This is a genomic window from Marinobacter shunpengi, from assembly GCF_045449695.1.
Classification (GTDB): domain Bacteria; phylum Pseudomonadota; class Gammaproteobacteria; order Pseudomonadales; family Oleiphilaceae; genus Marinobacter.
Window position 1 is genome coordinate 169,537 of sequence record NZ_JBJJKZ010000002.1, and the last position, 57,671, is coordinate 227,207.

The following is a 57,671-nucleotide window of genomic DNA, read 5'->3' on the forward strand; positions in this document are numbered from 1 at the left end:
TCTGCAGGAGTCGCTGGACATTATCGTTTCGCGGGTACAGGCCGCCATGAACACCGAGGTGTGTTCCGTCTATCTGCTGGATCCGGCGTCCAACCGCTACATCCTGATGGCCACCGAGGGGCTTCACAAGAAGGCCGTGGGCAAGGTCAGCCTGGGCCATTCCGAGGGTCTGGTGGGCCTGGTGGGTTCCCGGGAGGAGCCCATCAACCTGGAAGATGCTCCCTCCCATCCCCGTTACCGCTATTTCCCCGAAACCGGCGAGGAACGCTTCCGGTCATTCCTGGGTGTTCCGATTATCCACCACCGTCGGGTATTGGGCGTTCTGGTGGTCCAGCAGCGGGAAGCGTCCCGGAATTTCGATGAGGGTGAAGAAGCCTTCCTGGTGACCGTGTCGGCACAGCTGGCCGGTGTGATTGCCCACAGCGAAGCCACCGGCGCCATCAGTGGTTTGTCACTGACCGGCGAGGAAGCCCGGGATGTGTCCTTCAACGGTGTGCCGGGGGCGCCGGGCGTCGCTATCGGAACCGGCGTGGTGGTATACCCGCCGGCGGATCTGGACGCCGTGCCGGAAAAAACCACCAACGACCCCGATGGCGAGCTGGCGGCGTTCCAGGACGCGGTAAAGGCCGTCCAGGAGGACATCCAGAAGGTGTCCGAGCGACTGTCCGACAAGCTGCGCCCGGAGGAGCAGGCCCTGTTCGACGTCTACCTGCGGATGCTGGGGGAGAATGCCCTGCCGGGTGAGGTGGCCAACCGGATCCGCAACGACGGCCTCTGGTCCCAGGGCGCCCTGAAACAGGTGGTCAACCAGTACGTCCGTCACTTCGAGATGATGGACGACCACTACCTGCGGGAGAGGGCGGTGGATATCCGGGACCTGGGGCGCCGGATCCTGTCTCACCTGCAGGAAGGCGACAGCCGCGAGGTGGACTACCCCGAACGCACGGTGCTGGTCAGCGAGGAACTGACCCCCGCCATGCTGGGAGAAGTGCCCCGGGGGCGCCTGGTGGGGCTGGTGTCGGTGCGTGGCTCCAGCAACTCCCATGTGGCGATCCTGGCCCGCGCGATGGGGGTGCCCACGGTCATGGGGCTGGTGGATATCCCGGTGAACCAGCTTGATGGCAAGGAGCTGATCGTCGACGGGTTTGAGGGGCAGATATTCGCCTCGCCATCTGCCGAGCTACGCAACTACTACCAGGAAATCTGCGACGAGGAAGACGAGCTTTTCCGAGGGCTTGAGGCCCTGCGGGACAAGCCCTGCGTCACCACCGACGGTCACCGTGTGTCGTTGCTGGTGAACACGGGCCTGATGACTGATGTGGTCCGTTCCCTGAGCCATGGCGCGGAAGGCATTGGTCTGTACCGGACGGAAGTGCCCTTCATGATCAAGGAGCGCTTTCCGTCCGAACAGGAGCAGCGGGAATACTACCGGGAACAGCTTGAGGCCTTCGCCCCCAATCCGGTCACCATGCGCACCCTGGATATCGGCGGCGACAAGGCGCTGAGCTACTTCCCCATCAACGAGGAGAACCCCTTCCTGGGCTGGCGGGGCATCCGGATCAGCCTGGACCACCCGGAGATTTTCCTGGTGCAGGTGCGGGCCATGCTCAAGGCCAGCGAGGGGTTCAACAACCTGCAGATCATGCTCCCCATGATCAGCAATATTTCCGAGGTGGAGGAGTCGCTCCACCTGATCTACCGGGTCTACCACGAGGTCCGGGAGGAAGGCTACCAGATCCATATGCCCCGGGTGGGTGTCATGATCGAGGTGCCGGCGGCGGTGTACCAGGTGCGGGAGCTGGCCGAACGGGTGGATTTCCTGTCCGTGGGCTCCAACGACCTCACCCAGTACCTGCTGGCGGTGGATCGCAACAATCCCCGTGTGGCCCAGCTTTACCATTCTTACCATCCCGCCGTACTGCAGGCCCTGGTGCGGATTGCACAGGATGCCCATTCGGTGGGCAAGCCGGTGACCATCTGTGGTGAGCTTGCCGGCGACCCGGGCGGCGCCCTGCTATTGATGGCCATGGGTTATGACGCCCTGTCCATGAACGCCGCCAGCCTGCCCAAGGTGAAGTCGGTGATCCGCAGCATCAGCCGTGAGTGGGCCGCGCAGTTGCTTGAGGATGTGCTCCTGCTGGACTCACCCCACGTTATCAAGAGTTGTGTGGACCTTGCCTTGCGCAGCGCCGGTTTTGCGCGCTACCTGAGGCCCAGTCGAGCATCGGTGCCGGTGACCACCTATGAGGGTGCCCGCTGACCCGGCACATGGCCTGGTCCGTATGCCCGGAAATTTTTGGGGTGAGTATTCTAATTCCGGTTGGTAATTTGTTGGGTAACTGGACCTGATGCCCGTGTAGCTGGCTGTATTGACCGGGTATACGGCGCATCGTGGCATTTGAGAGTATCAGGGGAGGGCAAGATGACCACTGAACCAACCCAACTGAGGCCGGCACCCCGGATTGGCCTGGCCCTCGGGGGCGGCGGCCCCCTGGGTGGCATCTACGAGATCGGTGCGCTCAGGGCCCTCGATGAGGCCCTGGATGGCCTGGATTTCAATGATCTCGATGTCTACGTCGGGGTCAATGCCGGTGGGTTCGTTGCCGCCAATCTTGCCAACCAGCTTACCACCGCGCAGTTGTGCCGCATCTTTGTCCGGCATGAGGCGGAGGTGCATCCGTTCCACCCGGAAGTGTTCTATCGCCCTGCCTTGCGGGAGATGGGGCGTCGCTTGCGAGCAGTGCCGGGACTGGTGACCAGCGCCGTGTCCCGTTTCCTCCGTAATCCCCATGACCAGAGCTTTCTGGAAGCCATGACCATACTGGCCCAGGCGGCGCCGTCCGGTCTCTTCGATAACTGCGCGCTGGAGGAATACCTGGCCCGGGCGTTTACCACCTCCGGACGGACCAATGATTTCCGCAAACTACGGCGGCGTCTGTTCGTGATTGCGGCGGACGTGGAGACCACGGAAACCGTGTGCTTCGGGGACGAAGGGCTGGATCATATCCCCGTATCCAGGGCCATACAGGCCAGTATGGCGTCGCCGGGCCTGTACACGCCGGTGCAGGTGGAGGGGCGTTATTGTGTGGATGGCACCCTGCGCAAGGGGCTGCATGCGTCTGTGGCCTTTGATCATGGCGCCGACCTGGTGCTGGCTATCAATCCTCAGGTACCCGTCGATGCCAGGGCCGCGGAGGCGGCGGGCACCATGGCGGCGGATGAGCTGACCGGTTCCGGCATGCCCAACCTGCTGGCGCAGATGTTCCGTACCATGGTGCATTCCCGTATCCAGAAGGGCCTGGCCCAGTACGCCAGGGACTACCCGGGCAAGGAAGTAATGCTGTTTGAGCCCACCCGGGACGACGCCACGCTGTTCTTCTCCAGCGTGTTCAGTTTCCGTTCCCGTCGCCAGGTCTGTGAGCACGCCTACCAGATGACCCGCCGTGACCTGTTGCGACGGGCTGATGAGCTGGAGCCGGTGCTGGCCAAACACGGTATCCGGCTGAACCGGAAGGTACTGGAGGACAGTGAGCGGACCATCGGTACCGCCCTCTATGGGGAAACCCTGCCACTCTATGTGGCCAGGAAGCGGAAACAGAGACAGAAAAAGGGCGTGCTGGGCAGTGTCAGCCAGGTGTTCCAGAAAGCCCAATAAGCCAGGCCGGTCTGATACCTGGCCTCAGGAGTGCTCCTGGGGGCCGGCTTCCCGCTGACCACCTTCCTGTTCCAGTCGGTGCAGGTAGCGCTGCCAGTAGTCGTCCTGATGTTCGCCCAGATCCCACAGGTACTCCCAGCTGTACAGGCCGGAGTCATGGCCGTCGCTAAAGGTGAGCTTGAGGGCATAGTTGCCGATCATTTCCGCGCCGGTAACCAGCACTTCCTTCTTGCCGGTCTGCAGGGTACCCGGCCCGGCGCCGTGCCCCCGGACCTCCGCCGACGGCGACCAGACCCGGAGCAGCTCGAAAGGCAGCTCCCACACCTGACCGTCGGCATACACCAGTTGTAGCAGCCTGCTTTGTTTGCGGATGCGGATATCGGTGGGGCGCGTGCTCATTGATGTGTGCTCCTGACAGGGCGGGGCGAAGCCTGATGGCCACGCCCCGCTGCCGGTTTACAGGATGTAGCGGCTGAGGTCTTCGTCCTCGGACAGGTCGCCGAGCTTTTCGTCCACGTACTCCGCGGTCACCTCGAACTCGTTGGTTACCTTGTCTCCGGCGTCAAACGACAGGCTTTCCAGCAGCCGTTCCAGCACCGTGTGCAGGCGACGGGCGCCGATGTTCTCCGTACTCTCGTTGACCTTCCAGGCCACCTCGGCCAGGCGGGTGATGGCGTCGTCGCTGAAGGTGAGCTTGACCCCTTCCGTACCCATCAGGGCCTCGTACTGCTGGATCAGTGACGCGTCCGGCTCCGTCAGTATGCGACGGAAGTCTTCCGGCGACAGGGCCTGCAGTTCCACCCGGATGGGCAGGCGGCCCTGCAGCTCCGGGATCAGGTCCGACGGCTTCGACAGGTGGAAGGCACCGGAGGCGATAAACAGGATGTGATCGGTGCGCACGGAGCCATACTTGGTGCTGACGGTGCTGCCTTCGATCAGCGGCAACAGGTCCCTCTGCACGCCTTCCCGGGAGACGTCGGCGGAGGTGTTCTCCGAACGCTTGGCCACCTTGTCGATCTCGTCCACGAACACGATGCCGTTCTGCTCGACGGATTCAATGGCCTTTTGCTTGATCTCCTCTTCGTTCACCAGCTTGGCGGCTTCCTCTTCCTTCACCTGGCGCATGGCATCCGCCACTTTCATCTTGCGGGTCTTGCGGCGGTCCTGGGAGAGATTGGAGAACATGTTCTGCAACTGGTTGGTCATCTCTTCCATACCCGGGGGTGCCATAATTTCCACGCCGGCGGCGGAATTGCGCAGGTCGATCTCGATTTCCTTGTCGTCCAGCTGGCCTTCCCGCAGCTTCTTGCGGAACAGTTGGCGGGTGGAGGAGTCCTCCCGCGGCTGGCTGTCCTCCTTGAAGTCGCGGGGTGGCGGCAGCAGGGCATCGAGGATGCGTTCCTCGGCGGCATCCAGGGCCTGGTTCTCGTGGCGCTTCATTTCCTTCTCGCGGAGCATCTTGATGGCCATATCCGCCAGGTCGCGGATGATGGACTCCACATCACGGCCCACGTAGCCCACCTCGGTGAACTTGGTGGCTTCAATCTTGAGGAAGGGGGCGTCTGCCAGCTTCGCCAGGCGTCGGGCAATCTCGGTCTTGCCCACACCGGTAGGGCCGATCATCAGGATGTTCTTGGGGGTGATTTCGTCCCGCAGGGTGCTGTCGAGCTGCATACGGCGCCAGCGGTTGCGTAGCGCGATGGCAACGGAGCGCTTGGCTTCTTCCTGGCCAACGATGTGTTTGTTCAGCTCGTGGACAATCTCGCGGGGAGTCATTGCAGACATGGTAGCTCCGGTTCAGTCGTTGGCTGAGAGCACTTCAAGGGTGCGGTTGTGATTGGTATAGATGCAGATATCGGCGGCGATATCCAGGCCCTTCTCGACGATCTCGTGGGCACTCAGTTCGGTATTCTCCAGCAGGGCCGTGGCGGATGCCTGTGCGAAGGGGCCACCGGAGCCAATGGCAATCAGGCCGTGCTCGGGTTCGATGACGTCGCCATTGCCGGTGATGATGAGAGAGGCGGTCTTGTCGGCCACGGCCAGCAGGGCTTCCAGTCGTCGCAGGGCCCGGTCCGTTCGCCAGTCCTTGGCCAGCTCCACCGCCGCCCGGGTGAGGTTGCCCTGATGTTTTTCCAGCTGGGCCTCGAAGCGTTCGAACAGGGTGAAGGCGTCGGCGGTGCCGCCGGCAAATCCGGCCAGTACCTTGCCGTTGTAGAGGCGGCGTACCTTGCGGGCATTGCCTTTCATGACGGTGTTGCCCAGGGAGACCTGGCCATCGCCGCCCATGGCTACCTCGTCGTCACGGCGTACTGAAAGTATCGTTGTCATCGGGGCTCCATATCCTGAAATCGAAGTGATTTCCGAGATATGGAGCCGGCCCACGGGATTTCAAGGCACGGTGTGAAAGCCGGGGTCTCACTCTTTGGGGATTTTCCGTACCAGCGGCTGGATACTGATGGCCACCAGCTTGTCCACGGCGGAATTCATCTGGCTGCGGCTGTCGAACGGGCCCACGTTCACCCGGTACCAGGTAGTACCGTCCTCGATATCAATCCGGGACACCTTGGCGCGAAGGCCCTGGAAGGCGATCTGCGCGCGCTGGCGTTCGGCGTCCTCTGAGCTGCGGAAGGAGCCGGCCTGCACCAGGTAGCGGAAGTCCTGGGTGTCCGGGCTGGGGGTGTACTCGTCCACATTGGGTGGCACCACCTCCGACTCCGGCAACATGTCGTAAAACTTGAACTTGGGCTGCTCCCGGGCGGTATCGTTATTGGTTTCCGGGGCTGGCTCGACGGGCTGGCTCACCGGTGGGCTGGTGTCGCCCCCGGCTGGCGTGCCGCCGTCGGGTTCCAGGGTGTTCAGGTAGAAGATGAAGCCGATAAATCCACCGACCGCCGCCAGTGACAGGATCCAGCGCACAGACAGTCCTCCGCTTTGCTTTCCGGCCCCGACCAGGCGACGGCGCGGGGTGCTCTTGGGTGTGTTTGCCCGGGCGCGGGTCTTCCGGGGGGGCGGTGCACTGTTGACCGCTCCCCTGCCGGACGACTGCTTGCGGGCGTAATCCCTGGCCAATGGGGTATCTCCTGCCGGCTACATTTCTTCCGGGGCGCTGATACCCAGCAGGTCCAGCCCGTTGGCGATCACCTGCCGCACAGCCAGGTACAGGGTCAGGCGGGCGTCGCGCAGGGCGGTATCGTCCACCAGTGCCTTGTGGGCGTTGTAGTAGGTGTGGAACTGGCCCGCCAGATCCCGCAGGTAATGGGTCAGGTGGTGCGGCTCCCGGGTATCGGCGGCGCTGCGGATCAGTTCCGGATATTTCGCCAGCTGGTTGGCGAGCTCCTTTTCCTCGTCCAGGGTCAGCAGACCCAGGTCCCCGGCCACGTCGTTGAAGCCCCGTTCCACACCGTGTTCTTCTGCCAGCTTGCGCAGCACGCTACAGATCCGTGCATGGGCGTACTGAATGTAGTACACCGGGTTCTCGTTGGTCTGGGACCGGGCCAGGTCGATGTCAAAGGTGAGCTGCGAATCCACGCGACGGGCCGCCAGGAAGAAGCGGGTGGCATCCCGGCCCACCTCGTCGATCAGGTCTCGCACGGTGACATAGCTGCCGGCCCGCTTGGAGATTTTTACCTCCTGGCCGGAGCGGGTCACCATCACCATCTGGTGCAACACGTAGTCCGGCCAGCCCTGGGGGATGTCGGCCCGCAGTGCCTGCAGGCCGGCGCGGACCCGGGTGACGGTGGAGTGGTGGTCGGCGCCCTGTTCATTGATCACGGTGCTGAAGCCCCGCTGCCACTTGTCCAGGTGATAGGCCACGTCCGGCAGGAAGTAGGTGTAGCCGCCATCCTTCTTGCGCATGACCCGGTCCTTGTCGTCGCCGAACTCGGTGGTCATCAGCCACATGGCGCCTTCATGTTCGTAGGTGTAGCCATTTTCCTGCAGGCGCTTGACGACGGCCTCCACCTTGCCTTCCTGGTACAGGGACGATTCCAGGAAGTAGACGTCGAACTCCACACCGAACGCCTTCAGGTCCAGGTCCTGTTCCCGGCGCAGGTAGGCCACGGCAAATTCACGGATCGCCTGGGTGTCCTCCGGGTCCGCCTTGCCGGTGACTTCCCGGTCGTCGGCGGTCACGGTTTCGCCCTTCAGGTAAGCCTTGGCCACATCCTTGATGTAGTCGCCCCGATAGCCGTCTTCGGGCCAGGAGGCGTCGTCCGGCCCCAGGCCCCTGACCCGGGCCTGGACGGATTTCGCCAGGTTGTCGATCTGGGCGCCGGCATCGTTGTAATAGAACTCGCGGGTGACGTCGTAGCCGTTGGCTTCCAGCAGGCGGGAGAGGCTGTCACCGATGGCCGCGCCCCGGCCATGGCCCACATGGAGGGGGCCGGTGGGGTTGGCGGAGACGAACTCTACCTGCACTTTCTGGCCCTGGCCGCTGTTGTTACGGCCGAACCGGGCCCCCTGTTCGAGGATATCGCCGGCAATGCTGACGGCGCTCTCGGCGGTCATGAAGAAATTGATGAAACCGGGACCGGCAATCTCCACCTTGGCCACCGCCGGACTCTCGGGCAGGCGAGCCACCAGTGCCTCTGCCAGTTGTCGCGGCGGGCAACCGGCAGCCTTGGCGGCGGCCAGCGCGATATTGCAGGCATAGTCGCCGTGGGCCTTGTCCTTCGTATTGCCAACCTGTGGTGTGAAGGTCTGATCCGCGGGCAGGGTGCCTTCTGACTGAAGGGCGGCCAGTGCTGCGCCGAGAAGTTCGGTGACGGTGTCTTTCATGCTATCCGGTGACCCTTGCTTCGGGAATGTGGTGTGATTGGCCTGGATGCCTTACTGGTTTGAGGGCCGGTATTATCCCGGAAAGGGCGGGGCTTAGCAAAATCCGCAGGTGTTCGTAGGGGACTATCCCGTTTCCAGGGGGTCCACGTCCACCATCCAGCGCAGACTGTTGGGCAGGCGTTGCTGGTCCAGATGGGCACAGAGCCGGGCCAGGATGCGGTTCAGGCTACCCCGGCCAGACGATTGCAGCACCAGTTGTGCCCGATGCCGACCGGCCTTGCGGGCCATTGTCGCGGGCAGGGGGCCCCAGATATCCAGGGTGTCCGAGGGCAGGTCGTTGCGGGCCTGGTCCAGGAAGGTCAGCGCGGCTTCCATGGAGGGGGCTTCCGCCCGCAGGACAGCCATGGCGCGAAAGGGGGGCAGGTTGATCTGCTCCCGTTCGGCCAGCAGTTGGCGGGCCATGGCCAGGTAGTCGCCCTGGGCGATGGTGGTCAACAGTGGATGATCGCTGTGGCAGGTCTGTATCAGTACCTGGCCGGGTTTCTCCCCGCGACCGGCCCGGCCGCTGACCTGCAGCAGTGTCTGGACCATTTGTTCCGGCGCACGGAAATCCACGCTGAACAGGCCGCCATCGGCGTTGACCACCACCACCAGCGTGACATTGGGAAAATCATGGCCCTTGGCCACCATCTGGGTACCCACCAGGATGCAGGGTTCGCCGGAGTTGACCTGCTTCAGGATGGCCTGGATGCTGCCCTTGCGCTGGGTGCTGTCCCGGTCGATGCGCAGTACCGGGACATCCGGAAAGCTGGTGGCCAGCACCTCTTCGGTCTGTTCGGTGCCCTGGCCCACCGGCTGGCAGGCTTCCCCGGCGCATTTGGGGCACTGGCTGAAGGCTGGCTGCTGGTAGTCACAGTGGTGGCAGCGCAGGGCGCGATCCCGGCGATGGTAGGTAAGATGGGTGTCGCAATGGGGGCATTCAGCGATGTGACCACAGTCGAAACACATCAAGACGGGCGCAAAGCCACGCCGGTTGATGTACACCAGCACCTGCTCACCAGCTGCCAGGGTGGCCCGGATATCGTCCATGGCCGGTCGGGACAAGCCCCCGTTCAGTGGCCGGCTGCGGATATCCAGCAGCCTGAGCCGAGGTGGGCGTGCCATCCCGGCGCGTTCGGTAAGGTCCACCTGCAGGTATTTTCCGGTGGCCGCATTCTGCAGCGATTCCAGGGACGGGGTGGCGGACCCAAGGATGATCGGGCAATGGTTCTCCCGGGCCCGGAAGACCGCCAGATCCCTGGCCGAATAGCGGAAACCCTCACCCTGCTTGTAGGAACTGTCATGTTCCTCATCCACCACCATGGCCCGCAACCGGGTAAAGGGCAGCAATACCGCGGAGCGGGTGCCGATCAGGATGACCGGCTCCCCCTCCCGGACCCGGAGCCAGGTCTGCAGGCGCTGCCGGTCGTTAAGGGCTGAATGCCAGACCACGATGCGGTCGCCGAAGTATCGGCGGAACCGGGCCACGGTCTGCGGTGTCAGGTTGATCTCCGGGACCAGTACAAGGGCCTGGCCCCTGTTATCCAGGATGCGTTGCAGGTAGTCCAGGTAGAGTTCTGTCTTGCCGCTGCCGGTAATGCCGTAGAGCAGCGTTGCGGAGAAACCCGTTCCATCCGGCAGGGCATCGGCGGCGACCTGTTGAGCATCGGTCAGGGTGGGGAGCGTTTCGGTAGGTGTGGCAGGTGCCGGTGCAGTTTCCGGTGGTTCGACCTGCCGGAGAAGCCCTTTTTCAACAAGGCTCTTCAGTTGCGGGAGGGTGTAGCCCTGGTCTCGGAGCTGGCTCCAGGCCATGGGATGTGGACACTCCAGGAGGAGTGACAATAGCTGCTTCTGCTTGCGGGCGTTACCTGGCAGGATCTCGGAAGAGGCGTCGTCGGTTGTCGTCCACCAGGTTTCCTCCCCAGCCGGCTCCGCGGGACGCCCCTTGCGGAGGGCGGGGGGCAGGGCCATGAACAGGCACTCCCCCAGGGGGTGCTGATAGTAACCGGATGCCCAGGTAAGCAGGTTCAGGGTCTCGGTGGGCAGTGCAGGCCAGGATTCCAGGGGCTTACCGACCGGCTTGAGGTCAATGCCCGGCGGCGGGGTGACGTCGGTTTCCACGACCAGGCCGATGGCATGACGCTGCCCGAAGGGCACCTGCACCCGTTGTCCGGGGGTAAGGGCCATCTGCTCGGGGACGATGTAGTCAAAGAGGCGCCGGATGGGGCGATTGAGGGCAACGCGTACGGTCTGGGGCACTACGACTCCGGGCGCACATGGCGGTTGTTTCGGGCGTCGCGTATCTTGCGTCAACGGGCATTTGCACGTAAGATGCGCGGTCTGATTCAGACGGGGTTGATTGTGCCCTGTCTTTCCACTGGATTCAAACATGCGGTGCTCGGCATCAAGGTATTGATAATCTTGAAAAATCGATTCATCAATGCGATGACCGGGTGGCGGCATGACCGGAGAGGTTCGCCATGAAAGAAGGTATTCACCCCAAGTATCACGACATTACTGCCAGCTGCAGCTGCGGCAATGTCTTCAAGACCCGGTCCACTTTTGGCCAGGATCTGCAGCTGGATGTCTGCTCCCAGTGCCATCCGTTCTATACCGGCAAGCAGAAGGTTATGGATACCGCTGGCCGTATTGACCGGTTCCAGAAGCGCTTCGGCGGCCGTATCGGTGGCAAGAAGTAAGAAAGGCCAAGTGCCTGCAGCTGGCGGCGCCGTTGGCAGCGCCAGAAAAGCACCCTCCGGGGTGCTTTTTTTATGGCTGGTGTTCTGTGAGCCTGTAGTGGATATTACGGATACCAGGCCTTGTTTGGTGACAGGCTTCAGTCCATAATGGCGCGCTCACATTTGTGGTGACGCCCGGTGTTTCGGCGTCAATACGCGAATGGTCGAAGAGTGTCCCTTATTTAAACGTGACAAACGGAACAGTGGCAATGTCTCAAGATCTGAAAGAAGCAGCCCTTGAATATCACGCCCAGCCGCGGCCGGGTAAGCTGAGTGTTGAAATCACCAAGCCGACCCAGACATCCCGCGACCTGTCTCTGGCGTACAGCCCCGGGGTTGCCGAACCGGTCCGCGAGATCGCGAAGGACCCCGAGAATGCATATAAGTACACTGCCAAGGGCAATCTGGTGGCGGTCATATCCGACGGCTCCGCCATTCTGGGTCTTGGTAATCTCGGCCCGCTGGCCAGCAAGCCGGTAATGGAAGGCAAGGGCGTTCTGTTCAAGCGTTTTGCCGGTATTGACGTGTTTGACATCGAAGTGGACTCGGAAAGCCCGCAGGCGTTCATCGAAACGGTGGAGCGGATTGCCGACACCTTCGGTGGTATCAACCTTGAGGACATCAAGGCGCCAGAGTGCTTTGAGATCGAGCGTGCACTGATCGAAAAGTGCAGTGTCCCCATTTTCCATGACGATCAGCATGGCACCGCCATCGTCACCGCCGCCGGCATGATCAACGCTCTCGAACTGCAGGGCAAGAAGATCGACGAGGCCAAGGTGGTTTGCCTGGGCGCCGGTGCGGCTGCCATTGCCTGCATGAAGTTGCTGGTGAGCTGTGGTGTTCGCTCCGAGAACATCTACATGCTGGATCGCAAGGGTGTTATCCACTCTGGTCGTGACGACCTGAACCAGTACAAGGCGATGTTCGCCAACGATACCGACAAGCGCACCCTGGATGATGCCATCGACGGCGCGGATGTTTTCCTGGGGCTGTCCGGTCCGGACCTGTTTTCTGTCGAGCAGTTGCAGAAGATGGCGCCGAACCCGATCGTATTTGCCTGCTCCAACCCGGATCCCGAGATCAAGCCTGAGCTGGCCCTGGAGGCCCGCAGCGACCTGATCATGGCGACCGGTCGTTCCGACTATCCGAATCAGGTGAACAACGTATTGGGCTTCCCGTTCATTTTCCGTGGAGCGCTGGACGTACGTGCCACCGCCATCAACGAGGAAATGAAGGTGGCTGCGGTTCACGCTATCCGTGAACTGGCGAAGGAGCCGGTGCCGGCTGAAATCTGTCAGGCCTACGGTGTGGACAGCTTTGAGTTTGGCAGGGAGTACATCATTCCCAAGCCGATGGATGTGCGTTTGCTGGATGTAGTGCCCGCGGCGGTAGCCCGCGCGGCCGTGGATTCCGGGGTTGCCCGCAAGGGATATCCGGAACACTATCCGCTGAAGTCCATGGAAGATATTCGCTGATCAGCGGCGAACGAATGAAAAGCCGACGGTGAAGGCCGTCGGTTTTTTTGTGCCTGCAGGAAAGTCGAGAAGGGTTGTAGCTGGCAGGATTGAGGGCCGGATTGCCCGATCGGGAAGGTCCCGATCGGGTCTTTACAAAACCGGTCAGAACAGGTTGCGAGGCAGGTTGGCGTCGTCGCTGTTACCGCTCAAGCCATTGCCGGCGGTCTGTTCCGGCACGTTTTCGGCGCGGAAGATCTCGGTGATGGCGTTGTCCTGTCCCTGGGCGGCGCGGTCACCGGACTCGGGGTCTATCCGGACACGGACAATGCCGCGGGGCCTCTTCATGTTCTTCGAGGGTATGCCTTCCAGCGCTTCGCGCATGTAGTCTACCCAGATGGGGAGTGCGGCGGTGCCGCCGAACTCACGATAGCCGAGGGTTGCGGGCTGATCGAAGCCTACCCAGGTGGTAGTGGCAATCTCGTGGTTGAAGCCGGAGAACCAGGCATCCTTCTGCTCGTTGGTGGTGCCGGTCTTGCCGCCCAGGTCGTCCCTTTCCAGGACCCGGGCACCGGTTCCGGTGCCCCGCTTGATAACATCCTTGAGCATGGAGTGGAGAATATACACGGCTCGCTCATCCGCCAGCCTTTCCGCCACGCGGATGGCGGGGAAACCCACCACCGGTGTGGGGCTGTTCTCTCTGAGCTGGTCGCAGTTGCGATCACAGAGTATGGCCGGAGGCGCTTCGTAAAGTACCTTTCCTTCGCTGTCGCGGATGGTCTGGATCAGGTATGGCTGTACGTCATAGCCGCCATTGGCGATGACGGCAAAGGCCCGGGCCATGTCCATGGGGGTCATTGAGCCGCTTCCCAGAGCCAGGGACAGGTCCCGGTGGAGGTGGTCGGTGGGCAGCTTCAGGCGATCCAGGAATGCCACCGTGTCGTCCACACCCAGATCCTGTAGCAGGCGGATGGAGACCAGGTTGCGGGAGCGGTAGAGGGCTTCCCGCAGTCGTGTTGGTCCGCCGAACTCGCCGCCGGCATTCTCTGGGCGCCAGCCTGGTTCCATGTCATCCCCCCGGTGGACGATGGGGGAGTCGTTGTAGATGGTTGCCGGGGTCATGCCCTGTTCCAGGGCCCTTAGATAAATGAAGGGCTTGAAGGTTGACCCGGGCTGTCGCTGGGCCTGGATGGCCCGGTTGTACTTGTTCTGGTTGAAGCTGTAGCCGCCGGACAGGGCCTGGATGGCTCCGGTTCTGGCTTCCAGCGATACCAGCGCCCCCTGGACATCCGGTATCTGTGACAGTGCCATCGGTACCGGGCCGACGACCGGGGCGGTGCCGTTCTCCAGTGTGCCTTCCTCTATAGTGGGGGCATCGTCGTTGCTGGCCGCCTCTGTGGCGGCTGGGTTAGCTGTTTCCGGTGGCTGGCGGCGGACGTATACGATATCGCCGACGGAGAGCACGTCTGACACCCTGGAGGGTTTGGGGCCCATGGCGTTGGTGCTCCGGAACCGGCGTGCCCAGGCCATGGTGTCAAAGGGGATGAAGCCCTCGCCCAGGTGCCGGGACCACGCCGTTGCCTGGCCGTCCTCGTTGCTGATGTCGGTAATCAGGACCGGGTAGAGGTCTTCAACCCGGGGGTAGGTTTCCAGGATGCTTTGATAGGTGGCTTCGTCCGCCGGAACCTGATTGGTGGTGTCCACCGGTCCCCGGTAGCCATGACGTTGATCATAGGCTTCCAGTCCCCGCTGGAGGGCGGTCGTGGCTGCCGCCTGGTCATCACCGTTTACTGTCAGGGTGACCTGGAAGCCGTCGTTATAGGCGGATTCGCCATAGCGTGCGACCATTTCGGCTCGGGCCATTTCGGCGGCGTAGTCAGCGCTTACTTCGGTCTGTGTGGCGTTATACTTGGCTGTCAGGGGTTGGCTCAGGGCGTCCTGGAATTCGCTGCCCGTGATGTAGCCGAGCTCGCTCATGCGCCCGAGGATCCAGTCCCTGCGCACCTTGGCCCGCTCCGGATTGGCCAGGGGGTTGTAGGCAGAGGGCGCCTTGGGCAGGCCGGCCAGCATGGCCATCTGGGCCAGGTCAAGCTCTTCGACAGGCTTTCCGTAGTAAACCTGGGCTGCCGCCGCCAGGCCGTAGGCCCGGTTGCCCAGATAGATCTTGTTCAGGTACAGCTCAAGGATGGTTTCCTTGTCCAGTTCCTTCTCAATCTGGAAAGATAACAGTATCTCATTGAATTTCCTGGCAAACGTCCGATCCCTGGTCAGGAAGTAGTTGCGCGCCACCTGCATGGTGATGGTGCTGCCGCCTGATTGGATCTCCCCGGTGGAGGCGAGTTCAACCGCTGCACGGCCCAGGCCAATCACATCCACGCCGAAGTGTTCGTAGAAGCGTGAGTCCTCCGCGGCGAGGAAGGCCTGTAGCTGTTTCTCGGGGATTTGGTCGATTGTGACAGGCGTCCTTCTCTTTTCCCCGAATTCTGCTATTAATCTGTCATCTGATGAATAGATCCTGAGTGGTGTCTGAAGGCGGGTATCCAGTAACTGGTGTACCGCCGGCAGGCCAGGGCGGAGATGAAGATAGAATCCGGCAGCGATGAGCATGGCGGAACTGGCCCCAAGAATGGTCAGCCAGATTAAGAAGCGTGATGCTGTAATCAGTCGGGACATTTTTTTCTGACAACTGTTGGATATAAGTCTATCATTTGAGAAATTGCTTTAGGTGTTAAAAGGAGTCAATACTCCTGCAACCTCTCAAAACAACGAGGCTGCATTGTAGACCTAAAACAGAAGAAATTCTCTTACACAAAAAACATATAAAGGGAACTGCTGCGCAGAATTACAAGAATCAGAGCGTAAAAAGCAGTCAGGCCAGGGTTTTACGGCCGGAGTCTGGCACAATGCCAGGCGCAAGGTTGTCCAGGTATAAGGTGAGCGCGTGTTCGGATTACCAGGTAAAAAATCCAGTACCGTACTGGGTGTGGACGTCAGCTCCAGCTCGGTCAAGTTGCTGGAGCTATCAAAGCAGGGCAGTCGTTACAAGGTGGAGAGCCATGCTGTCGAGCCGCTACCCGTAAACGCTGTCGTTGAGAAGAACATTACCGATGTCGAGGCGGTGGGCGACGCCATCAAGCGGGTCGTCAGCAAGGCCCGTACCGGAGTCAAACAGGCTGCGGTTGCGGTGTCGGGGTCGGCTGTCATCACCAAGGTCATCCAGATGAATGCCGGGCTCAATGAGTTCGAGCTGGAAGACCAGATTGCCCTTGAGGCTGATCAGTATATCCCCTATCCCCTGGATGAGGTCGCCATTGACTTTGAGGTCCAGGGGCCTTCCGAGTCCAATCCCGATCAGGTCGACGTGCTATTGGCGGCGTGCCGCAAGGAGAACGTCGACATCCGTGAGGATGCCCTGGATATTGCCGGCCTGACGGCAAAGATCGTTGATGTGGAAGCCTATGCTCTGGAGCGGGCTTACTCCCTGATTGAGCCCCAACTGGACTCCCATGGTGAGGAGCTGGTGGTTGCCATCGTGGATATCGGCGCCACCATGACCACCCTCAGTGTACTGGCCGGCGGCCAGACGGTTTACACCCGTGAGCAGATTTTCGGGGGCAAGCAGCTGACTGAGGAAATCCAGCGCCGTTACGGGCTTTCGGTAGAGGAAGCCGGCCTGGCGAAGAAACAGGGCGGCCTGCCCGACGACTACGAGACGGAAGTGCTTGAGCCCTTCCGGGAAGCCGTGGTCCAGCAGGTGGCAAGGGCCCTGCAGTTCTTCTTCGGGGCCAGCCAGTACAACGCGGTGGATTACGTTCTCCTTGCCGGCGGCACGGCATCCATACAGGGGCTGGCCGAAATGGTGGAGGAGAAGACCGCGACGTCCACGATTGTGGCAAACCCCTTCTCGGACATGGCAGTAGGCTCCCGGGTGAACGCGTCGGCACTGACCAATGACGCCCCCTCGCTGATGATTGCCTGCGGACTGGCGATGAGGAGCTTTGACTGATGGCCAAGATTAACCTCAGGCCCTGGCGAGAGGAGCTCAGGGCGGAGAAACAGAAACAGTTCGTTACCATGTTGCTGGGGGCCGCCATTGTGGCCGCCGGCCTGGCTTTCCTGTGGAAGACGGACATGGATAACCGGATTGCCTATCAGGAATCCCGCAATGACTACATTGAAGCGGCTTCCCGCAAACTGGACAGCCAGATCAAGGAGATAGAGGAGCTTCGCAAGCGGCGTGAAGAGCTCCTGGCGCGGATGGAAGTGATCCAGGATCTTCAGGGCAAGCGTCCGGTGATTGTACGGGTGTTTGACGAGCTGGTGCGCACCTTGCCGGAAGGTCTCTTTTACACCGACCTGAGCAAGAATGACGATCGTCTGACCATTATCGGTATGGCTGAATCCAACAGCCGTATTGCGACACTGATGCGGAATTTCGAGCGCTCGGAGTGGTTTGCCAACCCCAATCTGAGCAACGTTGCCGCAGCGGACAGTCGTCGGGACGGATATAGTGCCTTCGATCTGTTTGTCAGCCAGACTACGCCAGAACCGGAAGAGGAGAGTGAGCAGTGAGCCTTTCGGACTCCCTCAAGAGTATGAACGACTTTGATATCAATGATCTTGATATCAATAACGCCGGCATCTGGCCCGCACCCATCAAGTTCATTGTGGTCCTGATCATCGTCGGCCTGATTGTCGGCGGTGGTTACTGGTTCTTTATCAAGGACCAGTATGCGCAACTGGAGAAGGTCGAGCGCAAGGAGGCGGAGCTGCGCCAGGAATACGAGCGCAAGGCCTATCAGGTGGCCAACCTGGAGGTCTTCAAGCAGCAGATGGCGGAAATGGAAGAAACCTTCGGCGCTCTGGTACGTCAGCTTCCCAGTGATACCGAAGTTCCCGGGCTGTTGGAGGATATTACCAACACAGCCCTTGGCAGTGGTCTGTCCCTGCAGGAAATTCAGCTTCAGAGCGAAAAGCAGCGTGATTTCTATATTGAGCTGCCGATCAATATCCAGGTCAGTGGTTCCTATCACGAGCTGGCGTCCTTCGTGAGCAGTATCGCGGGTCTGCCCCGGATCGTCACGCTGCACGACTTCACCATTTCACCACGAGGCGGTAACGCGGATCAGCTTGATATGCAGGTTGTCGCCAGAACCTACCGCTACCGGGCTGGAGAGTGAGCATGGCAAGACAGCATGCAATGAAAGCCTGGCTGGGCGTCTGTCTGGCAACCCTGCTTGCCGGATGTACCCAGGGAGGCGATTTTTCGGATCTTGATCGATACATGGAAGAAACCCGGGCCAAGCCGCGGGGCCATGTGGAGCCCCTGCCGGAGTTCCAGGCCTATGAGGCCTTTACCTATTCGGCCGCGGATCGCCGGGCGCCCTTCGAGCCACCGGTGGATGTCCAACTGACCATGCTGGACGACACGCCGGAAAGCACTGTGGAGCCGGACCTGGACAGGCCCAAGGAAGTCCTGGAGAACTACGGGCTCACCGAGCTGGAAATGGTCGGCACATTGACCAGTGCAAACGGCAACCTGTTTGCGTTGATTGAGGACGCAGATGGGGGCATTCACCGGGTTCGCAACGGCAACTACATGGGGGCCAACTATGGCCGCATTGTCGGCATCAGCGAGACCCGGGTTGAGTTGCTGGAAATCGTGCCCAACGGCCAGGGGGGCTGGGTTGAGAGGCCCCGATCCCTGTCGCTGGAAGACGAAGGCTAGGGAGCGGCGCGAAGATGAATACACAAAGAAACAGGCAAGTAACACAAGTTTTGGGGTCGAGGCTAGCGATGTTCAGAAAATTCACGGTATTGATGAGCGCGGCAACTCTGGCGATGGCAGCCGGATTTGCCAATGCGGCAACGCTTCAGGACGTGGAGTTCTCCTCGCTCTCTGGCGACCGCACCGAGGTGGTGCTGAGTTTTGACGAGACACCACCGGAACCCAGGGGGTATACCATTGAGCGTCCGGCCCGGATCGCCATTGACCTCAACGATACCGTCAGCGGTCTGGACAGCCGGAGTATGTCTCTCGGGGATGGCAATACCCAGAGCATGACGGTGGTTGAAACCCAGGACCGTACCCGCCTGATTTTTAACCTGTTGGAACTTACGCCCTACGAGACCGAAGTATCCGGCAATACGCTGATTGTGACCATCGGTGACGGGGGTGGCGCTACCGGTTCGATGGCGTCGGATTCGGCTATGCCCTCTTCCTCCGGCGGCGCCAGTGCATCGGCATCTGAACCGGTTTCCGGCGACGCCATTACTGGCGTGGACTTCCGTCGGGGAGCCGATGGTGAAGGTCGAGTCATTATCGATCTGTCGAACAGCAGCGTTCCGGTTGCGCTCAATGAACAGGGCGGTCGAATCCGCCTGGTCATGGATGGTGCGACAGTGCCGACCAAACTGCGTCGTCGTCTGGACGTCACCGACTTCGCCACGCCGGTCACCCGGGTGGACACTTTCACTGAGGGTGGTGATGCGGTTATCGAGATCCGCCCCCAGGGTGCCTATGACTACCTGGCGTACCAGTCAGGTTCCCGTTTCACCGTCAGTGTGGAAAAACTGACCGAGGAAGAGGCTGAGCGTCGTCAGGAAGAGAAGTTCCCCTACACCGGTGACAAGCTGTCCCTGAACTTCCAGGACATCGAAGTACGCTCGGTGCTGCAGCTGATTGCCGACTTTACCGGCCTGAACCTGGTGGCGAGTGATACCGTATCCGGCAGCATCACCCTGCGTCTGCAGAATGTGCCTTGGGACCAGGCCCTGGAGCTGATCCTGAAAACCAAGGGCCTGGACAAGCGTCAGATTGGCAACGTGCTGCTGGTGGCGCCAGCGGAAGAAATCGCTGCCCGCGAGCGTCTGGAACTGGAGACCAACAAGCAGATTGCCGAACTGGCACCGGTTCGTCTGGAGATCATCCAGGTCAACTACGCAAAGGCCGGGGACATTGTTGGGCTCATTCAGGAGGACGAGGAACTGATTTCTGGTCGCGGCTTTATCTCCTCGGATGTCCGTACCAACACCATCAGTGTGCGAGAGACTGCTGAAAAATTGGAAGAGATCCGTCGCCTGATCAACACCTGGGATATTCCGGTGCGTCAGGTGTCCATCGAAGCCCGTATCGTTCGTGCCCAGACCAATGTGGCTGAAAGCCTGGGGGTCCGCTGGGGTGGTGGTTTCCTTGAAGACGATGGTGACAACACCTGGTTCGGCAGTGGTTCCCTTGAAGGGAATGAAAGTGTCTGGAACGACCAGGAAGTGGTCTATCCGGATGCCCTGGTGGTTGATCTGGGTGTTACCGATGCCGGCGCCTCGTCCTTCGCCATTGGTCTGGGTGGCGACAACTTCCTGGTGGACCTGGAGATCTCAGCCCTGGAAAGTGACGGCAAGGCCGAGCTGGTATCCCAGCCCCGAGTGGTTACCGCGGACCGTCAGACAGCCGTGATCAAGTCCGGTGAAGAGATCCCATATCAGGAGGCCTCTTCCAGCGGTGCGACATCCGTATCCTTCAAGGAAGCGGCCCTGTCCCTGGAAGTGACGCCGCAGATTACGCCGGACAACAAGATCATTATGGATCTTCGCGTCAACCAGGATTCCCGGGGTCAGGAAACGGCGGGTATCCCGAGTATCAATACCAATGAGGTAACGACGCAGGTCCTGGTCGGCAACGGCGAAACCGTGGTGCTTGGCGGCATCTTCCAGTCTGAGGTCGCTACCACCGTGACCAAGACACCGTTGCTGGGTGATATTCCCTTTGTCGGTGCCCTGTTCCGTCGGACGGAGAATGTCAATGAACGCAGCGAACTGTTGATATTCATCACACCCAAGATCATGGAAGGTAACCTGATCGACTAGACGGTTGCGTCACCGGAAAGCCGCCGGGTCATACCGGCGGCTTTTTTGTGTTTGTGGTATTCTCTCGGGCCTGTTCAATCGGGAGTTGAAGCAATGCCGTTACCAAGACGAATCGTGCTGGTCGGCCCCATGGGAGCGGGCAAAAGCACGATCGGTCGCCAACTGGCCCGGGAGCTCGGGTATCACTTCCTGGACTCGGACCGCGTGATTGAAGAGCGGTGCGGGGCTGATATTCCCTGGATATTTGATGTGGAAGGGGAGGCGGGGTTTCGTCAGCGGGAGACGGCCATATTAAAGGAACTGTCCGACACCGGTGCATCGGTACTGGCCACTGGTGGTGGTGCCGTGATGAAAGAGGACAACCACCAATGGCTCAAGCGGGATGCGGTTGTCGTCTACCTCAAGGCGTCTCTCGAGCAACAGTTTGAACGCACGCGTAAGGACCGTAACCGCCCGCTGCTGCAGAACGATGACCCCGAGGCCGTGCTCAGGAAGCTGTTTGAGCTACGGGACCCGATATACTCCCATCTGGCCGATATTGTCATGTTGACGGACGGCAAGAGTCCCAGGCTGGTGGTGCGGCAGATTATCAATCGACTGAATCCAAGGACACCGCGTCAACGGCGCAAGGTCAGGAAAGAGGACAGGAACCATGCCTGAATCGTCCCGGGAACTTCGGGTGGAACTGGGTGACCGAAGCTACCCCATTGTTATCGGTAAAGGGCTGCTGGGGCAGCAGGACCTGACGCCCTATGTGGCCGGAAGCACGGTGATGATCGTGACCAACGCCACCGTCGCGCCCCTGTATCTGGAGCAGGCCCGTAACAGTTTCCCGGGCTGCCAGGTGGATGAAGTAATCCTGCCGGATGGTGAGGCCCACAAGAACTGGGAGACGCTCAACCTGATCTTTGATGCCTTGCTGGAGAAGCGGCATTCCCGCAAGACCACGGTAGTGGCCCTGGGCGGCGGCGTTGTCGGTGATATGGCGGGTTTTGCGGCGGCCTGCTACCAGCGGGGCGTGGATTTCATCCAGGTGCCGACGACGCTGCTCGCCCAGGTGGACTCCTCGGTGGGTGGAAAAACCGGAATCAACCATCCGCTGGGCAAGAATATGGTCGGGGCCTTCCATCAGCCAAAGTGTGTGCTGGTGGACACCGATACCCTGAAAACGCTGCCGCCCCGGGAGATCTCCGCGGGTCTGGCCGAAGTGATCAAGTATGGCCTGATTCGGGAGCCCGGCTTCCTGAACTGGCTTGAGGGCGCCATGCCTGAGCTCATGGGCCTGGATGCCGAGGCGCTGACCGAAGCCATCTACCGGTCATGCGAGTGCAAGGCGGATGTGGTGGCACAGGATGAGCGGGAAGGCGGTTTGCGGGCCATACTGAACCTTGGTCATACCTTTGGTCATGCCATCGAAACCCATGCCGGGTACGGCAACTGGCTTCACGGGGAAGCGGTGGGTGCCGGCATGGTGATGGCGGCGGACCTCTCGGCCCGGCTGGGCAGCATTTCCGACAGCGACAGGCGTCGGGTGGAAGCCATTGTCGCCTCTGCCGGACTGCCCACCGGGATTCCCGGGGGGATGACCGCGGACCATTTCATGGATCTGATGGCGGTGGACAAGAAGAATGTCGACGGCCGCCTGCGCCTGATACTCCTGCGCAGCCTGGGTGAGGCGGAAGTGGTCGATGATTTTTCCTTCGAGGCCCTGACCGATACTTTCTCCGCTTTCTGCCATTGAATCATCGGGTATAGGAGGCGAGTACACCCATGAGCGAAGGACTGACCGGGCTGGAAGCCGGTGGCCTGTTCCCCAGGCTGCAGGAGCGGTACGGATTGCGGGAAGATCCGCTGGCCATGGAGGTGCCTTTCTATGCCGGAGCCCAGCGGCAGCACGCCCTGGAGACCCTGAGGCACCTTTGCGGCTTCGGGGACCTGGCCCTGCTGCTTACCGGAGCCAGGGGGGCGGGCAAGACCCGGCTCCTGGGTGAGCTGGTACGCAGTGAAGGGGGGCGCCTGGAGTTTTTCCGGCTCCATGCGGGCAAGCTGGATTCCCTTGAGTCCCTGGTCCGGGACCTGTACCGGAGTATTGGCCGTCGTCCACCAGACGACGAGTCTGCCCGGGAGGCCCTGGCGGGGTTCTTCACCCTGTCGGAGGAAGCAACCTGCAAGGGTCGGCGTCAGGTGTTACTGCTGGATGACGCTGACCAGGCGTCTCCGGGAGTATTGCGTGCCCTGCTGGATGCTTTCCGGGGAGCAGATCGGTCGCTTGCCGCCGTTCCGGTGTTGGCCGGTTCCGGCGCGCTGCGGGAGCAAATCGGACTGGACGACAACGAGGGACTGGCGGCCAGCGTCCACAGCATCGGCCTGCCCTGGTTTGAGCGGGACGATATCCGCCAGTATCTGGAACCGAGGATTGTAAAGGCGGGAGGCAAGCCATCGGAACTGCTGTCGGCACACCGGCTGGAGCAGTTGACGGCCCTGTCGCAGGGGAGTCCCGGTCGGTTGCAGCGTGTGGCCCATGGGGTCTGGCTGGATATCGCCTCGATGCCGCGTCGGGGCCCGGGTTCGGGACTTGGACGTCTTGCCGGGGCCGGGCGCTGGGTGGCCCTGGCGCTTGTGTTGCTGGTAGGGTCCTGGTGGTTTATGGCCAACCGGTACGATGAGGCGGTTGATGTCGACATGTCCGGTAACGAGCCAAAACCTGAACCGACCCGCGCTATCGTGACCGTGGGGCCGGAAAACGCCAGTGGTAATGATCGTAACGCGACAGTACCGCAGGCGACCGATGGGGGCGATTCCGCACCGTCGGTTGCGACAGCCGCAGATCCGGCTACAGTGCCTGATACACTTGACGAAAGTGCCCCGGAAACCTTGCCTGCTCCAGAGCCAGAGCCAGAGCCAGAGCCAGAGCCAGAGCCAGAGCCAGAGCCAGAGCCAGAGCCAGAGCCAGAGCCAGAGCCAGAGCCAGAGCCAGAGCCAGAGCCAGAGCCAGAGCCAGAGCCAGAGCCAGAGCCAGAGCCAGAGCCAGAGCCAGAGCCAGAGCCAGAGCCAGAGCCAGAGCCAGAGCCAGAGCCAGAGCCCAGTGCCGAACAGGTTCAGCCTTTTGTAGCGTCCATGCCGGAACGGTTTGTGCCCAGGGAAGAGGTTCATGCCACAACGGGCTATACCGCCCAACTGGTGGCGGGTTACGAAGAGCAGACGGCCATGACATTCATTCGCCGGTATCCGGAACTTCCGGGGCTGCGTTACACTCGAAGTCAGAGAAACGGGCGAAACTGGTTTGTTGTCTATCTCGGCCAGTTCGACAGTCGGGAGGCAGCGCGCGCTTCCATCGCGGATCTGCCGTCATCGATACGCTCCCAGCAGCCCTGGATCAGGGTACGGGAAGAGATCTGAAAGGCGCCGCGAGCGCCTTTTTTTATGACGTGAAATACAGGGTGGTTAATGGTGCGCCAGCGGTAGCTGTCTGACTTACCTCGTGAATTTCCCGTAGAGGGCGCGAGGTTGGCACTATATTTGTTTGTATAGGTATTTCCACGAGTGTAAAATAGCCAGCCCTTTTTTTCAGTGTCAGCGAAAGGGTAGGTCGAATGAGAACCTAAATCGCTGACAGAAAAGCATTTTATGCGAGAGAACGCTTATGATGACAGGTTTGTATCATCCCGATGAATTCAGGGACAACTGCGGCTTTGGTCTGATCGCGCACATGAAGGGCGAGGCCAGCCACAAGTTGTTGCAAACTGCCATCGAGTCGCTGACCTGCATGACCCACCGTGGTGGCATCGCAGCAGACGGCAAGACCGGTGATGGATGTGGCCTTCTCATCCAGAGCCCCGATGGTTTCCTTCGCAAGGCGGCACAGGCCGCCTTTGGCAAACAGCCCGGCAATCTCTTTGCGGTGGGCCAGATCTTTCTCAGTCCGGAAGAGGCCAGGGCTGAGGCCGGTCGTAAGGCCATTGAACAGCGGTTGACCGCCCGTGGCCTGGAAATCCTGGGCTGGCGTAAGGTACCCACAGATCCGTCCTGCCTGGGTCCCATGGCCCAGGACTGCCTGCCGTGGATCGAACAGGTATTCGTGGTGCCGGGTAAGGAGCAGAACGAGCGGCAGTTTGCCATCGACCTGTTTGTCGGCCGTCGTCTGGCCGAACGTGACATGGCGGAGGATGAGGAGTTCTACATCTGCAGCCTGTCCCACAAGACCCTGTCCTATAAGGGTCTGATGATGCCGGCGGACCTGACCCGGTTCTATCCGGATCTTGGTGATCCGGATCTGGAGACGGCGATCTGTGTGTTCCACCAGCGCTTCTCCACCAATACCATGCCCAAGTGGCCACTGGCCCAGCCGTTCCGTTACCTGGCCCATAACGGTGAGATCAACACCATCTCCGGTAACCGTAACTGGGCGCTGGCCCGTGCCGCCAAGTTCGAAGCCCCCGATCTGCCTGACCTGCAGACCCTGCAGCCCCTGGTGAACCTCACCGGCTCCGACTCGTCCAGCATGGACAATATGCTGGAAGTGTTGCTGGCTGGCGGTGTGGACCTGTTCCGGGCAGCGCGGATGATGATCCCGCCGGCGTGGCAGAACGTGGACACAATGGATTCGGAACTGCGGGCGTTCTACGAATACAACTCCATGCACATGGAGCCCTGGGATGGCCCTGCGGGGCTGGTGCTGTCCGATGGCCGCCATGCCGTCTGTATGCTGGACCGTAATGGTCTGCGTCCGGCGCGCTGGGTGATCACCAAGGACGACTTCATCACCCTGGCGTCCGAGATCGGCACATACAGCTACAAGCCCGAAGATGTCGTGGCCAAGGGCCGTGTCGGCCCGGGCCAGATGCTGGCGGTGGACACCGAGAGCGGCGAGGTGCTGCACACCCGGGATATCGACCAGCGCCTGAAGAGTGCCCAGCCCTACAAGAAATGGCTGCGTGAAAACGGCCTGCGGGTGGAGTCCACCCTGAATACCGCCACGCCGGAATTCAGGCTGATGGACAATGACGAACTCCAGGTGCATCAGAAGATGTACATGGTCACCTATGAAGAGCGTGACCAGGTGTTGCGTCCACTGGCGGAAAATGGTCAGGAGGCCGTCGGTTCCATGGGTGACGACACTCCCATGGCGGTACTGTCCAGCAAGGTTCGCCACGTTGCCGATTATTTCCGCCAGAAGTTCGCCCAGGTCACCAACCCGGCCATCGACCCACTGCGTGAGGCGGTGGTCATGTCCCTGGAGACCTGCCTTGGTGCCGAACAGAACGTTTTCGAGGAGACCGCCGGCCACGCCAACCGGATTATCCTGACCACGCCCGTGCTGTCGCCGGCCAAGTTCCTGCGCATCGAGGGCAATGACCGCCCGGGCTTCGAAGTCGCCAAGATCCGTCTGAGCTACACACCGGAGCGGGGGCTTGAAAACGGCGTTCGTGACATTTGCGAGGCTGCCGAAAAGGCCGTCCTTGACGGCAAGGTGCTGTTGATCCTGTCGGACAAGGACCTCAAGGAAGGTGAACTGCCCGTCAACAGCCTGATGGCCACCGGCGCTGTCCACCATTACCTGGTGGATAAGGGGCTGCGTTGCGACTCAAATATCATCGTGGAAACCGGCTGGGCCCGTGATCCGCACCATTTCGCGGTGCTGTTCGGCTTTGGCGCCACTGCGGTCTATCCGTACCTCGCCTACCAGGTCATCAACGACCTGATCCGTACCGGCGAGATGCTGATGGACCCCATCGACGCCAAGAACAACTACCGCAAGGGCATCAACAAGGGGCTGCTGAAGATCCTGTCCAAGATGGGGATCTCCACCATTACCTCCTACCGGGGTGCCCAGCTGTTTGAGGCGGTGGGTGTTGCCGATGATGTGGTAGACCTGTGCTTTAGGGGCGTGCCCAGCCGTATCCAGGGGGCGACCTTCTTTGATTTCCAGCAGGACCAGGAGCAACTGGCGGCCACGGCCTGGAAGCGTCGCAAGTCCATCACCCAGGGCGGTCTGCTCAAGTATGTCCATGGTCAGGAATACCATGCCTTCAACCCGGATGTGGTAAGCACCCTGCAGGATGCGGTCACCAGTGGCGACTACGGGCAATACCAGGAATACGCTGGCCTGGTGAACAGCCGTCCGGTGTCCACCCTCCGTGACCTGCTGGCCTTCCGAAACGACATCGACCCGGTGGACATCACCGAGGTGGAGCCGGTGGAGAACATCTTCCCGCGCTTTGACTCGGCGGCCATGTCCCTCGGCGCCCTGTCGCCGGAGGCCCACGAAGCCCTGGCGGTTGCCATGAACACCCTCGGAGGTCGTTCCAACTCCGGTGAGGGGGGCGAAGATCCGGCCCGCTATGGCACCGAGAAACGTTCCAAGATCAAGCAGGTGGCCTCCGGTCGCTTTGGTGTCACCGCAGAGTACCTGCGTAGCGCCGATGTCATGCAGATCAAGGTGGCACAGGGCGCCAAGCCCGGCGAGGGCGGCCAGTTGCCGGGGGGCAAAGTCAATGCCCTGATCGCGCGCCTACGCTACTCGGTGCCCGGTGTCACCCTGATTTCACCGCCGCCGCACCATGACATCTACTCCATCGAGGACCTGGCGCAGCTGATCTTTGATCTCAAGCAGGTCAATCCGAAGGCGCTGGTATCCGTGAAGCTGGTGTCCGAGCCGGGTGTTGGCACCATTGCCGCCGGTGTCGCCAAGGCCTACGCCGACCTGATCACCGTGTCAGGCTATGACGGTGGCACCGCCGCCAGCCCGCTGACCTCCATCCGCTACGCCGGTTCCCCCTGGGAGCTTGGCCTGAGCGAGACCCAGCAGGCCCTGCGGGCCAACGACCTGCGGGGCAAGATCCGCCTGCAGACCGATGGTGGCATCAAGACCGGCCTGGATGTGGTCAAGGCCGCCATCCTGGGGGCCGAGAGCTTCGGCTTCGGTACCACGCCGATGGTCGCCCTGGGCTGTAAGTACCTGCGGATCTGCCACCTGAACAATTGCGCCACCGGCGTGGCCACCCAGGACGATCACCTGCGGGAAGAGCACTTCAAGGGCACGGTGGAGATGGCCATGAACTTCTTCCGCTTCGTGGCGGAGGAAACCCGGGAATGGATGGCGAAACTGGGTGTTCGCAACCTGGAGGAACTGGTGGGTCGCGTCGACCTTCTGGAGCGCCTGCCCGGCGACACCGAGCGTCAGAAGCGGCTGGATCTGAGCCACCTGCTGCAGAACGACCATATTCCGGCGAACAAGCCCCAGACCTGCCAGGTGGAGCGCAACCACCCGTTTGACGAAGGGGCCCTGGCAGAGCGTATGGTGTCGGAAACCGCCGACGCCATCGCGAACAAAAAAGGCGGCACCTGGGAGTTCACGGTGACCAACTGTGACCGCTCCATTGGTGCCCGCCTGTCCGGCGAGATTGCCCAGGTCCACGGTAACCAGGGCATGATGGACAGCCCCATCGTACTCAACCTGACCGGTACCGCTGGCCAGAGCTTTGGTGTCTGGAACGTGGGTGGCCTGCACATGCATCTGGAAGGGGATGCCAATGACTACGTGGGCAAAGGCATGACCGGCGGCAAGCTGGTGGTCCGCCCGCCCCGGGCAAGCACCTTCAAGTCCCAGGAGACCGCCATCGTCGGCAACACCTGCCTGTACGGTGCCACCGGCGGCAAGCTGTTCGCCGCCGGAACCGCCGGTGAGCGCTTTGGCGTCCGCAACTCCGGGGCCCACGCCGTGGTTGAGGGGGCCGGTGATCACTGTTGTGAATACATGACCGGCGGCCTGGTGGCCGTACTCGGCAGTACCGGGTACAACTTCGGGGCCGGCATGACGGGCGGTTTTGCCTATGTGCTGGACCAGGACAACACCTTCGTGGACAAGTACAACCATGAACTGGTGGAGATCCAGCGGATATCCAGCGAGGACATGGAGCCCTACCGGAATCACCTGCGCGGCGTGATCACCGAGCATGTGGATGAAACCGGCAGTGAGTGGGCCCGCCATATCCTTGAAAATTTCGACGACTACGTTGGCCGTTTCTGGCTGGTGAAGCCCAAGGCCGCCAGCCTCAAGAGCCTGCTGGCCAGCACCCGGGCGCGACCGGAGTAAGAGGTCCGTCCGAATGACCGTAGTCAGTGGCCGCCCCTGCCGGGCAGGGGCGAGCCCGTCGAGATCACGATGATGAGAGCGTCACGATGAAAGAACGACTGAACAACGATTTCCAGTTTGTGCAGGTAGGCCGTATCGACCCGAAGAAGGTGCCCGCCAGCAAACGTCGCAAGAACTTCGGCGAGATCTACTACCAGTTCGAGCCGGTGGATGCCAGCAGTCAGGCGCACCGGTGCCTGGAGTGCGGCAATCCCTATTGCGAGTGGAAGTGCCCGGTTCACAACTACATTCCCAACTGGCTGAAGCTGGTCTCCGAAGGCAATATCATGCGGGCCGTGGAGCTGTGCCACCAGACCAACTCCCTGCCGGAAGTCTGTGGTCGTGTGTGCCCCCAGGATCGTCTCTGCGAAGGTGCCTGTACCTTGAATGATGGCTACGGGGCTGTGACTATTGGCTCGGTGGAGAAGTACATCACCGATACCGCCTTTGCCCTGGGCTGGAAGCCGGACATGTCCGGTGTCAAATGGACCGACAAGAAGGTGGCGGTCATTGGCGCTGGGCCTGCGGGCCTGGGCTGCGCGGATATTCTGGTGCGCAATGGCGTCAAGCCGGTGGTATTCGACCGGTATCCGGAAATTGGCGGCCTGCTGACCTTCGGTATCCCCGAGTTCAAGCTGGAGAAGACCGTCATGACCCGCCGGCGCCAGGTATTCGAGGAGATGGGCGTGGAGTTCCGCCTGGAGACCGAGGTGGGTAAGGACGTCCAGTTGCAGGACATCATCAATGACTATGATGCCGTTTTCATGGGCATGGGTACCTACACCTACATGAAGGGCGGTTTCCCCGGTGAGGAGCTGGATGGCGTCCATGACGCACTGCCGTTCCTGGTATCCAATGTGAATCGTCGTCTCGGATTCGAGAGCGATCCGGGCGAGTTCATCGACATGAAGGGCAAGCGTGTTGTGGTGCTCGGTGGTGGTGACACCGCCATGGACTGCAACCGCACCTCCATCCGTCAGCAGGCGGCCAGCGTCACCTGTGCCTACCGCCGGGATGAGGAGAACATGCCGGGTTCCCGCCGTGAGGTGGCGAATGCCAAGGAAGAGGGTGTGAAGTTCCTCTTTAACCGTCAGCCCATCGCCATCATCGGCGAAGACCGGGTTGAAGGTGTCAAGGTGGTACAGACCAAGCTTGGTGAGCCGGACGAAAATGGCCGCCGTCGCCCTGAAGTGGTTCCGGGCAGTGAGGAAGTCATTCCGGCCGATGCGGTGCTGGTCGCCTTTGGTTTCCGTCCCAGCCCCGCGGACTGGTTTGACGAGCTGAAAGTGAACACCGATGACTCCGGCCGTGTAAGCGCGCCTGAAGAAGCGGAGTTCGCCTTCCAGACCACTAACCCCAAGATCTTTGCCGGTGGTGATATGGTGCGAGGCTCCGATCTGGTGGTGACCGCGATCTGGGAAGGCCGGGAGGCCGCCGAGGGTATCCTCGACTACCTGGATGTCTGATCGAATCGTCATCTGATTCGTATCAAGAGGGCGGCACCGTTCAACGGGCCGCCCTTTTTTATTGTGGCAAACACGTTATCATTGCCGCCTGCTTGAACATTATCCAGCTTACGGGATCGCTTACCCGGCCAGACACTTGCCCAATCAGGAATCATTATGAGCGAACTGAAGAACGACCGTTTCCTCCGCGCCCTTATGCGTCAGCCTGTCGATCGCACCCCGGTCTGGATGATGCGCCAGGCGGGCCGTTACCTGCCGGAATACCGGGCCACTCGTGCGCAGGCCGGTGATTTCCTGAGCCTCTGCAAGAATACGCCCCTGGCCTGCGAGGTAACCCTGCAGCCACTGGAGCGTTTCCCCCTGGATGCGGCGATCCTGTTCTCGGATATCCTGACCATTCCCGATGCGATGGGGCTGGGGCTGTACTTCGAGACCGGGGAGGGCCCCAAGTTCCGGAACGTGATTCGTTCGGAGGCGGATGTGGCGGCGTTGCCGTCCCTCAAAGCCGAGGTGGATCTGGATTATGTGATGAATGCGGTGTCGACCATCCGTGGCGCCCTCAACGGCAGTGTACCGTTGATCGGGTTCTCCGGAAGCCCCTGGACCCTGGCCACTTACATGATCGAGGGCGGTTCCTCCAAGGATTTCCGGGAGGCCAAGAAGCTGATGTACGGCCAGCCGGAGGTGATGCACCGTCTGCTGGATCATCTGGCGGACTCGGTGATCGACTACCTCAATGGTCAGATTCGGGCCGGTGCCCAGGCGGTGCAGATTTTCGATACCTGGGGAGGGGTGCTGAGTAGCTGGGCCTATCAGGAGTTCTCCCTGGCCTATATGAAGAAGATTGCGGATGGCCTGATTCGTGAGAACGATGGTCGCCGGGTGCCATTGATTATCTTCACCAAGAATGGCGGCCAGTGGCTGGAGTCCATGGCGGAGTCTGGCGCGGATGCCCTGGGGCTGGACTGGACCACGGATATTGGCCGTGCCCGGGCCCGGGTCGGGGATCAGGTGGCCCTGCAGGGCAATATGGATCCGGCTATGCTGTATGCGCCCAAGGAGCGCATCCGTGAGGAGGTGGCGGATATCCTGAAGCGTTATGGGTCCGGCACCGGTCATATCTTCAATCTGGGACACGGGATTACGCCGGATGTGGATCCGGAGCATGCGGGGGCGTTTATTGAGGCGGTTGTCGAATTGAGTGGGGAGTATCACCGCTAGACTTGTGGATATATGTAGGACTGATAGTTGGGTGCCGGTCGGGATCAGGTCGATAACCTTTTCCCGGACACGCCCCACAAGTACATCCCTGTAGGGCTCGACGGTCCGGGAAAAGGTTCTCAACCTGCTCCCTTTACTGACTTCCCATATAACTCCCATCCGTAATGCCATTCATGCGATTGACTCAGGGGCAAATGACTAGTGGAACCCGGGGATAGACAGGTCTATAGTCAGGGAAAAGGCAAGAAAATGGACGTGGGAGAATGGAATTGGACGATAACACCCCCGAAAAACGTCGTTTTCAGCGAATCCAGTTTGATGCGCCCTGCGAGATTTACTGGCAGGACGATATGCAAACGGCTGAAGTGCTGGATATTTCCCTGAAAGGCGCTTTAGTCAGTCGCCCCGCCGGCTGGGCCGCGTCCGAGGGTGAGCCCTGCGAGTTGACTATCCATCTGAACGACCATGAAAGTGCCATCGTCATGGCTGTGACCCTGCGTCACCTGGAACCGGACCGGTTGGGGTTCAAGATTGAATATATCGACCTGGAAAGCGCGTCCCATCTAAAACGGCTGGTGGAATTGAACCTTGGGGACGCTGAGCTTCTGGAGCGCGAGCTTTCCCATCTCATTGAGTAGCCACTCGGCGATAACTGCAAAGTATGATGCTGACAGGTTGGTGCCTCTTTCCCGGACCTTCGAAAACATGGACGTTTTCGAAGAGCCTACAGGGATGTATTCACGGCGTGTCCGGGAAAGAGGCACCGACCTGGCGGCCAGACTCAATATTCGCAGGCTACGTAACCAGCGTCCGATCTGATTCTTCAAAGCTCCTCAAGCGCCGTCAAAGCATCACTCAATTTGGTCACCGGAATCACCTTCATCCCCTCAATGGCCTTCCTCGGCGCGTTGGCCTTGGGCACCAGCGCGCGGGTAAAGCCGTGCTTGGCCGCCTCGTAAATCCGTTCCTGGCCTGAGGGGACGGGGCGGATCTCGCCGGACAGGCCGACTTCTCCGAAGATGACCAGATCCTGGGGCAGGGCGCGGTCGCGGAAGGACGACACAATGGCCGCCAGCAGGGCCAGGTCGGCACTGGTCTCCGCCACCTTGACGCCGCCGACCACGTTGACGAACACATCCTGATCCGCCACATGCATACCGCCATGGCGATGTAAGACGGCCAACAACATGGCCAGTCGGTTCTGGTCCAGGCCGACGGCCACGCGACGTGGATAGCTGCCCTGTGCCATGTCCACCAGGGCCTGTATCTCCACCAGCATGGGGCGGGTACCTTCCCAGACCACCATTACCACACTGCCCGGGGCAGCGTCCTCGCCCCGGTTGAGGAAAATGGCGCTGGGGTTTTTCACTTCCTTCAGGCCCTGTTCCAGCATGGCAAAGACGCCCAGCTCGTTAACCGCGCCGAAGCGGTTCTTGATGCCCCGTAGCGTGCGGTAACGGCTGTCGCTGGAGCCTTCCAGCAGGATCGAGCAGTCGATCATATGCTCCAGCACCTTGGGGCCGGCCAGGCTGCCGTCCTTGGTGACATGGCCCACCAGGAACAGGATGGTGCCGGTCTGCTTGGCAAAGCGGGTCAGATAGGCGGCGCTTTCCCGTACCTGGGACACGGAGCCAGGGGCGGATTCGATGTCCGCTACGTGCATCACCTGGATACTGTCCACCACCAGGATCTTTGGTTTCTCCGCTTCTGCCACCTGCATGAGTCGTTCGACACTGGTTTCCGACAGCATCTTGAGATCCTTGGTGGGCACGCCCAGACGCTTGGCCCGCATGGCGACTTGTTGCAGGGATTCCTCGCCGGTGACATAGAGCGCCGGTGTCTTCTCTGCCAGGTGGCACACTGCCTGTAGCAGCAGGGTACTCTTGCCCGCGCCGGGATGGCCGCCCATCAGGACCGCAGAGCCTTCCACCAGCCCCCCGCCCAGGACCCGGTCGAATTCCTGCATCCCCGTGCTGATGCGAGGCTGCTCAGCCAGGCTGACCTCATCCAGGCTCTGTACGGCGGACAGGCTGCCGGCAAAACCCTCAAAGCGGGCGCCGCGGGCACCCCTATTGCCGCCACCGACACCGCGAACCTCGCTGATGGTGTTCCAGGCCTGGCAGGCAGTGCATTGGCCCTGCCATTTGGAGTAGTCGGCGCCGCATTCGGTGCAGACAAAAGCGGTTTTTGCTTTGGCCATAGGTCTTGGATTCTATCGGAAGGGAAGAGACAAAAAGGGCCGGGTCCATGCGGAGCCGGCCCGGACAGCCTTACGCCAGCTTCTTGTACTTCATCCGCTGGGGCACCATGGCGGAATCACCCTTGCGCTTCTTGTGATCCTCGTCGTACTCGCTGAAGTTGCCCTCGAAGTAGACCACCTCGCCGTCGTCCTCGAACGCCAGGATGTGGGTGGCCACCCGGTCCAGGAACCAGCGGTCGTGGGAGATCACCAGGGCGGAGCCCGGGAAGTTGAGCAGGGCTTCCTCCAGGGCGCGGAGGGTTTCCACGTCCAGGTCGTTGGTGGGCTCATCCAGCAACAGCACGTTGCCGCCCTGCTTGAGCAGCTTGGCCAGGTGCAGGCGGTTGCGTTCGCCGCCGGACAGGTCGCCAACCCGCTTCTGCTGGTCGCTGCCCTTGAAGTTGAAGCGGCCCACGTAGGCGCGGGAAGGTGTCTCGTAGTTGCCGATCTTGATGATGTCGTTGCCATCGGACAGCTCTTCCCAGACGGTCTTGCTGCCATCCAGGTCGCGCATCTGGTCCACGTAGGCCAGTTCCACGGTTTCACCCACCACGATCTCGCCGGAATCCGGCTTGTCGTAGCCGGCGATCATCTTGAACAGGGTGGACTTACCCGCCCCGTTGCCACCGATGATGCCGACTATCGCTCCCGGCGGTACGCGAAATGACACGTCTTCGTATAGCAGGCGATCATCGAAGGACTTGCTGATGCCGTCCACCTCGATCACCTTGTCGCCCAGGCGCGGGCCGGGTGGGATATAGAGTTCGTTGGTCTCGTTGCGCTTCTGGAATTCCTGGGAGCTCATTTCCTCGAAGCGGGCCAGGCGGGCCTTGCTCTTGGACTGGCGGCCCTTGGCGTTACTGCGCACCCACTCCAGTTCCTGCTTGACGGCTTTCTGGTGGGAAGCTTCCTGCTTGGCTTCCATTTCCAGGCGTTTTTCCTTGTTCTCCAGCCATTGACTGTAGTTGCCCTCGAAGGGGATGCCGTGGCCCCGGTCCAGTTCCAGGATCCAGCCGGCGACGTTATCCAGGAAGTAACGGTCGTGGGTGATGGCCACCACGGTGCCGCTGTAGTCGTGGAGGAAGCGTTCCAGCCAGGCCACGGATTCCGCGTCCAGGTGGTTGGTGGGCTCGTCCAGCAACAGCATGTCCGGGCTGGACAGCAGCAGGCGGCACAGGGCGACCCGGCGACGCTCACCCCCGGAGAGGTTGGCGACATTCTGGTCCCATGGCGGCAGGCGCAGGGCGTCGGCGGCCACTTCCATCTTGCGTTCAATGTCATGGCCGTCGGTGGCCTGGATATACGCTTCCAGCTCACCCTGACGCTTCGCCAGGGCATCGAAGTCCGCATCGGGCTCGGCGTAGTCCGCATACACCTGGTCCAGCGCCGCCAGGGCATCGTGAACGCCGGAGACGGCTTCGTCGACGATCTCTTTCACTGTCTTGGCGTCGTCCAGTTCCGGTTCCTGGGGCAGGTAGCCCACGTTGATGCCAGGCTGGGGGCGGGCTTCGCCGATGTAATCCTGGTCCACTCCGGCCATAATGCGGAGCAGGGTGGACTTACCGGCCCCGTTGAGGCCGAGGACGCCGATCTTGGCGCCGGGGAAGAAACTCAGGGAAATGTCTTTGAGGATCTCGCGCTTGGGCGGAACCACCTTGCCCACGCGGTTCATGGTGTAGACGTATTGGGCCATGTTGGCAGAGTCCTTCTTCTGGATCAGGAAATTCATCGCTGAAGGCACGGAAAGTGTCCGGCAAAGGGCCGTGACTCCTTCAGCTGAAGCAATCAAGTATTGACCGGCTAAGGTATCTAAACCGCCCGGGGATAGCAATGTAACCGGCGGTGTGTCGGTATCCCCGCACGGTATAAAGGATGATTTTTTACCCGCTTTCGAGATAGAATAGCGGCCCAATTTTCCAGGGGTTCCGGAGCCTTCGGGTCTTGTCCGGGCCAGCCATACAGACAGGGGCAGCACATCCATGTTCAATCGTGATATGAAAATTGCCGGTTTCGATGATGAACTCTGGAACGCCATGCAGGCGGAAGAGAAGCGCCAGGAGGCGCACATCGAGTTGATCGCGTCGGAAAACTACACCAGCCCGCGGGTGATGGAAGCCCAGGGCAGTGTGCTGACCAACAAGTACGCCGAAGGCTATCCGGGCAAGCGTTACTACGGTGGCTGTGAGTTCGTGGATATTGCCGAGGAACTGGCCATCGACCGCGCCAAGGAACTGTTTGGCGCTGCCTATGCCAATGTGCAGCCCCACTCCGGCTCCCAGGCCAACGCCGCTGTCTTCATGGCCCTGCTCAAGCCGGGCGACACCGTGCTGGGCATGAGCCTGGCCCATGGCGGTCACCTGACTCATGGCGCTACCGTCAACTTCTCCGGCAAGATCTACAACGCCGTCCAGTATGGTATCGACAATGATACCGGTCTCATCGACTACGATGAGGTTGAGGCGATGGCCATTGAGCACAAGCCGAAGATGATCATCGCCGGCTTCTCTGCCTATTCCCAGGAGCTGGATTTCGCCCGTTTCCGTGAGATCGCCGACAAGGTGGGTGCCTACCTGTTCGTGGATATGGCCCACGTCGCCGGTCTGGTGGCGGCCGGTGTCTATCCGGACCCGGTGCCCCATGCCCATGTGGTTGCCACCACTACCCACAAGACCCTGCGGGGGCCCCGAGGCGGTTTGATCCTGGCCTGTGATGACGAGGGCCTGCAGAAGAAACTGAACTCCTCGGTATTTCCTGGTGGCCAGGGTGGTCCGTTGATGCATGTGATCGCCGCCAAGGCCTTGTGTTTCAAGGAAGCTATGAGCGACGAGTTCAAGGCGTATCAGCAGCAGGTGGTCAAGAATGCTGTCGCCATGGCCGAGGTCTTCATCGAGCGTGGCTTCGATGTGGTCTCCGGTGGCACCAAAAACCACCTGTTCCTGCTGAGCCTGATCAAGCAGGACATCACAGGGAAAGATGCGGACGCCGCCCTGGGTCGCGCCCACATCACCGTGAACAAGAATGCGGTACCCAACGACCCACGTTCTCCCTTTGTCACCTCCGGTCTGCGCATCGGCACCCCGGCCGTGACCACCCGTGGTTTCGGTGAGTCCGAGTGCCGTGAGTTGGCCGGCTGGATGTGTGACATCCTGGATGATCTCGAGAACGAGAGCGTCATCAACCGGGTGCGCGAACAGGTGGAAGCCCTGTGCGCGCGTTTCCCGGTCTATGCCGGCTGAGGCCAGGCCACTAACCGACCGATTGCCCCGGTAGCGGGGCAGTCTGTTCTACCGGAGCATCCGACTATGCACTGTCCGTTCTGTGGTGAAGCCGATACCAAGGTGATCGACTCCCGGCTGGTGGCCGAGGGCGATCAGGTGCGTCGCCGCAGGGAGTGCCTGTCCTGCCACGAGCGTTTCACCACTTTCGAGAGCGCCGAACTGGTCATGCCCCGGGTGGTGAAGCAGGATGGCACCCGGCAGCCCTTTGACGAGGAGAAGCTGCGAGCAGGGCTGATGAAAGCCCTGGAGAAGCGCCCGGTGAGCATCGAACAGATTGATGCGGCCCTGAATCGTATCAAGTATCGCCTCCGGGCCACTGGCGAGCGGGAGGTCAAGTCCATGACCCTGGGCGAGGAAGTCATGACCGAACTGCGCCAGTTGGACAAGGTGGCCTATGTGCGGTTTGCCTCGGTCTACCGCAGCTTCCAGGATATCAACGAGTTCAAGGAGGAAATCGAACGACTGTCGGACGGTGCCGACCCGGCGGATGTGGCCCGGGTGCTGGCGGACCGGGATTCAACCAAAGGCACGTCATGACCAGTTCCCAGGATATCGCCATGATGGCCCGCGCCATCCAGTTGGCCTGGCGTGGGCGTTATTCCACCCACCCCAATCCCCGGGTGGGGTGTGTCATTGCCCGGGGCGACCTGGTGCTGGGGGAGGGCTGGCATGAACGGGCCGGCGAGGCCCACGCCGAGGTTCGCGCCCTCAGCCAGGCCGGCGCTGACGCCAGGGGTGCCACGGCATACGTCACTCTGGAACCCTGCAGTCACTTCGGCCGTACGCCGCCCTGTTCCCGGGCCCTGATTGACGCCGGTGTAGCACGAGTGGTGGTCGCCAGTGAGGACCCCAATCCCAGCGTGTCCGGCCGTGGCCTGCAACAACTGCGAGACGCCGGGATTCGTGTGAAGGAAGGGGTGCTCAGGGCGGAAGCCGCGCAGCTCAACCCCGGCTTCCTGAAGCGGATGAAGACCGGGCGGCCCTGGGTGCGCATCAAGATTGCCGCCAGCCTGGATGGTCGCACGGCGATGGCCTCCGGTGAGAGCAAGTGGATTACCGGGCCGGAGTCCCGCAGTGACGTGCAACGCCTGCGGGCCATGAGCGATGCCATCCTGACCGGTGTGAACACGGTGCTGGTGGACGATCCGTCCCTGACTGTCAGGCGGAATGAACTGGGGGATATCGGTGACGCCACCGAGCCGTCCCGTCAGCCCCTGCGGCTGATTGCCGACCGGGATGCCCGGACGCCGGCCACGGCAAAGATACTGCAGGGGGGGGACGTTCACCTGTTCTGTTCCTCCGAGGCACTGTCGACGGCGGCGGCCCAGGACTTGTCCGCCTTGGGGGTGACCCTTAACGGCATTGGCTGGCAGGACAGCGGCGTTAACCTGGGTCAGTTACTGGACAAACTGGGTGAGCTTGGCGTCAACGAGTTGCTGGTGGAGGCAGGGCCTACCCTGGCGGGTGGTTTTATCGTCGAGGGGCTGGTGGACGAGCTGTGGCTCTATCAGGCTCCCGTATTCCTGGGCAGCGAGGGCCGGCCAACGGCCCGGCTTCCGTTCAGCGACATGTGTGAAAAAATCGAGTGGCTGGTCACCGACCGGCGCCAGTTTGGGGTGGACACGCGGGTGATTCTGACACCCAGGGTGCAGGCGCCCAACCTATCTGCGGGTCGCTGATTCAGCCTGGCGACCCATTGCATTAATACCACGGCGGCCCTGAGCTGGCCGGGAGAGTGTGGAATATTATGGCATTGAACACCGTTGAAGAGATCATCGAAGACATCCGTCAGGGCAAGATGGTGATTCTCATGGACGACGAGGATCGCGAGAACGAGGGCGATCTGGTCATGGCCGCTGAACACTGCACGGCGGAGTCCATCAACTTCATGGCCCGCTTTGGGCGAGGCCTGATCTGCATGCCCATGACGCAGGGGCGTTGTGAGCAGCTGGGCCTGTCGCTGATGGTGCAGAGTAACCATTCCGGGTTCGGCACCAAGTTCACCCATTCCATCGAGGCGGCGGAAGGCGTCACCACCGGTATTTCCGCAGCGGATCGGGCACGCACCGTGCAGGCTGCGGTGGCTCGCAACGCCAAGGCGGCCGACCTGGTGCAGCCGGGGCATATCTTCCCGCTGATGTCGGACCCGGGCGGTGTGCTCAGCCGGGCCGGCCATACCGAAGCCTCCTGTGATCTGGCCTCCCTGGCGGGCTGTGAGCCGGCGGGTGTAATCTGCGAGATCATGAACGACGACGGCTCCATGGCCCGTCGTGAGGATCTGGAGCAGTTCGCCGAACAGCATGGCCTGAAGATCGGTACCATCGCTGACCTTATTCACTACCGCACCCTGAACGAGCGTACCATCGAGTGTGTCGAGCAGTACGACCTGGACACCGAGTACGGTGTGTTCAACTTGCGTACCTATCGGGACAATATCCAGGGGGGCACGCACCTTGCCCTGGTGATGGGGGATGTCCAGGCGAGTTCCCCGACCCTGGTGCGGGTGCATGTCACCGACACCCTCCGTGACCTCCTCGGTGCCCGCCGCAAGGGCTCCCATAGCTGGCCGTTGCACCATGCGCTGGAAAAGGTCGCGGAAGATGGCAAGGGCGTTGTGGTGCTGTTGAACAGTGCCGAGGACAGCTACAACCTGGAGGACCGGATCCACGAGTTCTTCGGGGAAGGGCCGGCGAAGGCGGGCAAGGGTGGCAGCTCCGGTGTCTACTTCACCGTCGGTACCGGCTCCCAGATCCTGCGGGATTGCGGTGTCGGCCAGATGCGACTGCTCAGCGCGCCGATCAAGTTCTCCGCGATTTCCGGTTTCGATCTGGAAGTGGTGGAATATGTACCCTATACCGGTAGTTGAGACCGCCGGTTAACGAACTCAACGGATAGCCCGGTCCCAGGCCGGAACAGGAATGACAATGGCAGATATCAAGGTAATTGAAGGGGATTTCCGACAGTGCACCGGGCGCTATGCGCTGGTGGTGGGTCGGTTCAACGGATTTGTCGTGGAAAGCCTGGTTGAGGGGGCGATCGACACCCTGCGGCGCCACGGCATTGCCGATGACGACATCACGATTGTACGGGTGCCAGGTGCCTACGAGATGCCCCTGGCCGTCAAGCGTGTGGCGGAAACCGGCAAGTTCGACGCCATTATCGCCCTGGGGGCGGTTATCCGTGGTGGTACCCCGCACTTCGAATACGTGGCCGGTGAGGCCTCCAGCGGCCTGGGCGCCGTCAGCCTGGATACCGACGTGCCGGTCACCTTTGGCGTATTGACCGTGGACTCGATCGAACAGGCCATTGAGCGTTCCGGCACCAAGGCCGGCAACAAGGGCGCGGAAGCCGCCATCACCGCGCTGGAGATGGTCAGCCTGTTCAATAAGCTGGGTGAGTGATGAGCGAACAGGATAGCGCAGTACCGGGTGCTGCCAGCCCGGGGCAGCCCAAAGCCGGGGATCGTCGCCGTGCCCGGGCCCTGGCCCTGCAGGCCCTCTACCATCGTCATTTCAGTAAGAGCCCGATCAATGATATCGAGGCCGAGTTCATGGTCGACAACGACATGAGCAAGGTGGATTCCGCCTTCTTCCGCGACCTGATCCGTGGTGTCCACCGGGAACAGGCCGAGCTGGACCGGCTGATCGAGCCGCTGCTGGATCGTTCCCTGGCGGAAGTGGACCCCATCGAACTGTCGATTGTCCGTCTGGGCGCATACGAACTGAAGAACCGGATTGATGTCCCTTACCGGGTGGTGATCAATGAGGGCATTGAGCTGGCCAAGCGGTTTGGCGGCACCGAGGGCCACAGGTTCGTTAACAGCCTGCTGGACAAGCTGAGCCAGCGCCTGCGCCTGGCAGAAACCCGTCCCCGGCAGTCGTAACGTATTGTCATGGGTGAGTTCGAACTGATACGCACCCTGTTCCGGCCCCTGGCGGACGCTACCTGGAGAGACGGCGTCCGCGTGGGGCCGGGGGACGACTGCGCCATCCAGCGAATTCCTCCCGGCCATGAACTGGTGTTTTCCATCGATACCCTGGTGGCCGGGGTTCACTTTCCCGTTGGCTACGATCCCCGGCGCCTGGGATGGCGTGCCCTTGCGGTCGCCGTCAGCGACCTTGCGGCCATGGGGGCGGACCCGGTCTGCTATACCCTGGCCCTGACCCTTCCGGAAGCGGATGAAGCCTGGGTGCGGTCGCTGTCCGAAGGGCTCCGGGAAGCATCCATTGATGCCGGTATTGCCCTGGCCGGCGGCGATATTACACGGGGTCCGCTGACTCTGAGTCTGCAGGTCCATGGCACGGTACCGGAAGGGCGGGCCATCGCCCGCAACGGTGCCCGGCCAGGTGACCTGGTGGCGGTGAGTGGCCCCCTGGGTGGCGCCGCCGCAGCCCTGGCGTGGCTGGAGGCGGACAAACCGCCGGCCTCGGCGGAAGGGTTCCTCGCCTGTTATCACCACCCTTGGCCCCGGTGTGCGTTGGGGCGCCAGTTGCGGGGGGTGGCGACAGCCGCCATTGATATCTCCGATGGGTTGGTGGCGGATCTGGGGCATATCCTGGAAGCCTCCGGTGTCGGGGCGAGGCTTGAGCCGGACCGGATACCGCGCACCTTTGGCGGGACCCAGTCAACCCTGGAGCAGGCCCTGTACGGGGGCGATGACTACGAACTCTGCGTCACCCTGCCGCGCCCGGCGATGGACCGTCTTCCCGCGGATGTGGTGGAAGGACTTTCGGTGATTGGCGAGATTTGTGCCGGATCGGGGATTCAGCTCCTCACGGCCAATGGTGTGATAGAGGAAATCTCCGTACCGGCGGGCTATGACCATTTCAAGGAACAGTAAACAGGCTTTTGCATGACCGACTATCCGCAGGAACCGGATGAAGAGCCGGTATTGATACTGCCACCACGATTCCTTCGCCACCCGGTCCATCTGCTGGCATTCGGGTTTGGCAGTGGTGCTGTACCAAGGGCGCCGGGAACCTGGGGCAGCCTGGCGGCCATTCCCCTGTGGTACCCCATCTCACTACTGCCGGAACTGGCCTACTGGCTGGTGGTCCTGGTCGCGTTCGTTGTGGGTATCTGGTTGTGTGGCCAGACCGCCCGGGCTCTCAAGGTCCACGACCATGGCGGTATCGTCTGGGATGAATTTGTGGGCATGTGGATTGTGCTGGGCTTCTTCCCCGAGACGTACTACGGAGTGTTGCTCTGTTTCGTGGCCTTCCGCCTGTTTGACGTCTGGAAACCCTGGCCTATTGACTGGATAGACGAACGGACACCCGGTGGTCTGGGCATCATGATCGACGACGTGCTGGCGGCGGTGATGGCGCTGGGTGTGATATGGGCGGCGGAGTTGTGGTTGATGCCCGGGCTGCTCTGATGCTGCCGGGCGCATCCCTGCGATTGATCTGATCCATCTGGCTCGGTACTAGTGTCGCGAAGCAGATCAGCGAATTAACCAGGCGGGACACTAATGAACCCGCATTTCCCGGGCTTCCTGTGGCAGCATATTGATGACGTGGAGGAACCGCCTGAGGCCGATTTCCGCCCGCTCTTTGGTGGCGAAGGGCCCGCTGTCGAAACCTTCCCGGGTTGTGAAGTACCACTTCCCACCCACACAGAAGAAACGGCTGCTGCGAAATGGCGTTGGACCGGCCTCGCCTGCTCGGATATTGGTATCCATCGTAGCCTCCTACTACCTGACCTGTGGACTGGCTCTGCGCCTGGGCCTCAGTCCTGATTTATCGAGAACGGTCGCAAACCTGAAAGTTTCAGGGCGCATTGCATAAAACTAAACCAATTTCTGCCAAATTCAACACTTTTTTACAATTCTATAATGGGGGCTTCTGGATCACGGACTTGCGTGAGATTGGGTCTGTGGTCAGAATGCCCCATTGATCAATGGGGCCACCTGGCGGCCTCACACCGACTGATAGCGACCCATGGAGAAACACTGAATGCGTGCAAGGTATGTAAAGGTTCCGCAGACCGGGCTCACCTGGCTGAAACTGCTGGTGACGGCACTGGCAATTGTCGTGGTTTCGGGCTGCAGCACGGGTATGTCCAGGGTCCAGACCTGGGACGGGGAAGCGTCTGGTGAGGTGGCCGTGTTGAAGGCACCTTCCGACGTAAAGCTTCGCGAGGTCAACGGCAAGAAGGTCGGTAACTTCCTGATGGATGATATGGCCATCGACTACGAACTGCTGCCGGGCACCAACACCGTGGTTTTCACCCACAAGACCATTTGGGCCAAGAGCAAATCCACGGAAGACGGTGAGTCCAACGTTCATGTGGTGGAAAGCGCGCCCCAGCAGTTTGTCATCGATACCCGCCCGGGCGAGGTGTATACCTTCGATATTCCAGAGGTGACCAACCGACGTGAAGCCGAGCAGTTTGCGGCCAACTTCAGTGCCGAACTGATGACCGAGGATGGCTCCGTGGTTGCCCGTTCCGAGCCGTTCGAGGGCTATCCGCAACAGCAGGTGGCCGGTCAGCAGAATGCCGGTGGCTCAGGACAGGCAACCGTGGTAACCGGTCAGCCCAGCGGTGTGCCGGTGCCGACCACCCCGGGGCAGGGGAGCAATAGCGTAAATACCCTGGATGCCCTCAAGGTCCTGTGGGAGCGTGCCAGTGGCGACGAGAAGCGTGAATTCCTGCGCTGGGCTTTTGACTGACTAGTCGATATCCAGCCAGTCCCGATAGAGTTCGGGCTGGCTGAGCCGCTCCCAGAACCACGTTGATGCCTTGCCCTGCTCTTCGTTGCGACGGGCAATGTGCACCGGGATCGGTTCCCTGGGGGCGTCCACCGCTTTTTCCACCAGCGTCCCTTCCGCCAGTTGCCGGCGAATCCGGTACCGTGGCAGCCAGCCCACCCCAAGCCCTGCTTCCTGCAGGGCAATCTTCTGGTCCACATTGGTCGCGGTGATGGTCTGCTGGCGCCTGAAGATGCCGGCACTTCCGGGGGGCAGGGAGCGGGAGCTGTCTGCGGCCACCGCTGCCGGGTAGTGGGTGATCTGGTCCTCGGTTAGTGGTGACTCCGCGTTCGCCAACGGATGGTTGGCAGCCACCGCGAATACCCAGGGAATCCGACCGAGGCTGCGGGTGGCAAAGGCTCCGGCCGGGCGACTCATCTGGTCGGCACCGATGGCCAGGTCCACCCGCCGGCTCTGTAGGGCGTCCCAGGTCCCCGTGAATACTTCCTCAACCAGTTGCACCTCCACCGGAATGCCCAATCCGTAGAACTCCCGGATGACCGGGAAGGTGACCTCCGCGGGCAACAGCGAATTGAAGCCGATCCTGAGTCGGGTTTCCCATCCCTGGGCCACCTGGCGGGTGGTATGGGCCAGGGCCTCGGTGGCCTCCAGCAGGGACCGGCCCTCATTAAGCAGGTATCGCCCCGCCGGCGTCAGGGTGGCGCGATGGCCGCTACGGTCAAAAATTTCCACGTCCAGGTCTTCTTCCAGCTTCTGGACGGTGTAACTGATGGCCGAAGGTACCCGGAAAAGTTCACTGGCGGCCCCGGCAAAGCTGCCCTTGCGGTCAATGGCATCAAGCACTTTCAGGGCGTCAATGGTGATGGTGGTATGCATGTTCGAATAATCTGAAGGTGATGGCCAGAATTGATTGCTTGTGAGAGTAGCAGGTTGCTGGGTAGCCTGTCGCCAGTTCACTCATCATGGCGTCAACAACGCCGGGAGGTTCCCCATGGGGCTATTGGTTGATGGAGTCTGGAAGGATCAGTGGTACGACACCGGTAAGACCGGTGGCAAGTTTGAGCGGGAAGCGGCCCGCTTCCGTAACTGGGTAACGGCAGACGGTTCCCCGGGGCCGGCAGGGAAGGGTGGATTCCTGGCGGAATCCGGTCGCTATCACCTGTATGTGTCCATGGCCTGCCCTTGGGCCCACCGGACCCTGATCTTTCGCCGGCTGAAGGGGTTGCAGTCGCATGTCTCGGTATCCGTCGTGCATCCGGATATGGTGGAAAATGGCTGGGAGTTCCGGCCTGACGACGAACGTCACCGGGATCACATCAATAACGCCCGCTTCCTGCACGAGATCTATACCCGGGCGGCCCCGGACTACAGTGGTCGCGTCACGGTGCCAACCATGTGGGACCGGCAGGAGGAAACCATTGTCAGCAATGAGTCCGCCGATATCATCCGCATGTTCAACTCAGCTTTTGATGGGCTGGACGGGGTGCGGCATGATCTGGATTTCTATCCGGAGCCGTTGCGCGATGAGATTGAGCGGGTGAATGAGCGGGTCTATCACTCGGTCAATAACGGTGTTTACAAGGCGGGCTTCGCAACGGCGCAGGACAAGTATGAAGAGGCCTATAACGCTCTCTTCGAGTCCCTGGACTGGCTTGAGGAACGCCTGACGGGGCAGCGGTACCTGGTGGGCGATCAGCTGACCGAGGCGGATTGGCGCCTGTTCACGACACTGATCCGGTTCGATGCGGTGTATTTCAGCCACTTCAAGTGCAATCGCCAGCGTATCGGGGATTATCCGGCGCTGTCGGGGTACGTTAAGGATCTCTATCAGGTGGCCGGTGTTTCGGGCACCGTCGACATTGAGCAGATCAAGCGGCATTACTATGTCAGCCAGCGGACCATTAACCCGACACAGATTGTGCCGGTGGGGCCTGAGCTGGATTTGGATAGGCCCCATGGGCGTTCTTTGTTGGGTTAAGGGGTAACTAACTAACCCGCTCCACAGCCAATTCGGTCAGCAAATCCAGCGCCTGGGTGTGAGGGGAGTCGGGGAGCTGTCCGGCGCATTTCCGGGCCAGTTGCGCCTGTTCCCGCGCCTTTGCCATGGTGTACTCCAAGGCGCCGGAGTCTTTGACGATCTCAAGGATTCTCGGCAAATCATCCAGGCCGCCCTTGCGGATCGCGTTACGGATCAGTTGCCTGTCCTCCTCGCTGCTGTTGGCCATGGCGTGGATCAGCGGCAGGGTGGGTTTGCCCTCCGCCAGGTCGTCCCCTACGTTCTTGCCCATGGCATCGGCATTGCCGGTGTAGTCCAGGGCATCGTCCACCAGTTGGAAGGCCAGGCCCAGGTGTTTGCCGTAATCCCTGAGGGCCTTTTCCTGCTGTTCGCTGGCACTGGCCAAGAGGGCGCCGGTGTGGGAGGCGGCCTCGAACAGCATGGCGGTCTTGTTGTGGATGACCTCCATGTACTTGTCTTCATCCACGTCCGGGTTTTTCACGTTCATCAGCTGAAGGACTTCGCCTTCGGCGATTACCGCCGTGGCGTGGGATAGAATCTCCATGATAGGCAGGCTTTTCAGCTCCACCATCATCTCGAAGGCCCGGGCATAGAGGAAATCCCCTACCAGCACACTGGGGGCGTTTCCCCAGCGGGCGTTGGCGGTACTGCGGCCCCGTCGCATGTCCGACGTGTCCACCACATCGTCATGGAGCAGGGTGGCGGTATGCAGGAATTCGATCACCGCGGCGAGTTTCAGGTGGTCGTCCTGGCCATAGCCGACGGCCCGACTCGAAAGCAAAACCAGTAATGGTCTCAGGCGTTTACCGCCGCTCTCGATAATGTACTGGGCAATCTTTTCCACCAGGGGGACATCGGAGGAAAGCCGCTTGATGATCAGATCGTTGACGCGGGCGAAGTCGTCCGCGACGGTGTCGTATATACGCTGGGCAGTCATGCGGCTGTCCGGTCCCCTGAAAGTGATTTGTCTGGTAAAACAGGCAGGTCGCGGCAATGCTAGGTATTGCCGACATCAGTGTCAACTTGGCTTGTAAAGGGTGACAGCTTTTCGTACAATCACGCGCCCTAACTCATCCCAACCTGCGCTCCCTGCTATAGGGTTGCCAGAGAGCTTCCCTTAGAACCAGGTGGATAAGAGCAGGGATGGGTCAATCGCGGAGAATGGTACATATGTACGCAGTTATTGTTAGCGGTGGCAAACAGCACCGTGTTCAGGAAGGCGAAACACTCAAGCTGGAAAAGCTGGAAGTTGAAACCGGCGGCACTGTTGAGTTTGATCGCGTTCTGCTGATCGGCAACGGCGACGACATCAAGGTCGGCGCACCGGTTGTGGATGGCGCCAAGGTAACCGCCGAGGTGGTTGACCACGGTCGTCACGACAAGGTCCAGATCATCAAGTTCCGTCGTCGTAAGCACCACATGAAGCGTCAGGGCCACCGTCAGTGGTTCACTGAAGTCAAGATCACGGGTATCAAGGGCTGAGGCCCTTGACGTACCCCCTGAAAGAGGAGGCTGGTAATGGCTCATAAAAAGGCAGCAGGTAGTACCCGTAACGGTCGCGATTCCGAGTCGAAACGACTTGGTGTCAAGCGCTTCGGTGGTGAAGCCGTTTCTGCGGGCAGCATCATCGTTCGTCAACGCGGCACCCGTTTCCACGCTGGCGCCAACGTTGGCCTGGGCAAGGACCACACCCTGTTCGCTACCGCGGACGGTCAGGTGAAGTTCGAGACCAAGGGCCCCGAGGGTCGTAAGTTTGTAAGCATCGTTCCGGCGGCGTAAGTCGCGGTGATGCCCGGCTCTGATATCATTCGATAACAGGGCCGGCAAAAACCCCGCAAAGCTTTGAGGTTTTCTGCCCGGCTAACGGCCGGCAGGAGCCAGAGCCTGCGGGGTTTTTTTCGTTTATGCGCAGGGCGCAATAGGTTGGACCATGAAATTTGTAGACGAAGCCACCATCATAGTTGAGGCCGGTAAGGGCGGTCATGGCTGCCTCAGTTTCCGGCGCGAGAAATATGTGCCCAAGGGCGGCCCCGATGGTGGTGACGGTGGTGATGGCGGCTCTGTGTATCTGGTGGCCGATGAATCCCTTAATACGCTGATCGACTACCGCTTCCAGCGTAAGCACAAGGCCCAGAACGGTCAGCCAGGTTCCGGTCGTAACTGTACCGGCATCAAGGGTGATGAGCTTGAGCTGCCGGTTCCGGTGGGAACCACGGTGGTGGATATGGACACCCATGAGGTGCTTGGCGATCTGACCCACGCCGGCCAGCGGCTGAAAGTGGCCCAGGGCGGGTTTCACGGGCTGGGCAATACCCGCTTCAAGTCGTCGGTCAACCGGGCGCCCCGCCAGACCACAAAGGGCTCCGAGGGGGAGGTTCGCAACCTGCGCCTTGAGTTGAAGGTGCTGGCGGATGTGGGGCTCCTGGGGATGCCCAACGCCGGCAAGTCCACCTTTATCCGCTCGGTGTCGGCCGCCAAACCGAAGGTGGCGAACTATCCGTTCACCACGCTGGTGCCCAACCTCGGTGTGGTCAAGGTGCAGGCGCACCAGAGCTTTGTGATTGCCGATATCCCCGGTCTGATCGAGGGGGCGGCCGAAGGTGCCGGCCTCGGTATCCGTTTCCTGAAGCACCTGGTGCGGACCCGTCTGCTGCTGCACCTGGTCGATGTGGCGCCCTACGATGGCTCCTCCCCCGCGCAGGCGGTGGAGGCCATCGAGCATGAGCTGGAGAAGTTCAGTGAAACCCTCGCCAACCGGGATCGGTGGCTGGTGCTGAACAAGGTCGATATGGTGGCGGAAGAGGAGCGTGATGCTCACTGCCAGGCCATTGTTGACGAGCTAGGCTGGCAGGGACCGGTATTCCGTATCTCGGCGATCAGCGGCGAGGGTACGAAGGAGCTGACCCAGGCAGTCATGCGCTGGATTGAGGAGCGTGCCCGGGAAGAGGCGGACAACCCCGATCTGGCTGAGGAAGAGGCCGAGCGCCGCCGGCAGATGGATGAGGAGGCGCGTGCCCGCATCCAGCAGGAGAAGGCTGCCCGGCGGGCCGCCCTAGACGACGATGATGATGACGATTTCGACGATGATGATTACGACGTCGAGGTGGTCTACGCCCCGGAATAATCCGGCCCTGGCTGGGCCCGAGCAGGAATGAACCCGTAACCATGAGTGAACGTGTGCAGGTGCGCCGTGCCCGGCGCCTGGTGATCAAGATTGGCAGCGCTCTCCTGACCGACGATGGCCGGGGGCTGGATGTGCCTGCGCTGGCTCAGTGGGTGGATCAGATTGCGGAACTGATTCGCGAGGGTGTCGAAGTGGTGGTGGTGTCCTCCGGCTCGGTGGCCGAGGGCATGACTCGCCTGGGCTGGAAGCAGCGCCCCGAGCACTTACACGAATTGCAGGCCGCTGCCGCCGTGGGCCAGATGGGGCTGGTGCAGACCTGGGAGGCTCAGTTCCGTCGCCATGACCGCCATGCCGCCCAGATCCTGCTGACCCACGATGACTTGTCCGACCGCAAGCGCTACCTGAATGCCCGCAGTACCTTGCGGACCCTGCTGGATTTCGGTGTCATTCCCATCGTCAACGAGAATGACACCGTGGTCACCGATGAAATCCGTTTCGGCGACAACGATACCCTGGGTGCCCTGGTGGCAAACCTCATCGAGGCGGATGGGTTGATCATCCTGACGGATCAGGACGGCCTGTTCGACCGGGATCCCCGTAAGCACGCCGACGCCCAGCTGGTGACTGAGCGGCGTGCCGGTGACCCGGATCTGGATGTCATGGCTGGCGGTGGCGCCGGAGCCCTGGGTCGCGGCGGTATGCTGACCAAGTTGAGGGCGGCCCGGCTGGCGGCCCGGTCCGGTGCCTTCACCGTCATTGTTGGTGGTCGTCTGGAAAGGGCGATCAGCCGGCTGCGGGCCGGGGAGAAGGTGGGTACCCTGTTGTTGCCGGAGCAGGGGCGTATCGCGGCGCGGAAGCAGTGGTTGGCCAGTCACCTTCAGACCAGGGGGCGAGTGACCATCGACGCGGGGGCTGTAAAGGTCCTCTGTGGTGGCGGTCGAAGCCTGTTACCCGTGGGGGTGAAGGGAGTTGCCGGTCAGTTCCGCCGGGGCGAGATGGTGTCCTGTGTGGACGAAGAGGGGCGTGAAGTGGCCCGGGGGTTGATCAACTATGGTTCCGATGAGGCCAGGGCCATTGCCGGGCGCTCCAGCGATTGCATTGCCGAGGTGCTGGGCTACGTGTCCGATGAGGAGCTGATTCACCGGGATAACCTGGTGCTGGTGTAACCGGTTGCCCGATATTGTGGGCTGATAATAAAAAACCCCGCTCGTGAGCGGGGTTTTTTGTGTCGCCAGGCGGGCCGGATCAGGCTTTCAGGGCCTTGATCTTGGCACTCAGGCGGCTCTTGTGGCGGGCCACCTTGTTCTTGGCGAAGATGCCCTTGTTAACCATGCTGTCCATGATCGGCTGGGCTTCCTGCAGGGCCTTCTGGGCTTCCTCGTAGTTGCCGGCGTCGATCTTGGTCTGAACTTTCTTCATATAGGTGCGCGCCATGGAACGCAGGCTGGCATTGTGCTTGCGGTTCTTCTCGTTCTGACGTGCGCGCTTCTTGGCTTGCGGGGTATTTGCCACCGTGTAACTCCTGAAAAATCTGAGTGAAAATCTGGATTCGCTGGGAGCGGTGCCATACTGGCGTCGCCCCGACAATTGTAGCCGCGCCCACTGCATTTGACGCGTCAAAATAAATGACGCGGAATCATGCCTCCACAGGCCGTCAATGTCAAGTGCGGAGCCGGCCCCTGTCCGGTTTCACGGCGCCTCGGGAGCCTGTGGTAAACTCCCGCGACACTTGCCACAGGAAGCGGTCTGAATGAGTCAGTCGGAAACCCCGGAAGCCCCCAATCCACCCTCAAGAGTGCCCGGCCTGTTACGTTCATCCGGTGTGGTGGGCGTGATGACCATGCTGTCCCGGGTCCTGGGGCTGGCGCGGGACATGGTGATTGCCCGGTATTTCGGGGCTGGCACCAGTGCCGACGCCTTCTTCGTGGCGTTCAAGATCCCCAATTTCCTGCGTCGCCTGTTTGCCGAAGGTGCCTTCAATCAGGCGTTTGTACCGGTGCTCTCCGCCTACCGCACGAATGGCAGCGTCAGCGAGGTCAGGGGGCTGATAAATGCCGTTGCGGGTGGTCTTGGGCTGGTATTGCTGGCGGTAACCCTGGTGGCGATGCTGGGATCACCGGTGCTGACGGCCATATTCGCCCCCGGTTTCGTGGACGACGACATCAAGTTCGCCCTGGCCAGCGACATGCTGCGGATTACCTTTCCGTACCTGTTGCTGATTTCCCTGACGGCCTTTGCCGGTGCCATCCTCAACAGTTATGACCGGTTTGCAGTGCCGGCCTTTACCCCGGTGCTGCTCAACCTTGCCATGATCGGCGCCGCTATCTTCCTGGCGCCCCTGATGGACGAGCCGGTAATGGCGCTGGCCTGGGGCGTGCTGATCGCCGGCGCCCTGCAGCTTTTCTTCCAGTTGCCGTTCCTGATGCGGCTGGGGCTGATGCCACGCCCCCGGGTGGATTACCGGCACGAGGGTGTCAGGCGTATTCTCAAACTGATGGCGCCGGCCCTGTTCGGTGTCTCGGTCAGCCAGATCAACCTGTTGCTGGATACCGTGCTGGCGTCGTTCCTGCAGACCGGCAGTGTGTCCTGGCTTTACTATTCCGACCGTTTGTCTGAGTTGCCTTTAGGGGTGTTCGGTATTGCCATCGGCACGGTGATCCTGCCCAACCTGTCCCGTAAACACGCCGCACAGTCGAAAGAAGATTTCGCGGCAACGGTGGACTGGGCCGTGCGGGCAGTGCTTCTGATCGGCGTGCCCGCAGCACTGGCGTTGGTATTGCTGGCGGAGCCGCTGATTGCGACCCTGTTCCACTACGGTGAGGTGACGGACCGGGATGTGGTCATGTCGGCCCAGAGCCTGCGGGCCTATTCGCTGGGGCTGTTGGCATTCATGCTGATCAAGGTGCTGGCCCCGGGGTTCTTCGCCAGGGAGGACACCAAAACGCCGGTGAAGATCGGTGTGATCGCCATGGTGGCCAATATGGTCTTCAACCTGGCGCTGGTGATTCCGCTGGCTCATGCCGGCCTGGCCCTGGCAACCTCCCTGTCGGCCTGGCTCAACGCCCTGCTGCTGTGGCGTGGGCTGGCGCGGGAAGGTGCCTGGCGGCCGCAGCCCGGGGCCCTCCGGTTCCTGCTGCAGTTACTGGCGGCCAACGGTGTGCTGGCCGTGGTCATCCTGGCCCTGAGCCAGCCAGTGCCGTCGTGGTTGGCCGCCAGCGGGGCGGACCGTACCCTGGATATGGCGATGCTGGTGGCGGCGGGTGTCGGGGCCTACTTCGTGGCCCTGGCCCTGGTGGGCATGAGGGTAAGACATTTCCGCCGCCGATAGGTTATAATCGCGCGTTTTCTCACCAGTGGCCTGAGGGGCGCTGGCAAGCTTGCAACAGAGGGTTCGCAGTACGCATGCGTCTGATTCGGGGGCTGACCAACCTCAAGCTGCTGTCTCGCCGGGAGGATTCCGTCCTGTCGCAGGGCTGTGTCGCTACCGTGGGTAACTTCGATGGCGTTCACCTGGGGCATCAGACCATCCTGGAGCAGGTAAAGGAAAAGGCCGACCAACTGGGCGTGCCGTCCGTGGTCATGGTGTTCGAGCCGCAACCCCGGGAATTCTTCCAGGGGGACGAGGCGCCGCCCCGGCTGACGGGGTGGCGTCAGAAGTTTGAAACCCTGCTGGCCAGTGGCGTCGATATCGTGCTCTGCCTGAAGTTTGATGAAACCTTCCGCAGCTACTCCGCCATGGGCTTTATCGACGATGTGCTGATCGACGGGCTGAAAGTGCGCCACCTGGTGGTAGGGGACGATTTCCGCTTTGGCTGTGACCGGGCCGGTGATTTTCGCCTGTTGCAGCAGGTGGGGGGCGAGGCCGGGTATACCGTTGAAAACACCCGTACCGTTACGGTTGAGGGCGATCGGGTCAGCAGTACCCGCATCCGTAATGCCCTGCTGGACAACCGGCTGGAACTGGCCGGGCAGCTACTGGGCCGTCCCTATGCCATCACTGGCAGGGTGGTTTATGGCCGTCAGCTTGGGCGAACCATTGGTGCACCCACCGCCAATATCCTGCTGGGGCGCATGGCGCCTTTGCAGGGGGTGTATGTGGTGGCGGTGACCCTGCCGGGTGGCCGTCAGCTGGACGGGGTGGCCAATATCGGCCTGCGCCCCACGGTTGACGGTCGCCAGCCCTCGCTGGAAGTGCACATATTCGACTTTGCTGGCACACTTTATGGCCAGCGTATTGATGTTTCGTTCCGCCATCCGCTGCGGGACGAGATCAAGTTTGATTCCATTGACGAACTGAAAGACCAGATCGCCCGGGACCTTGAGGATGCCCGGGCATGGATCGCCGACCACGGCACGGTCGCCAACCAACACTGACCGAGAGACTATGAGCGACTACAAGCACACGTTGAATCTGCCTGAAACCGCCTTCCCCATGCGCGGTAACCTGGCCAGGCGCGAGCCCGAGATGCTGAAGCGCTGGCAGGAGATGGACGTCTACGGCAACCTGCGCAAGCAGCGCGAGGGCCGTGACAAGTTCATCCTTCACGATGGCCCTCCCTATGCCAACGGCAGCATTCATATTGGTCACGCGGTCAACAAGATCCTCAAGGACATGATCGTCAAGTCCCGCAGCTTCATGGGGTACGACGCCCCCTATGTGCCGGGCTGGGACTGCCATGGCCTGCCCATCGAGCATAAGGTGGAGCAGGAAATCGGCAAGGCCGGCGTCAAGGTGGACTACAAGACCTTCCGCCAGGCCTGCCGCGACTATGCCACCAAGCAGATTGAAGGTCAGAAGGCCGACTTCATCCGCCTGGGTGTGATGGGCGAGTGGGACAAGCCCTACCTCACCATGGACCCGAAGGTGGAAGCCGGCATCGTCCGGGCCCTGGGCAAGATGGTGGCCAAGGGCCATCTGGTACGCGGCTACAAGCCGGTCTACTGGAGTGTGGTCGGTCAGTCCGCCCTGGCGGAAGCCGAGGTGGAGTACCAGGACAAGACCTCCACCCAGATCGACGTGCGTTTTACCGCCGTGGACCAGGGCAAGGCGTTGTCGGCCTTTGGTGCCGACCAGGGTGAGGGCGATGTGTCCGTGGTGATCTGGACCACCACCCCCTGGACCATCCCCGCCAACCAGGCCGTCTCGCTGCACGGTGAGCTGGATTACGCCCTGGTGCAGACCGATGTGGGCCATGGCCGCGAGCGTATGATCCTGGCGGCGGACATGGTGGACGGCATCATGAGCCGGTGGGGTGTGGAGCAGTACGAGGTGCTGGCGAAGTGCCGGGGTGCGGCCCTGGAACACCTGCAACTGCAGCATCCGTTCTATGACAAGCAGGTGCCGGTGGTACTGGGTGACCATGTGTCCCTCGACGCCGGTACCGGCGCCGTCCACACCGCGCCGGATCACGGTATGGAAGACTTCGAGGTGGGCAAGGAGTACGGCATCGACACCCTGAATCTGGTTCAGGCCGATGGCACCTATACCCAGGCGGCCGGTGAATTCGCCGGAATCCACGTCTATAAAGCGGACGAGCCCATTTGTGCCGCCCTGGAGCGGGAAGGCAAGCTGGTACGTTCCGAGAAGTTCCAGCACAGCTATCCCCACTGCTGGCGGACCAAGACCCCGCTGATCTACCGGGCAACGCCCCAGTGGTTCATCAGCATGGACAAGGAAAACCTGCGTGCCGATGCCCTGGAAGCCATCAAGGGCGTGCGCTGGGTGCCGGCCTGGGGCCAGAACCGCATCGAGGCCATGTTCCAGCAGAGCCCGGACTGGTGTATCTCCCGCCAGCGCACCTGGGGTGTGCCCATCACCCTGTTTATCCACAAGGAAACCCAGGAGCTGCACCCGGATACCCAGGAACTGATTGAGAAGGTCGCCCGATACATTGAAAAGGACAGCATCGACGCCTGGTATGAGATCGACACGGCGGAGTTGCTGGGCCCGGATGCTGATCAGTACGAGAAGGTCCTGGACACCCTGGATGTGTGGTTCGATTCCGGGGTGACCCACGAGGCTGTCCTGCGCCCGCGTCCGGAGCTGGGTCAGTTCCCGGCGGACATGTACCTGGAAGGCTCCGACCAGCACCGGGGCTGGTTCCAGTCCTCCCTGAAGACGTCCATCGCCATGAACGGCGTGGCGCCGTACCGTCAGGTGCTAACCCATGGTTTCACCGTGGATGGCAAGGGCCGCAAGATGTCCAAGTCCCTGGGCAATGTCATCGCGCCCCAGGAGGTCATGAACGAGCTGGGCGCCGATATCCTGCGCCTGTGGGTGGCGGCCACCGACTACTCCGGTGAGATGACTGTATCCAAGGATATCCTCAAGCAGACGGCGGATGGTTATCGCCGTATCCGCAACACCGCTCGCTTCCTGCTGAGCAACCTGACCGGTTTTGACCCGGAACAGCACATGGTGGCCCCGGACGACATGATCGCCCTGGACCGCTGGATGGTGGACCGTGCCCTTCAGCTTCAGGAAGAACTGAGCGAGGACTACGGCAACTACGCTTTCCTGCGCATCTACCAGAAGGTCTACAACTTCTGCGAGGCAACCCTGGGCGGTTTCTACCTGGATATCATCAAGGACCGGCAGTACACCACCCAGGCGGACAGCCTGGCGCGGCGTTCCTGTCAGACGGCGCTTTTCCATGTGGCCGAAGCCCTGGTGCGGTGGATTGCCCCGATCCTCAGCTTCACCGCCGATGAGATCTGGCAGCACCTGCCTGGCAAGCGCGGTGACACCGTCTACTACGAGACCTGGTACGACGGCCTGACGGCGTTGCCGGAGAGCGCCGAGCTGGGCCGCGATTACTGGCGCGAGATCTACAGTGTCAAGGAGGCGGTCAACAAGTGCCTGGAAGAGGCCCGGGGCCGTGGCGAGATCAAGGGCTCCCTGAGTGCCGAAGTCACGCTCTACTGTGAAGGTGACCTGGCCCACAAGCTGGAGCATCTGGGCGAGGAGCTGCGCTTCGTGCTGATTACGTCAGAGGCCACCGTCCGGCCGGTATCGGAAGCCGAAGGCGCCGAGCAGACCGGGTATGAAGGCCTGCTGGTGAAAGTGACGCCGGCCACCCACACCAAGTGTGAGCGTTGCTGGCATCACCGCGCTGACGTGGGTCAGAACGAGCAATACAGTGACCTCTGCGGTCGCTGTGTGACCAATGTGGAAGGCCCGGGCGAGACCCGTTCCTTCGCCTGATCCGGGAAGCGACATTGATGGATGCTGCCATGACCGATGAGCAGACCGGCACCAAACTGAAATGGCTATGGCTGGCGGTGGCTGTCATTGCCCTGGACCTCGGTACCAAGGCGCTGGCCACTGCGTTGCTGACCTACGGCGATCCGGTGCCGGTCATGCCGCTCTTCAATCTGACCTTGCTCCATAACACCGGCGCTGCGTTCAGCTTCCTGGCGGATGCCGCAGGCTGGCAGCGCTGGTTCTTTGTGGCTCTGGCGGTGATTGTAAGCGGTGTTCTGATCTACTGGCTGAAAGGACTGAAGCGGGAAGAAACCTGGACCGCTATTGCCATTGCCCTGATCCTTGGCGGCGCCATCGGTAATGTCTATGATCGCGTGGTCCACGGCTATGTGGTCGATTTCCTGCATTTCTACTGGCAGGACTGGCACTTCCCGGCGTTCAACCTGGCCGACACCGCCATCACCATCGGTGCCGGCATGATGATTCTCGATATTTTCCGCAGGCCTTCCGGGAAGGCGGCGGATGGGAGTGAGTGATACCCATGAAAGATCTGCCCATTGACCGGGGAACCCGGGTGACCCTCCATTTCGCCCTCAAGTTCACCGATGGCGAAGTGATTGATTCCACCTTCGATAAAGACCCGGCCTCGCTGGAAATCGGCGATGATAATCTACCGGAGAATTTCGAGGCCTACCTTATGGGGCTCAAGGCTGGCGACCGGGAAATCTTTGAGGTACCCCCCGAGAAAGCCTTTGGTCAGCACAACCCGAGCAATGTACAGACCTTCAAACGCCACGAATTCAGCGCCGACATGGTGCTGGAGCCGGGAGTGATGATCTCCTTTGCCGACGCCCGCCAGAGCGAGTTACCCGGTGTGGTCAGCCGCGTGGAAGGCGATCAGGTGGATGTGGACTTCAACCATCCGCTTGCGGGGCGTACACTGATGTTTGAGGTGGAAATCATCGACGTTGAACCTGTTGCGACCGCACACTAGTTGGCGGTTTGCTTCAGATTACGAGGATTCGATGTGGGGTGTTGCCTTCCGGGACCTTCAAAAACATGGACGTTTTTGAAGAGCCTCCAGGGATGGATTCACGGCGTGTCCCGGAAGGCAACACCCCGCAGCGAAGCCAGACTCCTAAGTCAGCCGGCCCGAGTAATATAGGCAACATGCAAATACGACTAGCCAACCCCCGCGGCTTCTGCGCCGGGGTAGACCGAGCCATAGAAATCGTCAACCGGGCCCTGGAGGTCTTCGGCGCCCCCATCTACGTGCGCCACGAAGTGGTCCACAACAAGTATGTGGTAGACGATCTGCGCAATCGCGGCGCCATCTTCGTGGACGAACTGGATGAAGTGCCCGACGACACCCTGGTGATCTTCAGCGCCCACGGCGTTTCCCAGGCGGTCCAGAATGAAGCCGCCAACCGTGGCCTGAAAGTCTTCGACGCCACCTGCCCGCTGGTTACTAAAGTCCACCTGGAAGTCATGCGCTACAGCCGCGACGGCCGCGAATGCATCCTGATCGGCCACCATGGGCATCCGGAAGTGGAGGGCACCATGGGCCAGTACGATCACGGCAATGGCGGTGATATTTACCTGGTGGAAGACGAGAAAGACGTCGCCAGTCTGGACGTGAGGGATCCCTCGCGCCTTTCCTACGTCACCCAGACCACCCTATCCATGGACGATACCGCCCGGGTCATAGATGCCCTGCGGGAGAAGTTCCCCCAGATTGAAGGCCCCCGCA

At 61.2% G+C, this 57,671-nt stretch carries 49 protein-coding genes (2 of these 49 only partly in view); 36 read left to right on the forward strand and 13 right to left on the reverse strand.

Annotated elements, in window-relative coordinates:
- Both ptsP and ACJO2E_RS01200 read left to right on the forward strand, forming a co-directional pair.
- A protein-coding gene (ptsP, locus tag ACJO2E_RS01195; protein ID WP_406961081.1) for a phosphoenolpyruvate--protein phosphotransferase crosses the window boundary here: on the forward strand, positions 1-2,260 show its 3' portion. Its footprint begins 50 nt before the window's first position; only the last 2,260 of its 2,310 coding nucleotides appear in the window; the start codon falls outside the window, past its left edge; its stop codon occupies positions 2,258-2,260.
- A 162-nt stretch (positions 2,261-2,422) separates the two neighbouring features.
- Positions 2,423-3,655 carry a patatin-like phospholipase family protein gene (locus tag ACJO2E_RS01200; RefSeq protein WP_406961083.1) on the forward strand — a complete coding sequence of 411 codons (1,233 nt, stop codon included), beginning with the start codon at positions 2,423-2,425 and terminating at the stop codon, positions 3,653-3,655.
- Positions 3,656-3,679: 24 nt separating this feature from the next.
- On the opposite strand, the gene ACJO2E_RS01205 is transcribed toward ACJO2E_RS01200, so the two are convergent.
- The 6 genes from ACJO2E_RS01205 to ACJO2E_RS01230 form a co-directional block, all read right to left on the reverse strand.
- A complete protein-coding gene (locus ACJO2E_RS01205; protein ID WP_406961085.1) occupies positions 3,680-4,054 on the reverse strand; it encodes a gamma-butyrobetaine hydroxylase family protein in 375 nt (124 codons plus the stop codon).
- A 57-nt stretch (positions 4,055-4,111) separates the two neighbouring features.
- Positions 4,112-5,440, reverse strand: a complete 1,329-nt coding sequence (gene hslU / locus ACJO2E_RS01210) for an ATP-dependent protease ATPase subunit HslU (RefSeq protein ID WP_406961087.1) — start codon at positions 5,438-5,440, stop codon at positions 4,112-4,114.
- Positions 5,441-5,452: 12 nt separating this feature from the next.
- The gene (hslV, locus tag ACJO2E_RS01215; RefSeq protein ID WP_406961089.1) at positions 5,453-5,983 is read right to left on the reverse strand and encodes an ATP-dependent protease subunit HslV; all 531 of its coding nucleotides are present in this window, start codon (positions 5,981-5,983) and stop codon (positions 5,453-5,455) included.
- Positions 5,984-6,070: 87 nt separating this feature from the next.
- Complete coding sequence (locus tag ACJO2E_RS01220; RefSeq protein WP_406961091.1) at positions 6,071-6,724, reverse strand: SPOR domain-containing protein; 654 nt, start codon at positions 6,722-6,724, stop codon at positions 6,071-6,073.
- A gap of 18 nt (positions 6,725-6,742) precedes the next feature.
- Positions 6,743-8,431: an arginine--tRNA ligase gene (argS, locus tag ACJO2E_RS01225; RefSeq protein ID WP_406961093.1), complete on the reverse strand. Its 1,689-nt coding sequence runs from the start codon at positions 8,429-8,431 to the stop codon at positions 6,743-6,745.
- Between the two features lie 123 nt (positions 8,432-8,554).
- The gene (locus tag ACJO2E_RS01230; protein WP_406961095.1) at positions 8,555-10,729 is read right to left on the reverse strand and encodes a primosomal protein N'; all 2,175 of its coding nucleotides are present in this window, start codon (positions 10,727-10,729) and stop codon (positions 8,555-8,557) included.
- Between the two features lie 221 nt (positions 10,730-10,950).
- Here ACJO2E_RS01230 and rpmE point away from each other — a divergent pair, with 221 nt between their 5' ends.
- Complete coding sequence (gene rpmE / locus ACJO2E_RS01235; protein WP_328184518.1) at positions 10,951-11,169, forward strand: 50S ribosomal protein L31; 219 nt, start codon at positions 10,951-10,953, stop codon at positions 11,167-11,169.
- Positions 11,170-11,417: 248 nt separating this feature from the next.
- The gene (locus tag ACJO2E_RS01240; RefSeq protein ID WP_406961098.1) at positions 11,418-12,683 is read left to right on the forward strand and encodes a malic enzyme-like NAD(P)-binding protein; all 1,266 of its coding nucleotides are present in this window, start codon (positions 11,418-11,420) and stop codon (positions 12,681-12,683) included.
- A gap of 144 nt (positions 12,684-12,827) precedes the next feature.
- Here ACJO2E_RS01240 and ACJO2E_RS01245 read toward each other — a convergent pair whose 3' ends face one another.
- Complete coding sequence (locus ACJO2E_RS01245; protein WP_406961100.1) at positions 12,828-15,335, reverse strand: penicillin-binding protein 1A; 2,508 nt, start codon at positions 15,333-15,335, stop codon at positions 12,828-12,830.
- Positions 15,336-15,603: 268 nt separating this feature from the next.
- On the opposite strand from ACJO2E_RS01245, the gene ACJO2E_RS01250 reads away from it, so the two are divergent.
- The 12 genes from ACJO2E_RS01250 (at position 15,604) to ACJO2E_RS01305 (ending at position 31,987) form a co-directional block, all read left to right on the forward strand.
- Positions 15,604-16,668 carry a pilus assembly protein PilM gene (locus tag ACJO2E_RS01250; RefSeq protein WP_406961101.1) on the forward strand — a complete coding sequence of 355 codons (1,065 nt, stop codon included), beginning with the start codon at positions 15,604-15,606 and terminating at the stop codon, positions 16,666-16,668.
- Positions 16,668-17,234, forward strand: coding sequence for a PilN domain-containing protein (locus ACJO2E_RS01255; protein WP_406961103.1), 567 nt, complete (start codon positions 16,668-16,670; stop codon positions 17,232-17,234). The genes ACJO2E_RS01250 and ACJO2E_RS01255 overlap by 1 nt, the downstream gene beginning before the upstream one ends.
- Positions 17,231-17,842: a type IV pilus inner membrane component PilO gene (locus ACJO2E_RS01260; RefSeq protein ID WP_406961105.1), complete on the forward strand. Its 612-nt coding sequence runs from the start codon at positions 17,231-17,233 to the stop codon at positions 17,840-17,842. The genes ACJO2E_RS01255 and ACJO2E_RS01260 overlap by 4 nt, the downstream gene beginning before the upstream one ends.
- Positions 17,843-17,844: 2 nt before the next feature.
- Positions 17,845-18,390 (forward strand): pilus assembly protein PilP, encoded by a 546-nt coding sequence (locus ACJO2E_RS01265; protein WP_406961107.1) that lies wholly within the window; start codon positions 17,845-17,847, stop codon positions 18,388-18,390.
- 68 nt (positions 18,391-18,458) lie between these two features.
- Entirely contained in the window at positions 18,459-20,528 is a 2,070-nt protein-coding gene (locus ACJO2E_RS01270; RefSeq protein WP_406961109.1) for a type IV pilus secretin PilQ, read from the forward strand.
- Positions 20,529-20,621: 93 nt separating this feature from the next.
- Positions 20,622-21,188, forward strand: coding sequence for a shikimate kinase AroK (gene aroK, locus ACJO2E_RS01275; RefSeq protein ID WP_406961111.1), 567 nt, complete (start codon positions 20,622-20,624; stop codon positions 21,186-21,188).
- Positions 21,181-22,269 carry a 3-dehydroquinate synthase gene (gene aroB, locus ACJO2E_RS01280; RefSeq protein ID WP_406961113.1) on the forward strand — a complete coding sequence of 363 codons (1,089 nt, stop codon included), beginning with the start codon at positions 21,181-21,183 and terminating at the stop codon, positions 22,267-22,269. The genes aroK and aroB overlap by 8 nt, the downstream gene beginning before the upstream one ends.
- A 29-nt stretch (positions 22,270-22,298) precedes the next feature.
- Positions 22,299-23,927: an AAA family ATPase gene (locus tag ACJO2E_RS01285; protein ID WP_406961115.1), complete on the forward strand. Its 1,629-nt coding sequence runs from the start codon at positions 22,299-22,301 to the stop codon at positions 23,925-23,927.
- Between the two features lie 244 nt (positions 23,928-24,171).
- Positions 24,172-28,623, forward strand: coding sequence for a glutamate synthase large subunit (gene gltB / locus ACJO2E_RS01290; RefSeq protein WP_406961117.1), 4,452 nt, complete (start codon positions 24,172-24,174; stop codon positions 28,621-28,623).
- Between the two features lie 86 nt (positions 28,624-28,709).
- The gene (locus ACJO2E_RS01295) at positions 28,710-30,128 is read left to right on the forward strand and encodes a glutamate synthase small subunit GltD family protein (protein WP_406961119.1); all 1,419 of its coding nucleotides are present in this window, start codon (positions 28,710-28,712) and stop codon (positions 30,126-30,128) included.
- 156 nt (positions 30,129-30,284) lie between these two features.
- The gene (hemE, locus tag ACJO2E_RS01300; protein ID WP_406961121.1) at positions 30,285-31,349 is read left to right on the forward strand and encodes a uroporphyrinogen decarboxylase; all 1,065 of its coding nucleotides are present in this window, start codon (positions 30,285-30,287) and stop codon (positions 31,347-31,349) included.
- A 263-nt stretch (positions 31,350-31,612) separates the two neighbouring features.
- A complete protein-coding gene (locus ACJO2E_RS01305; RefSeq protein ID WP_406961123.1) occupies positions 31,613-31,987 on the forward strand; it encodes a PilZ domain-containing protein in 375 nt (124 codons plus the stop codon).
- Between the two features lie 185 nt (positions 31,988-32,172).
- Here ACJO2E_RS01305 and radA read toward each other — a convergent pair whose 3' ends face one another.
- Together radA and ettA are read right to left on the reverse strand one after the other, a co-directional pair.
- Complete coding sequence (gene radA, locus ACJO2E_RS01310) at positions 32,173-33,549, reverse strand: DNA repair protein RadA (protein WP_406961125.1); 1,377 nt, start codon at positions 33,547-33,549, stop codon at positions 32,173-32,175.
- 70 nt (positions 33,550-33,619) lie between these two features.
- The gene (ettA, locus tag ACJO2E_RS01315) at positions 33,620-35,281 is read right to left on the reverse strand and encodes an energy-dependent translational throttle protein EttA (RefSeq protein ID WP_406961213.1); all 1,662 of its coding nucleotides are present in this window, start codon (positions 35,279-35,281) and stop codon (positions 33,620-33,622) included.
- Positions 35,282-35,567: 286 nt separating this feature from the next.
- Between ettA and glyA the strand changes: the two genes are divergently transcribed.
- The 8 genes from glyA to ACJO2E_RS01355 all read left to right on the forward strand — a co-directional run bounded on the left by glyA (position 35,568) and on the right by ACJO2E_RS01355 (position 42,243).
- On the forward strand, positions 35,568-36,824 hold the full coding sequence (glyA, locus tag ACJO2E_RS01320; RefSeq protein WP_406961127.1) for a serine hydroxymethyltransferase: 1,257 nt from the start codon (positions 35,568-35,570) through the stop codon (positions 36,822-36,824).
- 66 nt (positions 36,825-36,890) lie between these two features.
- Positions 36,891-37,403, forward strand: a complete 513-nt coding sequence (nrdR, locus tag ACJO2E_RS01325; protein ID WP_406961129.1) for a transcriptional regulator NrdR — start codon at positions 36,891-36,893, stop codon at positions 37,401-37,403.
- Positions 37,400-38,545: a bifunctional diaminohydroxyphosphoribosylaminopyrimidine deaminase/5-amino-6-(5-phosphoribosylamino)uracil reductase RibD gene (ribD, locus tag ACJO2E_RS01330; protein ID WP_406961131.1), complete on the forward strand. Its 1,146-nt coding sequence runs from the start codon at positions 37,400-37,402 to the stop codon at positions 38,543-38,545. The genes nrdR and ribD overlap by 4 nt, the downstream gene beginning before the upstream one ends.
- Before the next feature lie 68 nt (positions 38,546-38,613).
- Positions 38,614-39,732, forward strand: a complete 1,119-nt coding sequence (gene ribBA / locus ACJO2E_RS01335) for a bifunctional 3,4-dihydroxy-2-butanone-4-phosphate synthase/GTP cyclohydrolase II (RefSeq protein ID WP_406961133.1) — start codon at positions 38,614-38,616, stop codon at positions 39,730-39,732.
- Positions 39,733-39,790: 58 nt separating this feature from the next.
- Positions 39,791-40,267: a 6,7-dimethyl-8-ribityllumazine synthase gene (gene ribH, locus ACJO2E_RS01340; protein ID WP_406961135.1), complete on the forward strand. Its 477-nt coding sequence runs from the start codon at positions 39,791-39,793 to the stop codon at positions 40,265-40,267.
- Entirely contained in the window at positions 40,267-40,749 is a 483-nt protein-coding gene (gene nusB / locus ACJO2E_RS01345; RefSeq protein ID WP_406961137.1) for a transcription antitermination factor NusB, read from the forward strand. The genes ribH and nusB overlap by 1 nt, the downstream gene beginning before the upstream one ends.
- A 9-nt stretch (positions 40,750-40,758) precedes the next feature.
- On the forward strand, positions 40,759-41,706 hold the full coding sequence (thiL, locus tag ACJO2E_RS01350) for a thiamine-phosphate kinase (RefSeq protein ID WP_406961139.1): 948 nt from the start codon (positions 40,759-40,761) through the stop codon (positions 41,704-41,706).
- A gap of 12 nt (positions 41,707-41,718) precedes the next feature.
- Entirely contained in the window at positions 41,719-42,243 is a 525-nt protein-coding gene (locus ACJO2E_RS01355; RefSeq protein ID WP_406961141.1) for a phosphatidylglycerophosphatase A family protein, read from the forward strand.
- A gap of 90 nt (positions 42,244-42,333) precedes the next feature.
- Here the strand turns inward: ACJO2E_RS01355 and ACJO2E_RS01360 are convergent, their stop codons facing one another.
- Entirely contained in the window at positions 42,334-42,546 is a 213-nt protein-coding gene (locus tag ACJO2E_RS01360; protein ID WP_406961143.1) for a DUF6316 family protein, read from the reverse strand.
- A 274-nt stretch (positions 42,547-42,820) separates the two neighbouring features.
- On the opposite strand from ACJO2E_RS01360, the gene ACJO2E_RS01365 reads away from it, so the two are divergent.
- Positions 42,821-43,537 (forward strand): DUF2057 family protein, encoded by a 717-nt coding sequence (locus tag ACJO2E_RS01365; protein WP_406961145.1) that lies wholly within the window; start codon positions 42,821-42,823, stop codon positions 43,535-43,537.
- On the opposite strand, the gene ACJO2E_RS01370 is transcribed toward ACJO2E_RS01365, so the two are convergent.
- Positions 43,538-44,452: a LysR substrate-binding domain-containing protein gene (locus tag ACJO2E_RS01370; protein ID WP_406961147.1), complete on the reverse strand. Its 915-nt coding sequence runs from the start codon at positions 44,450-44,452 to the stop codon at positions 43,538-43,540.
- 115 nt (positions 44,453-44,567) lie between these two features.
- Between ACJO2E_RS01370 and ACJO2E_RS01375 the strand changes: the two genes are divergently transcribed.
- Positions 44,568-45,554, forward strand: coding sequence for a glutathione S-transferase family protein (locus tag ACJO2E_RS01375; protein ID WP_406961149.1), 987 nt, complete (start codon positions 44,568-44,570; stop codon positions 45,552-45,554).
- A gap of 7 nt (positions 45,555-45,561) precedes the next feature.
- On the opposite strand, the gene ispB is transcribed toward ACJO2E_RS01375, so the two are convergent.
- A complete protein-coding gene (ispB, locus tag ACJO2E_RS01380) occupies positions 45,562-46,530 on the reverse strand; it encodes an octaprenyl diphosphate synthase (RefSeq protein ID WP_406961151.1) in 969 nt (322 codons plus the stop codon).
- Positions 46,531-46,763: 233 nt separating this feature from the next.
- Here ispB and rplU point away from each other — a divergent pair, with 233 nt between their 5' ends.
- From rplU to proB, 4 genes are all read left to right on the forward strand, one after another.
- The gene (rplU, locus tag ACJO2E_RS01385) at positions 46,764-47,075 is read left to right on the forward strand and encodes a 50S ribosomal protein L21 (RefSeq protein ID WP_406961153.1); all 312 of its coding nucleotides are present in this window, start codon (positions 46,764-46,766) and stop codon (positions 47,073-47,075) included.
- A 36-nt stretch (positions 47,076-47,111) separates the two neighbouring features.
- Positions 47,112-47,372: a 50S ribosomal protein L27 gene (gene rpmA, locus ACJO2E_RS01390; RefSeq protein WP_328188524.1), complete on the forward strand. Its 261-nt coding sequence runs from the start codon at positions 47,112-47,114 to the stop codon at positions 47,370-47,372.
- Between the two features lie 151 nt (positions 47,373-47,523).
- The gene (cgtA, locus tag ACJO2E_RS01395; protein ID WP_406961156.1) at positions 47,524-48,717 is read left to right on the forward strand and encodes an Obg family GTPase CgtA; all 1,194 of its coding nucleotides are present in this window, start codon (positions 47,524-47,526) and stop codon (positions 48,715-48,717) included.
- Between the two features lie 41 nt (positions 48,718-48,758).
- Entirely contained in the window at positions 48,759-49,883 is a 1,125-nt protein-coding gene (gene proB / locus ACJO2E_RS01400; protein ID WP_406961158.1) for a glutamate 5-kinase, read from the forward strand.
- A 79-nt stretch (positions 49,884-49,962) separates the two neighbouring features.
- Here the strand turns inward: proB and rpsT are convergent, their stop codons facing one another.
- Positions 49,963-50,229: a 30S ribosomal protein S20 gene (gene rpsT / locus ACJO2E_RS01405; protein WP_328188528.1), complete on the reverse strand. Its 267-nt coding sequence runs from the start codon at positions 50,227-50,229 to the stop codon at positions 49,963-49,965.
- A 238-nt stretch (positions 50,230-50,467) separates the two neighbouring features.
- Here rpsT and murJ point away from each other — a divergent pair, with 238 nt between their 5' ends.
- The 6 genes from murJ to ispH form a co-directional block, all read left to right on the forward strand.
- The gene (gene murJ / locus ACJO2E_RS01410; protein WP_406961160.1) at positions 50,468-52,045 is read left to right on the forward strand and encodes a murein biosynthesis integral membrane protein MurJ; all 1,578 of its coding nucleotides are present in this window, start codon (positions 50,468-50,470) and stop codon (positions 52,043-52,045) included.
- A gap of 74 nt (positions 52,046-52,119) precedes the next feature.
- Positions 52,120-53,091, forward strand: a complete 972-nt coding sequence (ribF, locus tag ACJO2E_RS01415; RefSeq protein ID WP_406961162.1) for a bifunctional riboflavin kinase/FAD synthetase — start codon at positions 52,120-52,122, stop codon at positions 53,089-53,091.
- A gap of 10 nt (positions 53,092-53,101) precedes the next feature.
- Positions 53,102-55,921: an isoleucine--tRNA ligase gene (ileS, locus tag ACJO2E_RS01420; RefSeq protein WP_406961164.1), complete on the forward strand. Its 2,820-nt coding sequence runs from the start codon at positions 53,102-53,104 to the stop codon at positions 55,919-55,921.
- A 17-nt stretch (positions 55,922-55,938) separates the two neighbouring features.
- The gene (gene lspA, locus ACJO2E_RS01425) at positions 55,939-56,457 is read left to right on the forward strand and encodes a signal peptidase II (RefSeq protein ID WP_406961166.1); all 519 of its coding nucleotides are present in this window, start codon (positions 55,939-55,941) and stop codon (positions 56,455-56,457) included.
- Between the two features lie 5 nt (positions 56,458-56,462).
- Positions 56,463-56,915, forward strand: coding sequence for an FKBP-type peptidyl-prolyl cis-trans isomerase (gene fkpB / locus ACJO2E_RS01430; RefSeq protein ID WP_406961168.1), 453 nt, complete (start codon positions 56,463-56,465; stop codon positions 56,913-56,915).
- A 176-nt stretch (positions 56,916-57,091) separates the two neighbouring features.
- Positions 57,092-57,671: the 5' portion of a 4-hydroxy-3-methylbut-2-enyl diphosphate reductase gene (gene ispH / locus ACJO2E_RS01435; RefSeq protein ID WP_406961170.1), read on the forward strand. It continues 371 nt past the right edge of the window; only the first 580 of its 951 coding nucleotides appear in the window; its start codon is at positions 57,092-57,094; its stop codon lies beyond the right edge, outside the window.

Bases quoted from the DNA above. Each gene is read 5' to 3' on its own strand.
- ettA (WP_406961213.1), bottom strand. From the start codon at position 35,281: ATGGCCCAATACGTCTACACCATGAACCGCGTGGGCAAGGTGGTTCCG.
- ACJO2E_RS01370 (WP_406961147.1), bottom strand. From the start codon at position 44,452: ATGCATACCACCATCACCATTGACGCCCTGAAAGTGCTTGATGCCATT.
- aroK (WP_406961111.1), top strand. From the start codon at position 20,622: ATGCCGTTACCAAGACGAATCGTGCTGGTCGGCCCCATGGGAGCGGGC.
- ileS (WP_406961164.1), top strand. From the start codon at position 53,102: ATGAGCGACTACAAGCACACGTTGAATCTGCCTGAAACCGCCTTCCCC.
- ribBA (WP_406961133.1), top strand. From the start codon at position 38,614: ATGGCATTGAACACCGTTGAAGAGATCATCGAAGACATCCGTCAGGGC.
- ACJO2E_RS01305 (WP_406961123.1), top strand. From the start codon at position 31,613: ATGGAATTGGACGATAACACCCCCGAAAAACGTCGTTTTCAGCGAATC.
- ACJO2E_RS01265 (WP_406961107.1), top strand. From the start codon at position 17,845: ATGGCAAGACAGCATGCAATGAAAGCCTGGCTGGGCGTCTGTCTGGCA.
- radA (WP_406961125.1), bottom strand. From the start codon at position 33,549: ATGGCCAAAGCAAAAACCGCTTTTGTCTGCACCGAATGCGGCGCCGAC.
- rpmE (WP_328184518.1), top strand. From the start codon at position 10,951: ATGAAAGAAGGTATTCACCCCAAGTATCACGACATTACTGCCAGCTGC.
- ACJO2E_RS01295 (WP_406961119.1), top strand. From the start codon at position 28,710: ATGAAAGAACGACTGAACAACGATTTCCAGTTTGTGCAGGTAGGCCGT.
- ACJO2E_RS01365 (WP_406961145.1), top strand. From the start codon at position 42,821: ATGCGTGCAAGGTATGTAAAGGTTCCGCAGACCGGGCTCACCTGGCTG.
- nusB (WP_406961137.1), top strand. From the start codon at position 40,267: ATGAGCGAACAGGATAGCGCAGTACCGGGTGCTGCCAGCCCGGGGCAG.
- rplU (WP_406961153.1), top strand. From the start codon at position 46,764: ATGTACGCAGTTATTGTTAGCGGTGGCAAACAGCACCGTGTTCAGGAA.
- ACJO2E_RS01200 (WP_406961083.1), top strand. From the start codon at position 2,423: ATGACCACTGAACCAACCCAACTGAGGCCGGCACCCCGGATTGGCCTG.
- ACJO2E_RS01240 (WP_406961098.1), top strand. From the start codon at position 11,418: ATGTCTCAAGATCTGAAAGAAGCAGCCCTTGAATATCACGCCCAGCCG.
- cgtA (WP_406961156.1), top strand. From the start codon at position 47,524: ATGAAATTTGTAGACGAAGCCACCATCATAGTTGAGGCCGGTAAGGGC.
- proB (WP_406961158.1), top strand. From the start codon at position 48,759: ATGAGTGAACGTGTGCAGGTGCGCCGTGCCCGGCGCCTGGTGATCAAG.
- ribD (WP_406961131.1), top strand. From the start codon at position 37,400: ATGACCAGTTCCCAGGATATCGCCATGATGGCCCGCGCCATCCAGTTG.
- ACJO2E_RS01375 (WP_406961149.1), top strand. From the start codon at position 44,568: ATGGGGCTATTGGTTGATGGAGTCTGGAAGGATCAGTGGTACGACACC.
- ACJO2E_RS01205 (WP_406961085.1), bottom strand. From the start codon at position 4,054: ATGAGCACGCGCCCCACCGATATCCGCATCCGCAAACAAAGCAGGCTG.
- thiL (WP_406961139.1), top strand. From the start codon at position 40,759: ATGGGTGAGTTCGAACTGATACGCACCCTGTTCCGGCCCCTGGCGGAC.
- hemE (WP_406961121.1), top strand. From the start codon at position 30,285: ATGAGCGAACTGAAGAACGACCGTTTCCTCCGCGCCCTTATGCGTCAG.
- gltB (WP_406961117.1), top strand. From the start codon at position 24,172: ATGATGACAGGTTTGTATCATCCCGATGAATTCAGGGACAACTGCGGC.
- ribH (WP_406961135.1), top strand. From the start codon at position 39,791: ATGGCAGATATCAAGGTAATTGAAGGGGATTTCCGACAGTGCACCGGG.
- fkpB (WP_406961168.1), top strand. From the start codon at position 56,463: ATGAAAGATCTGCCCATTGACCGGGGAACCCGGGTGACCCTCCATTTC.
- ACJO2E_RS01255 (WP_406961103.1), top strand. From the start codon at position 16,668: ATGGCCAAGATTAACCTCAGGCCCTGGCGAGAGGAGCTCAGGGCGGAG.
- ACJO2E_RS01285 (WP_406961115.1), top strand. From the start codon at position 22,299: ATGAGCGAAGGACTGACCGGGCTGGAAGCCGGTGGCCTGTTCCCCAGG.
- ribF (WP_406961162.1), top strand. From the start codon at position 52,120: ATGCGTCTGATTCGGGGGCTGACCAACCTCAAGCTGCTGTCTCGCCGG.
- ACJO2E_RS01245 (WP_406961100.1), bottom strand. From the start codon at position 15,335: ATGTCCCGACTGATTACAGCATCACGCTTCTTAATCTGGCTGACCATT.
- aroB (WP_406961113.1), top strand. From the start codon at position 21,181: ATGCCTGAATCGTCCCGGGAACTTCGGGTGGAACTGGGTGACCGAAGC.
- ACJO2E_RS01270 (WP_406961109.1), top strand. From the start codon at position 18,459: ATGTTCAGAAAATTCACGGTATTGATGAGCGCGGCAACTCTGGCGATG.
- glyA (WP_406961127.1), top strand. From the start codon at position 35,568: ATGTTCAATCGTGATATGAAAATTGCCGGTTTCGATGATGAACTCTGG.
- argS (WP_406961093.1), bottom strand. From the start codon at position 8,431: ATGAAAGACACCGTCACCGAACTTCTCGGCGCAGCACTGGCCGCCCTT.
- hslU (WP_406961087.1), bottom strand. From the start codon at position 5,440: ATGTCTGCAATGACTCCCCGCGAGATTGTCCACGAGCTGAACAAACAC.
- murJ (WP_406961160.1), top strand. From the start codon at position 50,468: ATGAGTCAGTCGGAAACCCCGGAAGCCCCCAATCCACCCTCAAGAGTG.
- ispB (WP_406961151.1), bottom strand. From the start codon at position 46,530: ATGACTGCCCAGCGTATATACGACACCGTCGCGGACGACTTCGCCCGC.
- rpmA (WP_328188524.1), top strand. From the start codon at position 47,112: ATGGCTCATAAAAAGGCAGCAGGTAGTACCCGTAACGGTCGCGATTCC.
- nrdR (WP_406961129.1), top strand. From the start codon at position 36,891: ATGCACTGTCCGTTCTGTGGTGAAGCCGATACCAAGGTGATCGACTCC.
- ACJO2E_RS01355 (WP_406961141.1), top strand. From the start codon at position 41,719: ATGACCGACTATCCGCAGGAACCGGATGAAGAGCCGGTATTGATACTG.
- hslV (WP_406961089.1), bottom strand. From the start codon at position 5,983: ATGACAACGATACTTTCAGTACGCCGTGACGACGAGGTAGCCATGGGC.
- ACJO2E_RS01360 (WP_406961143.1), bottom strand. From the start codon at position 42,546: ATGGATACCAATATCCGAGCAGGCGAGGCCGGTCCAACGCCATTTCGC.
- lspA (WP_406961166.1), top strand. From the start codon at position 55,939: ATGGATGCTGCCATGACCGATGAGCAGACCGGCACCAAACTGAAATGG.